At 38.7% G+C, this 57,671-nt stretch carries 57 protein-coding genes, 1 pseudogene and 1 riboswitch (1 of these 59 running past the window's edge); of the genes and pseudogenes, 40 read left to right on the forward strand and 18 right to left on the reverse strand.

Annotation, left to right across the window (positions count from 1 at the left end; translation table 11 throughout):
- Nucleotides 1-65: 65 nt before the first annotated feature.
- Nucleotides 66-203, reverse strand: coding sequence for a hypothetical protein (locus PH210_RS23930; protein ID WP_289988894.1), 138 nt, complete (start codon nucleotides 201-203; stop codon nucleotides 66-68).
- Between the two features lie 69 nt (nucleotides 204-272).
- Here PH210_RS23930 and PH210_RS23935 point away from each other — a divergent pair, with 69 nt between their 5' ends.
- The 5 genes from PH210_RS23935 to PH210_RS23955 all read left to right on the forward strand — a co-directional run bounded on the left by PH210_RS23935 (nucleotide 273) and on the right by PH210_RS23955 (nucleotide 6,091).
- Nucleotides 273-1,472 (forward strand): ornithine--oxo-acid transaminase, encoded by a 1,200-nt coding sequence (locus PH210_RS23935; RefSeq protein ID WP_289988895.1) that lies wholly within the window; start codon nucleotides 273-275, stop codon nucleotides 1,470-1,472.
- Nucleotides 1,473-1,496: 24 nt separating this feature from the next.
- Entirely contained in the window at nucleotides 1,497-2,768 is a 1,272-nt protein-coding gene (locus tag PH210_RS23940) for a Glu/Leu/Phe/Val family dehydrogenase (RefSeq protein WP_289988896.1), read from the forward strand.
- Between the two features lie 93 nt (nucleotides 2,769-2,861).
- On the forward strand, nucleotides 2,862-4,025 hold the full coding sequence (locus tag PH210_RS23945) for an iron-containing alcohol dehydrogenase (protein ID WP_289988897.1): 1,164 nt from the start codon (nucleotides 2,862-2,864) through the stop codon (nucleotides 4,023-4,025).
- 182 nt (nucleotides 4,026-4,207) lie between these two features.
- A complete protein-coding gene (locus PH210_RS23950) occupies nucleotides 4,208-5,557 on the forward strand; it encodes a glucose-6-phosphate isomerase (RefSeq protein ID WP_289988898.1) in 1,350 nt (449 codons plus the stop codon).
- 132 nt (nucleotides 5,558-5,689) lie between these two features.
- Complete coding sequence (locus PH210_RS23955) at nucleotides 5,690-6,091, forward strand: YugN-like family protein (protein WP_223591863.1); 402 nt, start codon at nucleotides 5,690-5,692, stop codon at nucleotides 6,089-6,091.
- Between the two features lie 2 nt (nucleotides 6,092-6,093).
- On the opposite strand, the gene PH210_RS23960 is transcribed toward PH210_RS23955, so the two are convergent.
- Nucleotides 6,094-7,080, reverse strand: coding sequence for a potassium channel family protein (locus PH210_RS23960; RefSeq protein ID WP_289988899.1), 987 nt, complete (start codon nucleotides 7,078-7,080; stop codon nucleotides 6,094-6,096).
- 185 nt (nucleotides 7,081-7,265) lie between these two features.
- On the opposite strand from PH210_RS23960, the gene PH210_RS23965 reads away from it, so the two are divergent.
- The 3 genes from PH210_RS23965 to PH210_RS23975 all read left to right on the forward strand — a co-directional run bounded on the left by PH210_RS23965 (nucleotide 7,266) and on the right by PH210_RS23975 (nucleotide 10,746).
- Entirely contained in the window at nucleotides 7,266-8,942 is a 1,677-nt protein-coding gene (locus PH210_RS23965) for a DUF6044 family protein (RefSeq protein WP_289988900.1), read from the forward strand.
- 20 nt (nucleotides 8,943-8,962) lie between these two features.
- Nucleotides 8,963-10,003, forward strand: a complete 1,041-nt coding sequence (locus PH210_RS23970; RefSeq protein ID WP_289988901.1) for a glycosyltransferase family 2 protein — start codon at nucleotides 8,963-8,965, stop codon at nucleotides 10,001-10,003.
- A 119-nt stretch (nucleotides 10,004-10,122) separates the two neighbouring features.
- Entirely contained in the window at nucleotides 10,123-10,746 is a 624-nt protein-coding gene (locus PH210_RS23975) for a LysE family translocator (protein ID WP_289988902.1), read from the forward strand.
- Nucleotides 10,747-10,794: 48 nt separating this feature from the next.
- Here the strand turns inward: PH210_RS23975 and PH210_RS23980 are convergent, their stop codons facing one another.
- A complete protein-coding gene (locus PH210_RS23980) occupies nucleotides 10,795-12,150 on the reverse strand; it encodes an amino acid permease (RefSeq protein ID WP_289988903.1) in 1,356 nt (451 codons plus the stop codon).
- A gap of 15 nt (nucleotides 12,151-12,165) precedes the next feature.
- Nucleotides 12,166-12,327, reverse strand: a complete 162-nt coding sequence (locus PH210_RS23985) for a hypothetical protein (RefSeq protein ID WP_289988904.1) — start codon at nucleotides 12,325-12,327, stop codon at nucleotides 12,166-12,168.
- A gap of 187 nt (nucleotides 12,328-12,514) precedes the next feature.
- Here PH210_RS23985 and PH210_RS23990 point away from each other — a divergent pair, with 187 nt between their 5' ends.
- Complete coding sequence (locus PH210_RS23990; protein ID WP_289988905.1) at nucleotides 12,515-13,270, forward strand: yteA family sporulation protein; 756 nt, start codon at nucleotides 12,515-12,517, stop codon at nucleotides 13,268-13,270.
- 55 nt (nucleotides 13,271-13,325) lie between these two features.
- On the opposite strand, the gene PH210_RS23995 is transcribed toward PH210_RS23990, so the two are convergent.
- On the reverse strand, nucleotides 13,326-13,511 hold the full coding sequence (locus PH210_RS23995; protein ID WP_289988906.1) for a YozQ family protein: 186 nt from the start codon (nucleotides 13,509-13,511) through the stop codon (nucleotides 13,326-13,328).
- A 96-nt stretch (nucleotides 13,512-13,607) separates the two neighbouring features.
- Between PH210_RS23995 and PH210_RS24000 the strand changes: the two genes are divergently transcribed.
- From PH210_RS24000 to PH210_RS24030, 7 genes are all read left to right on the forward strand, one after another.
- The gene (locus PH210_RS24000; RefSeq protein WP_289988907.1) at nucleotides 13,608-13,742 is read left to right on the forward strand and encodes a hypothetical protein; all 135 of its coding nucleotides are present in this window, start codon (nucleotides 13,608-13,610) and stop codon (nucleotides 13,740-13,742) included.
- Nucleotides 13,743-13,858: 116 nt separating this feature from the next.
- Nucleotides 13,859-14,755, forward strand: a complete 897-nt coding sequence (locus tag PH210_RS24005; protein ID WP_289988908.1) for a cation diffusion facilitator family transporter — start codon at nucleotides 13,859-13,861, stop codon at nucleotides 14,753-14,755.
- Between the two features lie 227 nt (nucleotides 14,756-14,982).
- Nucleotides 14,983-15,921 carry a magnesium transporter CorA family protein gene (locus tag PH210_RS24010; protein ID WP_289988909.1) on the forward strand — a complete coding sequence of 313 codons (939 nt, stop codon included), beginning with the start codon at nucleotides 14,983-14,985 and terminating at the stop codon, nucleotides 15,919-15,921.
- A 224-nt stretch (nucleotides 15,922-16,145) separates the two neighbouring features.
- Nucleotides 16,146-17,399 carry a S8 family peptidase gene (locus PH210_RS24015; RefSeq protein ID WP_289988910.1) on the forward strand — a complete coding sequence of 418 codons (1,254 nt, stop codon included), beginning with the start codon at nucleotides 16,146-16,148 and terminating at the stop codon, nucleotides 17,397-17,399.
- A 140-nt stretch (nucleotides 17,400-17,539) separates the two neighbouring features.
- Nucleotides 17,540-18,760 (forward strand): tetratricopeptide repeat protein, encoded by a 1,221-nt coding sequence (locus PH210_RS24020; protein ID WP_289988911.1) that lies wholly within the window; start codon nucleotides 17,540-17,542, stop codon nucleotides 18,758-18,760.
- 12 nt (nucleotides 18,761-18,772) lie between these two features.
- The gene (locus PH210_RS24025) at nucleotides 18,773-18,901 is read left to right on the forward strand and encodes a hypothetical protein (protein WP_289988912.1); all 129 of its coding nucleotides are present in this window, start codon (nucleotides 18,773-18,775) and stop codon (nucleotides 18,899-18,901) included.
- A gap of 184 nt (nucleotides 18,902-19,085) precedes the next feature.
- A complete protein-coding gene (locus PH210_RS24030) occupies nucleotides 19,086-19,481 on the forward strand; it encodes a cytosolic protein (RefSeq protein ID WP_289988913.1) in 396 nt (131 codons plus the stop codon).
- A gap of 58 nt (nucleotides 19,482-19,539) precedes the next feature.
- On the opposite strand, the gene PH210_RS24035 is transcribed toward PH210_RS24030, so the two are convergent.
- Nucleotides 19,540-21,060, reverse strand: coding sequence for an MDR family MFS transporter (locus PH210_RS24035; RefSeq protein WP_289988914.1), 1,521 nt, complete (start codon nucleotides 21,058-21,060; stop codon nucleotides 19,540-19,542).
- A gap of 145 nt (nucleotides 21,061-21,205) precedes the next feature.
- Nucleotides 21,206-21,769, reverse strand: a complete 564-nt coding sequence (locus PH210_RS24040; RefSeq protein ID WP_289988915.1) for an NAD(P)/FAD-dependent oxidoreductase — start codon at nucleotides 21,767-21,769, stop codon at nucleotides 21,206-21,208.
- Nucleotides 21,770-22,124: 355 nt separating this feature from the next.
- Here PH210_RS24040 and PH210_RS24045 point away from each other — a divergent pair.
- The 7 genes and pseudogenes from PH210_RS24045 (at nucleotide 22,125) to PH210_RS24075 (ending at nucleotide 28,746) form a co-directional block, all read left to right on the forward strand.
- Nucleotides 22,125-22,603 (forward strand): annotated as a pseudogene (locus PH210_RS24045) (5-oxoprolinase subunit C family protein).
- A 150-nt stretch (nucleotides 22,604-22,753) separates the two neighbouring features.
- The gene (locus PH210_RS24050) at nucleotides 22,754-24,340 is read left to right on the forward strand and encodes an ABC transporter substrate-binding protein (RefSeq protein ID WP_289988916.1); all 1,587 of its coding nucleotides are present in this window, start codon (nucleotides 22,754-22,756) and stop codon (nucleotides 24,338-24,340) included.
- 112 nt (nucleotides 24,341-24,452) lie between these two features.
- Nucleotides 24,453-25,409, forward strand: a complete 957-nt coding sequence (locus PH210_RS24055; protein WP_289988917.1) for an ABC transporter permease — start codon at nucleotides 24,453-24,455, stop codon at nucleotides 25,407-25,409.
- Nucleotides 25,410-25,412: 3 nt separating this feature from the next.
- Entirely contained in the window at nucleotides 25,413-26,267 is an 855-nt protein-coding gene (locus tag PH210_RS24060) for an ABC transporter permease (RefSeq protein WP_289988918.1), read from the forward strand.
- Nucleotides 26,268-26,284: 17 nt separating this feature from the next.
- Nucleotides 26,285-27,289, forward strand: a complete 1,005-nt coding sequence (locus PH210_RS24065) for an ABC transporter ATP-binding protein (protein ID WP_289988919.1) — start codon at nucleotides 26,285-26,287, stop codon at nucleotides 27,287-27,289.
- A complete protein-coding gene (locus PH210_RS24070) occupies nucleotides 27,282-28,262 on the forward strand; it encodes an ABC transporter ATP-binding protein (protein ID WP_289988920.1) in 981 nt (326 codons plus the stop codon). Before PH210_RS24065 ends, PH210_RS24070 begins: the two co-directional genes overlap by 8 nt.
- A gap of 19 nt (nucleotides 28,263-28,281) precedes the next feature.
- Complete coding sequence (locus PH210_RS24075; RefSeq protein ID WP_289988921.1) at nucleotides 28,282-28,746, forward strand: hypothetical protein; 465 nt, start codon at nucleotides 28,282-28,284, stop codon at nucleotides 28,744-28,746.
- Here PH210_RS24075 and brfA read toward each other — a convergent pair.
- Nucleotides 28,719-28,946: a ribosome rescue factor BrfA gene (gene brfA / locus PH210_RS24080; RefSeq protein ID WP_289988922.1), complete on the reverse strand. Its 228-nt coding sequence runs from the start codon at nucleotides 28,944-28,946 to the stop codon at nucleotides 28,719-28,721. The two genes, PH210_RS24075 and brfA, sit on opposite strands and share 28 nt — an antisense overlap.
- A gap of 151 nt (nucleotides 28,947-29,097) precedes the next feature.
- Here brfA and PH210_RS24085 point away from each other — a divergent pair, with 151 nt between their 5' ends.
- The 4 genes from PH210_RS24085 (at nucleotide 29,098) to PH210_RS24100 (ending at nucleotide 32,134) form a co-directional block, all read left to right on the forward strand.
- Nucleotides 29,098-30,552, forward strand: a complete 1,455-nt coding sequence (locus tag PH210_RS24085) for a sensor histidine kinase (RefSeq protein ID WP_289988923.1) — start codon at nucleotides 29,098-29,100, stop codon at nucleotides 30,550-30,552.
- Complete coding sequence (locus tag PH210_RS24090) at nucleotides 30,552-31,238, forward strand: response regulator transcription factor (RefSeq protein ID WP_289988924.1); 687 nt, start codon at nucleotides 30,552-30,554, stop codon at nucleotides 31,236-31,238. Before PH210_RS24085 ends, PH210_RS24090 begins: the two co-directional genes overlap by 1 nt.
- 157 nt (nucleotides 31,239-31,395) lie before the next feature.
- Entirely contained in the window at nucleotides 31,396-31,884 is a 489-nt protein-coding gene (locus tag PH210_RS24095; RefSeq protein WP_289988925.1) for a hypothetical protein, read from the forward strand.
- Nucleotides 31,885-31,918: 34 nt separating this feature from the next.
- A complete protein-coding gene (locus PH210_RS24100; RefSeq protein WP_289988926.1) occupies nucleotides 31,919-32,134 on the forward strand; it encodes an SHOCT domain-containing protein in 216 nt (71 codons plus the stop codon).
- A gap of 39 nt (nucleotides 32,135-32,173) precedes the next feature.
- Here PH210_RS24100 and PH210_RS24105 read toward each other — a convergent pair whose 3' ends face one another.
- From PH210_RS24105 to PH210_RS24135, 7 genes are all read right to left on the reverse strand, one after another.
- A complete protein-coding gene (locus tag PH210_RS24105; protein WP_289988927.1) occupies nucleotides 32,174-33,370 on the reverse strand; it encodes an MFS transporter in 1,197 nt (398 codons plus the stop codon).
- A gap of 12 nt (nucleotides 33,371-33,382) precedes the next feature.
- Entirely contained in the window at nucleotides 33,383-33,796 is a 414-nt protein-coding gene (locus PH210_RS24110) for a MarR family winged helix-turn-helix transcriptional regulator (RefSeq protein WP_289988928.1), read from the reverse strand.
- 208 nt (nucleotides 33,797-34,004) lie between these two features.
- Nucleotides 34,005-37,454, reverse strand: coding sequence for a methionine synthase (metH, locus tag PH210_RS24115; RefSeq protein ID WP_289988929.1), 3,450 nt, complete (start codon nucleotides 37,452-37,454; stop codon nucleotides 34,005-34,007).
- Complete coding sequence (locus tag PH210_RS24120; protein ID WP_289988930.1) at nucleotides 37,435-39,294, reverse strand: bifunctional homocysteine S-methyltransferase/methylenetetrahydrofolate reductase; 1,860 nt, start codon at nucleotides 39,292-39,294, stop codon at nucleotides 37,435-37,437. Before PH210_RS24120 ends, metH begins: the two co-directional genes overlap by 20 nt.
- 15 nt (nucleotides 39,295-39,309) lie before the next feature.
- On the reverse strand, nucleotides 39,310-40,485 hold the full coding sequence (metC, locus tag PH210_RS24125) for a cystathionine beta-lyase (RefSeq protein WP_289988931.1): 1,176 nt from the start codon (nucleotides 40,483-40,485) through the stop codon (nucleotides 39,310-39,312).
- Nucleotides 40,485-41,597: a methionine biosynthesis PLP-dependent protein gene (locus PH210_RS24130; protein WP_289988932.1), complete on the reverse strand. Its 1,113-nt coding sequence runs from the start codon at nucleotides 41,595-41,597 to the stop codon at nucleotides 40,485-40,487. Before PH210_RS24130 ends, metC begins: the two co-directional genes overlap by 1 nt.
- Before the next feature lie 80 nt (nucleotides 41,598-41,677).
- Nucleotides 41,678-41,794: riboswitch (SAM riboswitch) on the reverse strand.
- 88 nt (nucleotides 41,795-41,882) lie between these two features.
- Complete coding sequence (locus tag PH210_RS24135; protein ID WP_289988933.1) at nucleotides 41,883-42,236, reverse strand: helix-turn-helix domain-containing protein; 354 nt, start codon at nucleotides 42,234-42,236, stop codon at nucleotides 41,883-41,885.
- A gap of 571 nt (nucleotides 42,237-42,807) precedes the next feature.
- Between PH210_RS24135 and PH210_RS24140 the strand changes: the two genes are divergently transcribed.
- The 11 genes from PH210_RS24140 (at nucleotide 42,808) to PH210_RS24190 (ending at nucleotide 54,660) form a co-directional block, all read left to right on the forward strand.
- Nucleotides 42,808-44,634: a polysaccharide biosynthesis protein gene (locus PH210_RS24140; protein WP_289988934.1), complete on the forward strand. Its 1,827-nt coding sequence runs from the start codon at nucleotides 42,808-42,810 to the stop codon at nucleotides 44,632-44,634.
- Nucleotides 44,635-44,731: 97 nt separating this feature from the next.
- Nucleotides 44,732-45,841, forward strand: a complete 1,110-nt coding sequence (locus PH210_RS24145; protein WP_289988971.1) for a DegT/DnrJ/EryC1/StrS family aminotransferase — start codon at nucleotides 44,732-44,734, stop codon at nucleotides 45,839-45,841.
- A 32-nt stretch (nucleotides 45,842-45,873) separates the two neighbouring features.
- The gene (locus tag PH210_RS24150) at nucleotides 45,874-46,611 is read left to right on the forward strand and encodes a YveK family protein (protein ID WP_289988935.1); all 738 of its coding nucleotides are present in this window, start codon (nucleotides 45,874-45,876) and stop codon (nucleotides 46,609-46,611) included.
- On the forward strand, nucleotides 46,601-47,290 hold the full coding sequence (locus PH210_RS24155) for a CpsD/CapB family tyrosine-protein kinase (protein ID WP_289988936.1): 690 nt from the start codon (nucleotides 46,601-46,603) through the stop codon (nucleotides 47,288-47,290). Before PH210_RS24150 ends, PH210_RS24155 begins: the two co-directional genes overlap by 11 nt.
- Before the next feature lie 17 nt (nucleotides 47,291-47,307).
- Nucleotides 47,308-48,072, forward strand: a complete 765-nt coding sequence (locus PH210_RS24160) for a tyrosine-protein phosphatase (RefSeq protein ID WP_289988937.1) — start codon at nucleotides 47,308-47,310, stop codon at nucleotides 48,070-48,072.
- Between the two features lie 37 nt (nucleotides 48,073-48,109).
- Nucleotides 48,110-49,642 (forward strand): lipopolysaccharide biosynthesis protein, encoded by a 1,533-nt coding sequence (locus PH210_RS24165; protein ID WP_289988938.1) that lies wholly within the window; start codon nucleotides 48,110-48,112, stop codon nucleotides 49,640-49,642.
- A 131-nt stretch (nucleotides 49,643-49,773) separates the two neighbouring features.
- Nucleotides 49,774-50,889 carry an O-antigen ligase family protein gene (locus PH210_RS24170; protein WP_289988939.1) on the forward strand — a complete coding sequence of 372 codons (1,116 nt, stop codon included), beginning with the start codon at nucleotides 49,774-49,776 and terminating at the stop codon, nucleotides 50,887-50,889.
- 13 nt (nucleotides 50,890-50,902) lie between these two features.
- Nucleotides 50,903-52,024 carry a glycosyltransferase family 4 protein gene (locus PH210_RS24175; RefSeq protein ID WP_289988940.1) on the forward strand — a complete coding sequence of 374 codons (1,122 nt, stop codon included), beginning with the start codon at nucleotides 50,903-50,905 and terminating at the stop codon, nucleotides 52,022-52,024.
- A 117-nt stretch (nucleotides 52,025-52,141) separates the two neighbouring features.
- Nucleotides 52,142-52,765 (forward strand): sugar transferase, encoded by a 624-nt coding sequence (locus PH210_RS24180; protein ID WP_289988941.1) that lies wholly within the window; start codon nucleotides 52,142-52,144, stop codon nucleotides 52,763-52,765.
- Entirely contained in the window at nucleotides 52,743-53,720 is a 978-nt protein-coding gene (locus PH210_RS24185; protein WP_289988942.1) for a 1-aminocyclopropane-1-carboxylate deaminase/D-cysteine desulfhydrase, read from the forward strand. The genes PH210_RS24180 and PH210_RS24185 overlap by 23 nt, the downstream gene beginning before the upstream one ends.
- Complete coding sequence (locus tag PH210_RS24190) at nucleotides 53,701-54,660, forward strand: ATP-grasp domain-containing protein (protein ID WP_289988943.1); 960 nt, start codon at nucleotides 53,701-53,703, stop codon at nucleotides 54,658-54,660. Before PH210_RS24185 ends, PH210_RS24190 begins: the two co-directional genes overlap by 20 nt.
- A 53-nt stretch (nucleotides 54,661-54,713) precedes the next feature.
- Here the strand turns inward: PH210_RS24190 and PH210_RS24195 are convergent, their stop codons facing one another.
- Entirely contained in the window at nucleotides 54,714-55,772 is a 1,059-nt protein-coding gene (locus PH210_RS24195) for a lactonase family protein (protein ID WP_289988944.1), read from the reverse strand.
- Between the two features lie 165 nt (nucleotides 55,773-55,937).
- Between PH210_RS24195 and PH210_RS24200 the strand changes: the two genes are divergently transcribed.
- Entirely contained in the window at nucleotides 55,938-56,642 is a 705-nt protein-coding gene (locus PH210_RS24200; protein WP_289988945.1) for a DsbA family protein, read from the forward strand.
- Between the two features lies 1 nt (nucleotide 56,643).
- Entirely contained in the window at nucleotides 56,644-57,069 is a 426-nt protein-coding gene (locus PH210_RS24205; RefSeq protein ID WP_223591727.1) for a disulfide oxidoreductase, read from the forward strand.
- Between the two features lie 89 nt (nucleotides 57,070-57,158).
- Here the strand turns inward: PH210_RS24205 and PH210_RS24210 are convergent, their stop codons facing one another.
- Together PH210_RS24210 and PH210_RS24215 are read right to left on the reverse strand one after the other, a co-directional pair.
- The gene (locus PH210_RS24210; protein ID WP_483312143.1) at nucleotides 57,159-57,239 is read right to left on the reverse strand and encodes a YjcZ family sporulation protein; all 81 of its coding nucleotides are present in this window, start codon (nucleotides 57,237-57,239) and stop codon (nucleotides 57,159-57,161) included.
- 92 nt (nucleotides 57,240-57,331) lie between these two features.
- Nucleotides 57,332-57,671, reverse strand: partial view of an FAD-dependent oxidoreductase gene (locus tag PH210_RS24215; RefSeq protein WP_289988946.1) — the 3' end only. Its footprint extends 917 nt past the window's final position; the window shows 340 of its 1,257 coding nt (coding positions 918-1,257); the start codon falls outside the window, past its right edge; its stop codon occupies nucleotides 57,332-57,334.

Consider the following 57,671-nt stretch of genomic DNA (forward strand, 5'->3'; position numbering starts at 1 on the left):
TGATTTGGTTTGTTTTTTCCAATAAACATTCTAACCAAATTAACCTACGTATTTACGAGTAGGAGCTAGTTTCGTTCATGATAACTCGGCGCTACAGCGCCTGCGGGGTCTCCCCTGCCCCGTCCTCCCGCAGGAGTCTCGCGCCTTCCGCTCCAATCATCAAGGAGCTTTAACTTAGCCATTTTTTTATAAAAAAATTTCATTCTTTTTTCCTGCTCGGCTACAATAAAGTTATGTGTACATATCTTGTTAATGAAAAGGAGGAAATGTGAATGGCTGCAAACATAAATACCAATGAACTTATTGAAAAAACAGAGAAATATGGCGCTAAAAATTATCATCCCCTGCCAATCGTCATCTCGCGTGCCGAAGGAGTTTGGGTGGAGGATCCTGAAGGAAACAAATACATGGACATGCTTAGTGCTTATTCGGCAGTTAATCAAGGCCACCGGCATCCGAAAATTATTCAGGCATTAAAGGAACAAGCGGACAAGGTGACATTAACTTCCCGTGCCTTTCATAACGACCAGCTTGGTCCATGGTATGAAAAGGTAAGTGAATTAACCAATAAAGAAATGGTTCTGCCTATGAACACAGGAGCAGAGGCAGTTGAAACAGCTGTTAAGGCAGCACGCCGCTGGAGCTATGATGTAAAGGGAGTAGCGGAAGACCAAGCGGAAATAATCGGCTGTATTGGGAATTTTCATGGACGGACGATGACAGCAGTTTCACTATCGTCTGATGCGGAGTACAAACGAGGGTTTGGCCCAATGCTCCCGGGAATTAAGCTTGTGCCATATGGTGATTTAGAAGCAATAAAGCAAGCCATTACGCCAAATACAGCTGCCTTTTTAATCGAACCGATTCAAGGAGAAGCAGGCATCGTTATTCCGCCGCAAGGTTTTATGAAGGCTGCTTATGAGCTGTGTAAAGCAAACAATGTCTTGTTTATCGCGGATGAAATTCAGGCCGGTTTAGCAAGAACAGGTAAAATGTTTGCCTGTGAGTGGGAAGGTATTGAACCTGACATGTATATTCTCGGAAAAGCTCTCGGAGGCGGAGTGTTTCCGATCTCTTGTGTTGTTGCTAATAAGGAGATTTTAGGAGTCTTTAATCCAGGCTCCCACGGATCTACCTTTGGAGGAAATCCGATGGCATGTGCTGTCTCAATTGCCGCGCTTGATGTCCTTGTTGATGAAAAGTTAGCTGAAAAATCCTTGGAGCTTGGTGAATACTTTTTAGGCAAACTTAAGGAAATTAAGAATCCGAATATTAAAGAAGTTCGCGGACGCGGTTTGTTTATTGGGGTGGAATTAACGGAACCGGCCCGAAAATATTGTGAACAATTAAAAGAACAGGGACTGTTGTGCAAGGAAACACACGATACAGTCATTCGATTTGCCCCGCCGCTCGTAATTACGAAAGATGAATTGGATTGGGCTATTGAAAGAATCATGAAAGTATTAGGTTAAATTGGGATTTCTAGAGGTGCCAAAATGGGGAAATTTGATGAAGCAGGAAAAGAAAAAGAGACGTTAAACCTTCTTACATCAACACAAACTATTATTCATGATGCAATAATTGAACTAGGGTTTAATCAAGATATGTATCATTTGCTCAAAGAACCTCTAAAAACACTCCAAGTCAGGATCCCTGTTCGTATGGATGACGGCTCGACGAAAATATTTACTGGTTATAGAGCCCAGCATAATGACGCACTTGGTCCAACCATGGGCGGTGTCCGTTTTCATCATCAACTGAAAGAGGATGACATAAAAGCCTTATCAATGTGGATGAGTTTGAAATGCGGAATAGCAGATCTACCTTTCGGGGGAGGAAAGGGCGGCGTTATTTGCAATCCAAGGACGATGTCTTTTGGTGAACTGGAACGTTTAAGCCGTGGTTACGTAAGGGCTATAAGTCAAATTGTCGGACCAACTAAAGATATCCCCGCACCTGATATGTATACTAATTCGCAAATTATGTCTTGGATGATGGATGAATACAGCCGTCTCCGACAATTTGATTCTCCTGGTTTTATTACAGGGAAACCCCTTGTTCTTGGAGGGTCAGAAGGCCGCGAAAAAGCAGGGGCAAAGGGTGTCACTATTTGTATCGAAGAAGCGGTCAAGAGGAGTGGAATCAGGTTAAAGGGAGCGCGGGTGATTGTTCAAGGATTCGGTAATGCCGGGAGCTTCATCGCTAAATTAATGCACGAGGCTGGGGCCTATATCGTAGGGATTTCTGATGTATATGGCGCCCTTTATGATCCAGATGGGTTAAATATTGAGTATTTACTTAGCAGGCGTGATAGTTTTGGTACAGTTACCACCTTGTTCGAAGGTGCCATTTCCAATCAGGAACTGCTGGAGCAAGATTGTGATATTTTAGTTCCAGCAGCGACTTCCAATCAAATTACCGTAGAAAATGCGGGGAACATAAAAGCAAAGCTAATTGTAGAAGCAGCCAATGGCCCTACATCGCTTGAGGCAACCAAGGTTCTAACGGAGCGTGGGGTTTTAATTGTCCCTGATGTCCTGGCAGGTGCTGGCGGTGTAACGGTTTCCTATTTCGAGTGGGTTCAAAATAAACAGGGCTATTATTGGAGTCCAGAGGAAATAACCGAAAAATTACGGAATAGAATCGTCAAGTCATTTAATGAAATATACGACCTCGCGCAAAACAGGCAAATAAATATGCGCTTAGCTGCCTATATCGTTGGCATAAGAAAAATGGCCGAAGCCTCAATATATAGAGGGTGGATCTAAATTTTCCTTGCAATCTTTGTGGGTGCAAGGGAATTTTTTTGCAAAAAACTTTTATATCAATAATAATGGAATGTGAAAAGGATGGTGTTAATTTTGGATAATTTTACATTTTGGAATCCCACTGTTTTAATTTTTGGGAGAGATCAGGTTGAACAATTAAAAACACAGGTTTCTCGCTTTGGAAAAAAGGTGCTTCTCGTGTATGGCGGCGGCAGTATCAAGCGAAACGGCTTATATGAAAAGGTGACTGCCCTTTTAGATGAAATCGGGGCTGAAGTTTATGAGCTATCAGGTGTAGAACCCAATCCTCGCCTTACAACTGCCCAAAAAGGGATTGAAATCTGTAAAAAAGAAGGCATTGAATTCCTGTTGGCGGTGGGCGGCGGAAGCGTAATCGACTGCACCAAATTGATTGCTGCCGGTGCAAAATATGATGGAGATGCCTGGGATTTGGTAACAAGAAAAGCAGTTGCGAAGGATGCTCTTCCATTTGGGACTGTTTTGACGCTGGCTGCTACGGGTTCGGAAATGAATGCCGGTTCGGTTATTACCAATTGGGAAACAAATGAAAAATATGGCTGGGGAAGTCCTGTGACGTTCCCTAAATTTTCAATTTTAGATCCTGTTAACACTTTTACTGTTCCACGTGATCAAACCATATATGGAATAGTTGATATGATGTCACATGTTTTGGAGCATTATTTTCATCTTGAAGAAAATACAGATTTTCAGGACCGTATGTGTGAAGGCTTGCTGATGACTGTCATGGAAACAGCGCCGAAATTGCTCGCTGAGTTAGAAAATTATGAACACCGGGCTACGGTACTTTACTGCGGAACAATGGCCTTAAATGGTATTTTAAACATGGGATACCGCGGCGATTGGGCGACACATAATCTTGAACATGCGGTTTCAGCTGTTTATGATATCCCTCATGGCGGCGGGCTGGCGATTTTGTTCCCGCACTGGATGGAGCATAATCTCTCAGTCAAACCGGAACGCTTTAAAAAGTTGGCGGTAAGGGTGTTTGGTGTTAATCCGGAAGGAAAAAGTGACGAGGAAACAGGACTTGAAGGAATTAGAAAACTTCGTGAATTCTGGAGCAGCATTGGTGCCCCAGCTCGGTTAGCTGATTATGATATTGATGACAGCAAGCTTGAAATTATGGCAGACAAAGCCATGGTGTATGGGGAGTTTGGAAACTTTAAAAAGCTAAATCGTGAAGATACACTAGCAATTTACCGCGCATCATTATAAATTCAAGAACTCGGGCACTCGGTGTCCGAGTTTTTTAGGAATATGAATATCATTCGACAAAATCTACGAAAACGCAAAAAAATTATCGAAAATGGGTACGCTTACATGAGGGGAACTAGCTTGATAATCCGTCAGTCATTCGTTAAAGTGATTATTGAAAATAAAATTATGGAGGATCATTCATGACACACGTTCGTTTTGATTACTCAAAAGCATTAACCTTTTTTGGAGAACATGAACTTACATACTTGCGGGATGCCGTAAAAGTTGCCCACCATTCGCTGCATGAGCAAACAGGTGCGGGCAGTGACTTTTTAGGCTGGATTGAGCTTCCAACTAACTATGATAAAGAAGAATTTTCCCGTATCCAAAAATCAGCCGAAAAAATTAAAGCTGATTCAGACGTTCTTCTTGTCATTGGAATTGGTGGTTCTTACCTGGGTGCAAGAGCAGCGATAGAAATGCTCCAGCACAGTTTTTATAATTCGCTTCCAAAAGATAAGCGGACTACCCCGCAAATCATTTTTGTTGGAAACAATATTAGTTCTACATACATGAGGGATGTAATGGATCTCCTTGATGGTAAAGATTTCTCCATAAATGTTATTTCTAAGTCTGGAACAACAACAGAACCGGCGATTGCTTTCCGTCTTTTCCGAAAGCTTCTTGAAGAAAAATATGGACAAGAGGAATCACGTAAAAGAATTTATGCGACTACAGATAAAGCAAGAGGTGCTTTAAAAACATTATCAAATGAAGAAGGCTACGAAACCTTTGTCATTCCAGATGATGTCGGCGGCCGTTACTCCGTTTTAACTGCAGTTGGTTTACTTCCAATTGCTGTAAGCGGTGCAAACATTGAAAAAATGATGGAAGGAGCTGCCAAAGCACAGGAGGATTTTGGTCATTCCGAGCTTGAAGACAATGCCGCCTACCAATATGCTGCCGTTCGAAATGCTCTTTATAATAAGGGAAAAACGATTGAAATGCTGATTAACTATGAGCCGGGACTTCAGTATTTCTCAGAGTGGTGGAAACAGCTTTTTGGCGAAAGTGAAGGAAAAGACCAAAAAGGAATTTTTCCATCTTCGGCAAACTTCTCAACAGATCTTCACTCACTTGGTCAATATGTCCAAGAAGGCCGCCGCGATTTATTTGAAACGATTATTCAGGTTGAAAAACCCCGTCATGAGCTTTCCATTGAAGAAATGGAAAATGACCTGGATGGCCTTAATTACTTAGCAGGCAAAACGATTGATTTTGTCAACAACAAGGCGTTTGAAGGCACGATGCTTGCTCATACAGACGGCGGTGTACCGAATCTGATTGTAACCATTCCATCTTTAGATGAGTATACATTCGGCTATCTGGTCTATTTCTTTGAAAAAGCTTGTGCCATGAGTGGATACCTGCTTGGAGTCAATCCATTTGACCAGCCTGGGGTTGAAGCTTATAAAGTCAATATGTTTGCATTACTGGGTAAACCAGGATATGAAGAGAAAAAAGCAGAACTTGAAAAACGCTTGAAATAAATAAAGGTTCTATTCAATTTTTTTGCGATAATAGCCTAAATAAAAAAGTGCTGATTGGATTTACACAATCAGCACTTTTTTTAGTGAAATTGGAGAAACTAACAGTAATGTCTAAAAGGGGGTAAATTTAAAATGATTGAATTACCATCGAAAGTAGAAGGGAAACAATTTGATTTATACAAGCTTGAACAAAAATTAAAACCTATCGGATATTCGATTGGCGGCAATTGGGATTATGATCACGGAGCATTCGACTATAAAATCAATGATGATGATAGTTATGAGTTCCTGCGCTTGCCATTTAAAGCTGTGGACGGCCAGCTAGATGCCAGAAATTGTACAGTTCAATTAGAAAGACCATTTCTGTTATCACATGTTTATGAATCAGGACTTGATCAACTAGGATCTTCAGGAGGAGGTACATTTAACCAATTCCAAGATCCTGTTGATAAGGATGCCAGTTTTCCAGAACAATATATCGAAACCGGAAAATCGCTAGTTCAGGAACTAGAGTCGTTGCTGTTAAACGATTAGCATTATTTAAAAGTTAACAACTGGTCTTTTTCTTCAATTTTTAACGAGTGGGAGGGGTTAAGCATGGTATCCTCCCCTCTTTTGATTCCGATTAAAAGAAAGCCTTTGCTGAAAAGCTCCTGACACAGCTCCGTAAAGGTCTTTCCAATATCTGTATCCGTTACTGAAGAGGAAGATAATCGACTTTCCTGCAGCTGATGAATTACGTTAGATAAGAGCCCATCACCATTGGAATGAAGGCTGTTCACCATAAAAACGCTGGTAAGCTTATTTGATTGAATAACTTCGTCAGCACCTGCTCTAATCGCATTAATCACTTGTTCAGCGGTTAATATTTCAACGATGCATTTAACCTTTGAGCATAGCCCTTTAATCGTTAATAAGGTTAAAATACTATTCATATCTGCCTGCAGTTCATCATTTCCTCGGTCGGCAGTGATTAAAACCTTTTCTGCCTTTTCGATATCACTTTTAATGATCGTTTCATCTACATGACCTTTTCCTTGAATAAAATGAACAAATTTTGATTTTACCGGATTCGTTTCAAGTGTTTCATCGATTAAGACAATCATTTGTGGAAAATTAGTATTGGTCAGCTTGCTGATTAATTCTTTGGAGCGTTCATTCCAGCCAATGATAATGATGTGGTTTTCACCTTTAAAAGGAATTCTTCCTTCTGAAAAGGCATCTTGCTTTGTAACCGCTGCAGCTGCGAGTGTTCCAAAATAGGAAGAAACAAAACCAACCCCCAGTAAGATTAAAAATAACGCAGTTAATCTGCCCATTAATGAATGAGGTACATAATCTCCATACCCCACCGTGGAAGCTGTGATAATAGCCCACCAAATTCCATCAAAAATAGTTGGAAAGGTTTCTGGTTCTAATAGATGAATCGATACTCCAAAGGTAAGAAAAACAAGCAGGGCAATCAGTAAAATCCTTACTAGAAGCGGCATTCGTAAAAAGCTTATATAAACCCTATTTGGCACAACAAACACCTCTTTTCTACTAAGTAATATTATGGACGAAATTTGAGGTTCTCATAATCCTATCTAGTAATTTATAAAAAAACACTAATATGTATGGAAGGGTTTTTTATAGGAATAAATTCCATCAAATTTGTAAAATTTAAACGAAAGTGACCATTTATTTCAAGATTTATGAGGTGTATAAGGTGCTGATTGAAAGAAAAAAGGAGCGAAGATATATCCTCTTTGCCTTGATTGTTCTTGCCGTCTATCTTTCCCCGCTGTTTATTCTTCAAGAAAATGCCCATATTCGTGTCCATGATAATTTGGACTCTAATTTGGCATGGTATAAGGTTTTAGCAAGAAGCGGCGAGATATTTGGCGATGTACAGGATCCTATCCCGCAAATCATTAATGGACTGCTGTCCAGAAATGCCTTCGGAACAGAATATAGCGTGATTGTTTGGTTATATGCTCTTCTTCCAACCATGGCAGCCTATGGGTTGAGTCAAGCTTTAACAAGGCTTGTGGCCTTTTTCGGGATGTATGTACTGTTAAAGGCGCATTTACTTCCCGGGGAAAAATGGCTTCCAATTCAAATAGTAACGGCTTTAGCTTTTGCTTTAACACCTTTTTGGCCGTCAGGGATGCTGAGTACGTTAGGGATGCCGCTCGCACTTTGGGCGTTCCTTAATTTTAGGAATCGAGAGGATACGTGGAAGGATTATTTAGTACTAACCTTATTACCCTTATACGCGAGTATTGTTTTAGGCTTTTTCTTTTTCTTAAGCGCCATGGGCATCTTCTGGCTTACAGACGTTGTTAGAAGAAAAGGCTGGAACCTGCGCTTTTTATTTGCCATTGTTTATATGACCTTTATTTTTATGCTAGTAGAATATCGCTTAGTTTATTCGTTTCTATTCACTACTGAGCCCAATAGCCGAGACGAATATTTCCATGCTCACCTGCCATTTTGGAGTGCCGTTCGGCTCTTTTTTAAAAATTACTTGCTAGGTCATACGCATGTTCTGACCATCCATACTTTATTTATTTTACCTGCTATGTTTATTGCCTTTTATTTTGTTTTTATGAAAAAGCTTTGGAAACAGGAAAGAATTTTTGTGTTTTTATTTGTATTAAATATTTTGTTGTCCGCTTGGTATGCCTTTTGGTTTTATGAGGGCTGGCTTCCTTTGACAAAGAGATTCCATTTTATGGATACGTTTAATTTTGCCCGCTATCATTTTTTGAGGCCGCTTGTGATTTATGCCAGTTTTGCCCTCGCCTTAAAGATTATTTCACTGCAGGGATTTTCCTGGAGGAATACGGCGAAATGGTTTGCTATTATGCAAATTGTCTTTTTAGGATTATTTAATGATGAAATCATTTATCAACAAAAACCAACTGTAAAGGAATTCTATGCAGTAGATTTATTTGGGAAAATTAAAGAGCATATTGCTCTGCCTCAAGAAAAATATCGGGTAGCCAGCATCGGAATCCATCCAGCAATCTCCCAATACAACGGATTCTACACACTGGATACCTATAATAATTTTTATCCCTTAAGCTATAAGCATCAATTTAGGAAAATAATTGAAAAAGAGTTAGCAAAAAATAAAACGGTGCGAACGTATTACGATCAATGGGGCGGGCGCTGCTATCTGTTTACGGCTCAGCTCGGAAAAAGATATATGATCAAAAAGGATTCGAAACGGCATTTGAAAAAACTAGAGTTAAATACTGATGTTTTTAAAGAAATGGGCGGCCGTTACATATTCTCTGCTATCCCAATCGATAATGCCGAGCAAAATCAGTTACAGCTAGACAAAGTGTTCGAATCGAAGAAATCTGCCTGGAAAATTTATTTATATAAGATATTGTAGACATCGGGGGTATATAACAGATGATGGAACCAGTTCTTACGATTGTGGTGCCGTGCTATAACGAAGAAGAGGTATTGCCGGAGACAATAATGAAGCTTAGTCAGCTGCTTCAGGAGCTAATGGGCGATGAGCTTGTTTCAAAGCAAAGCAAAATATTATTTGTCGATGACGGAAGTAAGGATCGTACGTGGGAAATGATTTACAAAGAAGGGTTAAAAAACGACCATGTGAGGGGCTTAAAATTAGCACGCAATGTTGGACATCAAAACGCATTATTGGCTGGTTTATTTACTGCTAAGGAACTTTCTGATTGTGTCGTTTCCATTGATGCTGATTTACAAGATGATATTCAGGTTATACGTGATTTTATGTTGAAATTCCATGAAGGCTGTGAAATTGTTTACGGTGTTCGAAAAGGCCGTGATACAGATACCTTTTTTAAACGAAGCACGGCACAGGGATTTTATAAAATCATGAAAATACTCGGTGTCGATCTTATTTACAACCATGCGGATTTCCGGTTAATGAGCAAAAGGGCTTTGCATGAGCTGGAGCGATTTAAAGAGGTTAATCTGTTTTTAAGGGGAATTGTCCCGCTTCTCGGCTTTCGAACTGACGTGGTCTATTATGACCGCCTAGAAAGGCAGGCCGGGGAAACAAAGTATCCGTTAAAGAAAATGTTGGCCTTCGCGTTTGATGGAATTACGTCCTTTTCAATCTCTCCGATTCGTTTTGTTTTAATGATTGGCTTTGTCTCATTCTTTATGAGCCTTGTTTTTGGAGGCTACTTTTTAACGTTAAAATTTTGGGGGAATACTGAAACAGGCTGGACATCAATGATTACATCCATTTGGTTAATTGGCGGTTTGCAGTTAATTGCCATCGGTTTAATTGGAGAATATGTTGGGAAAATCTATAAAGAAACAAAGCAGCGCCCCAAGTATATCATTGATATTGATTCTTTTAATTTGCCTTTGCCAAGGCATCGTATGCTTAACCAAACCGGTGAGGATGAGCTTTATAACCTTGATTTTAGAAAAATAGCTGAATCCAATAAATAGTTTTTGTGTAAAGAGTTTACCTGATGAAGGGAGCTCTTTTTATTTTTTTGTCGTACAACCTCCTGGCCTTGAATAAAAATGGATAGACAGGCTTTTACTTAGGGTGGGGGGAGATTTTTATGAATATATTTTTAAGCTATATCCTATTAGGATTGTCTCTAGCTGCTCCCATTGGTCCAATAAATGCAGCCCAAATTGACAGGGGAATTAGAAATGGCTTTATGCACTCATGGCTGATTGGTGTAGGGGCAGTGGTTGCAGATGGGATTTATATGGTGGTTGTTTACATAGGTGTGGTCAAATATCTTGAAACATCCTTTATGCAAACTTTCCTATGGTTTTTTGGAGCCTTTGTATTAATCTACACAGGGGTTGAAACGATTTTAAAGGCAGGAAAGATACACTTACAGGATTCAAGAGGGACGGAGCCGCTCATAAAATCGTTCCTCTCTGGTTTTTTTATGTCGATTTCCAATCCATTAACGATTCTTTTTTGGCTGGGTATTTATGGATCTGTACTCGCAAAAACAGCTTCAGTTTATGATACCACTCGATTGGTATTTTACAGCAGTGCTATTTTTATTGGGCTTTTGTTATGGGATATTACAATGGCAGGGGTTTCTAGCAGCTTCCGAACATTTGTCACCTCACGTTTACTCATCATGATTTCACTTCTGTCGGGTTTTTCTTTAGTAGGCTTTGGCGTGTATTTTGGTATTCAAGCATGTAAAATCCTATTTTAAATCACAAAAAACTGGCATGAATTATTGCCAGTTTTTTGTGATTTGTTTTTATGCGGTAGGCCAAGGTTTAAGCACTTTCTTCTTATGCTTATTCCACTTAAGGTTCATCATTAAGGTAATGGCTCCAATGACCCCGAGAAAGGCTAAACTAATAAAAAAGCCTGGACGGCTTGTCTCATGGAAAATCGTCCCGCTGACGGCTATTAAAATTAAGATTGTGCCGAGGGTATATTTCATTTTGTCCTTTACTTTTAATTCAAGAATTTTTCTTGAGGAGGCCAGGATAAATATCCAGTTATATAGAAGCATTAAGCCGGCCGCCGTTGTAATATACTCATAGACTCGATTGGGCATTAATAAAGCAGATACTACTGAAGCAGTGATACCGACCATGGTAAGGAGCAGTGTCGGAATTGGTACCTTTAATTTTCCTTGCCTAGAAAAGCTTTTCGGTGCATCACCTTCTTCACCCAGGGTAACAAGAACGCTTGTTACTCCATAAAGAGAAGCAACCATTGTAGAGAATCCTGCTATGATTAAGGCACCATTGAAAATATGAGGAACAAATGAAAGATGATAGGCATCTAAAGCAACAACAAATGGACTTTCCTTTGTATTAAAGTTCTGCCAGGATACCATCATGACCGCCAGTCCAATAGATAGAATATAAATAAGCATCAGAGTAAACAGCATAACTCTTCCTGCCTTAGGTGCTTCCTTAGGGTCCTTCAAATTTGTCGCCATTAGTCCCAATATCTCAATCCCGCCAAAGGCGTAAAAAGCAAAAATAACGGAAGACCATAAGCCTTTTATCCCATGTGGGAGAATATCATTTCGGCTCCTTGGATATTGAATTGGGCGGTCTCCATCAATTACTCCGAAAATGGCTAAACAGGCAATAATGATAAACATTATTATCGCAGCTATTTTTAGCAGTGCCAAAATGTTTTCCAGCTTGTTCAATACATTTACTCCGATTAATAATACGACAAGTCCAAGAATGGCGTAGCCGGCAGCGAACAGCCATAATGGAACTTTTGGAAACCAAAAACGTGAAAAAATGGAAAGAGCAGTCATTTGGCTTCCCATAATTAACACTTCAGAGCACCAGTATACCCATCCGCTGCTGAAGCCGGCCCATCTCCCGTAAGCTTTTTTTGCATAAGATCGAAAACCGCCTTTGAGGGGCTCTTTCGACGTCATTTTTGAAAGAGCATCAAAGACGAAATAAGTACTAATGGCTGCAATGATAAATGCTATTAAAATGGATGGTCCTGTCATTTTAATGGCTAAGCTCGATCCTAAGAAAAATCCTGTACCTATCGTACAGCCTACTCCAAATAAAGAGAGATGCCACCACTTCATACCGTTTTTCTCCTCAGCCCCTGACTTTGATTTGCCCATATAACTTCTCCTTTTTTATAATCTTCGTCCAGTGGCACCTGGTGATTTATCGGTATCCTTTTGATTATTATATTCTTCATCATTAAGTCCTGGTTTTTGGTTATGGGCTCCCCCTAAATACTGTGCCTCATGCTCACGTTGGACTTTTTGAAATTTATTAAAATTTTCATTTACCATCAAATCTCCTCATTTCTTATCAGGTATCTTTTTTAAGATATACGTCATGTTCATTCTTATTCAAATTCTTAAAGTTATCATAGTTAGGTTTTTGATGGAATTAAATTTTTGTTACATAATCAACCGCCTAACAAATGAAAATATAGGATATAGACAATTGCGCTTTTCGATGAAAGGGGTTTAACATATGCTATCGACACAGCAATTAGCTGAGTTACGTCTGCAACTATTACAGGAAAAAAGTGAAGTAGAGGAACATTTACAACAGAATGACCACTTTGGTTTAGAAAGAGGCCACGCACATGAATCGGTGGGGGAGCTGTCCAGCTATGATAACCACCCCGCAGATGAAGGAACAGAGTTATATGAGCGTGAAAAGGATATAGCTTTAAATGAGCATTATGGATTGCAGCTACAAAATATTAATCACGCCTTAGAGGCTATGGAAAATGGAACATATGGGAAATGTGAAGTTTGCGGCAAGGACATTCCGCTAGAACGCCTGCAGGTCTTGCCTAATACCACTTATTGTATTGAACACAGTCCGGATCAAATTGTTTCTCACAACCGCCCAGTTGAAGAAGGGGTATTGATGCCGCCTTGGGGGAAATTTGATATGGATGAAAAGAATGAGAATGTGGCCTTCGATGCAGAAGATTCCTGGCAAACTGTTGCCCAGTGGGGAACGAGCGAGACTCCTTCTGATTTAGCCTTTTCGGAGGATAATTACCATGATATCTACGCTGAATCTGATGAAAATATCAGCTATGTCGAGGACTATGAGAATTTTGTTGGAAATGATATGTATGGAAAAAATATTACGGTATACCCAAATGCCCAGCATGAACAATATGAGGATGCACTTGATCAAGAAGGGATCATGACAAGCTTTGGGGATCTGCCGGCATTTGAACATGACCCGTATGTAGATGATGATAAATGAGTAAGTAAAAAAGAAAACAGCTTTCTAAAAGAGAGCTGTTTTCTCTGATTATTGCTTAACTTTGTTCTGATTCATTCTCATTTCCGGTCGTAACGTCGCCTTCCGCGTACACATCACTTACTTGCTCATGTGTAGTGGCAAGTCCAGATGAAATCTGATCTTTTTCTTGATAATAGCTTGGATGATAGAAGCTCCCGGCAACTTCTTTGTCCGGATTGGCTTTCTGTTTCTGCTTGTCCATCATGTTATCCTCCTTTTGAATATGATACAACGGTATTTTTTTCTTTTTTAAAGCGGATTACTCCTAAAAAATTTTTAAGCTAAGGAAGTGCTTACGATGAAGAATAAAGACAAATTACCAAACCGAGAAGATTTAGACCAAGCCTTTCATTATCTCCACGACCAGATAAACAGGATTTCCGTTATCGAAGAAGTTGAAATGATGAAAGAAGATGAAGGATATAAAGAGTAAACTGGATGGAAATTTGCCTTAATCCAAATTAGGTTGAAAGGGGCAAGAATTTTTCTCTAGACCCAACAAGGTTGTGTTTGCTATGATTTCTAGAGGCATTTCAAAGGTGGTTTAATATGGTAATAAGAGAAACGTTGGCAAAAAAAGTGGCTTGGATTAGTGTAATCAGTAATATTGTTCTTACACTAGGAAAGATCATCATTGGCTTGTATGGAAACAGTGATGCTGTATTTGCAGATGGGATTCATTCTGCCGCCGATGTTTTCGCGTCTATCATTGTTTTATTGGTCATTAAAATTGCCAATAAACCCGCGGATAAAGAACATCCCTATGGACACGGAAAGGCCGAAGTCATTGTCTCTGGTATTGTAGGAATTTTACTCTTTCTTGTCTCCATTTATGTTGTTTATGAAGGAATAAGCGGTTTTTTTCACAAGGTGGAATCACCTAGCTTGTTGGCCATGTGGGTCGCCCTATTTTCATATATAATGAAGATCATTTTATATCGCAGTTCATTAAAAGCAGCCAAGCAGCACAACAGTAAGGCCATTGAAGCCATAGCTTTTGACCATAAAGCCGATATTGTTGCTTCCATTGCTGCAGCAATTGGTGTTCTCATCTCTATTTTAGGAGAACGATTCGATCTTCATTTACTCCTTTATGGAGATAAAGCTGCTAGTATTTTTGTCGCCTATTTAATTTTTAAAATTTCAAAGGAAATGCTGACAGAGGCGTTTGATATTCTTCTGGAGCGGAACATTAGCACGGAGACGATTCAAGAATACACTAAAATAATTAATGATTTTCCTGACGTTAGGCGGATTGACCGAATTCGCGCAAGAGAGCATGGCCATTATATATTGGTGGATTTGCGTATCTCCATTGATTATTATAAGACAATCAAAGAGGGGCATGATCTGGCTAAATCCATTAAACAAAAGCTAATGAAAAGTTATGATAACATCGATGAAGTTTTAATTCATTTAAACCCTTATTTTCCGGAAGATAATTAATTTCCAAAAAAAAACATCTTTGTACTTTGGACCATTTGGGTTTATGATAGGATAGGATATAAAAAGATCGAAGGAGTTGATATTTTTGAGTTATTCCGTTGACCCGGACCCAAGTAGGCGAGGGGAAGTCAATGTTATTTTTGAATTGATTGAATTGATTATCAAGAATATCAACTCTAGAATTGGATGTTGGCTTCCTCGAACAAAGTGAGTGAGGAGGTTTTGCCATGCTGGAAATGTTTAAAAGCACCGATGCGCGGGTGCTGGAAAAAGTGGATTCTATTTCCAAAGGCTGCTGGATCAATATCTATGCCCCAACACCCGAGGAAATTGCAAAGGTATCAAATGATGCCCAAGTAGATATCGATATTATAAAAGACGCACTGGATGATGAAGAGCGTCCGAGGATTGAACGTGATGATGGCCGGGTATATATCATTGTTGACTTTCCCTATATTATCCATGATGAAACAGGTCTTGCTGTTTATGAAACAATACCAATTGGGATTATTTTAACAGAGGATAATATTATTACTGTTTCCCTAAAGGATTCCCCAATTATAGAGGAATTCCGAAAAAATCGCGTCAAAGAATTTTTTACGTTTAAAAAGACGCGCTTCGCTTTGCAGATTCTATTTGTAATCTCTTCGTATTATCTTCGGTACCTAAAGCAAATCAATAAGAAAACAAATGAAATAGAACGCGAAGTACATCAATCATTGAAAAATAAAGAACTATATGCCTTTTTAGCTTTAGAGAAAAGTTTGGTTTACTTTACGACATCTTTAAAATCAAATAAAGTCGTTCTTGATAAGATCCTGCGGTTTAACTATTTAAAAATGTACGAGGAAGACAAGGATTTATTAGAAGACGTGATGATTGAAAAAACACAGGCAATAGAAATGGCGGAAACGTATCGTTCGATCTTGAGCGGGATGATGAATGCTTTTGCATCGATCATTTCAAATAACCTGAACATTGTGATGAAGTTTTTAACTTCAATTACAATCATCTTGTCATTCCCAACGATGGTAGCCAGCTTTTACGGAATGAATGTAGATATTCCATTCCAGCATGCTACACATTCCTATGCGATCCCGTTAGTGATCTCTGCCTTTTTAACTAGTTTAACAGCGTTTATTTTTTGGAAAAAGAAATATTTCTAGATTACCAGCCATTCAATTGGCTGGTTTTTTTATTTTCAATGATAAAATTTCCCTATTTTTTATTAATTGAAAAAAATAATCTCTTTCTTCCTAATATTTTTAAAGGAAAATTAAAAATTTTCCCAATATTCACAGATGATAGATTGTTATTTTATAAGAAATTTAACAATAGGCTAGAACATCAGCAGAACGACTGTAATCCAAAGGGAGAAGGGAGTTTTTGAATGAAAAAAGGGAAAATTCTTGGGGCTGCCGTAATGAGTGCGCTCATGGGGATTTCGATGTTCGCAACGGCCGCATTCGGACAGCAAACGACCAGTCAGGAATCCTATCGTGTCTTGATTCAAGGTCCGTCCGCGGATAAAGCAAAAGCTAAGGCAAGCTATGGAGCTCGCTGGGAGTTTGAAGGGCAAGGATTTACAACAACGGTAAACGCTCAGCAATACCAGGCTCTTTTGAAAAATAAAAATTTAAAGATTGAAAGGCTTCCAGAGCTTCAGCTTGGAGTAAACCAGGATGCAGCATCGAAACTAGCAGCAACAGCTGTTCTTAGTGATCGAACACCATGGGGAATTCAGGCAATCTATAATGACCCTAATATAGCGTCGACTTCAGGTGGCAGTGGAATAAAGGTTGCGGTGCTAGATACTGGTGTTTATAAAACCCATTCAGATCTTGCCGCGAATGTCGAACAATGTAAAGATTTTTCTCAAATAAAATCGCCTCTAGTTGAGGGAAGCTGTGCTGATGGAAATGGCCATGGTACACACGTTTCTGGCACAATCCTTGCCAATGGCGGAAGCGGACAGGGGATTTACGGAGTAGCTCCGGATGCCAAACTATGGTCTTATAAGGTATTAAACAACCGCGGAACAGGTTATTCGGATGATATTGCAGCAGCTATTCGCAAAGCAGCTGATGAGTCTGTTCGAACAGGGTCACATGTCATTATTTCGATGTCTCTTGGTTCGAGCTCAAAGGATTCACTTATTTCGAGTGCTGTTGATTATGCCTATGGAAAGGGCGTCCTTGTTGTCGCAGCTGCTGGAAACGACGGTCCAGGAACGAATACCATCGGCTATCCAGGTGCATTAGTAAATGCTGTCGCTGTAGCAGCCTTAGAAAATGTTCAGCAAAATGGCACCTATCGTGTGGCAGATTTCTCTTCACGAGGCAATCCGGCTACAGCAGGTGACTATATCATTCAAGAGCGGGATGTTGAGGTTTCGGCACCTGGCAGGGCAATTGAATCAACCTGGAATGACGGCGCCTATAATACGATAAGTGGTACATCGATGGCTACTCCGCACGTATCGGGTCTTGCTGCAAAGATCTGGGCTGCAAATCCATCTTGGTCAAATGTCCAACTGCGAACAGAACTGCAAAATCGCGCAAAAGCAAATGATATTAAAGGAGGTACAGGAGCGGGTATAGGTGATGATTATGCATCAGGCTTCGGATTCCCTCGAGTAAGGTAATGGATATGGGCCATCGTGATCTTATGTTCGGATGGCCTTTTGAAGTATTGCTTATTTTTTAAAAAATCAGAAAAATAACTGTATACAGGGTGACATTTCATGTAAAATAGTGTAAAAAGGAAGGCAAGCTAGGTGGTTATATGGAATTTGGAGCCCTGATTAAATTCTATCGTACACAAAAAGGAATGACCCAAGCAGAGCTTGCTAAAGGAATCTGCTCTGTTCCCCATTTAAGTAAGATCGAAAACAACTCGAAGGAAGCAAATGAGGAAACGATTTCCCTTTTACTTGAACGGCTGGAAATCGGACTGGAGGAAATGGACGAGAAAGAGGGCTTAATCCAAACTTTATTGGGGCAGCTTGGGGAAAAAATCAATTATTATTTAAAAGATAAAATCGATGAAATCTATCAAAAACTTCAGGAAATGGAGCATATCATCCCATTTTCAAAGTTTATTCATACTTATGAATTATACAAGTACCGATATCTATTATTTAAAGGATTTTTGGCCGAGGCCGAAAGCCAAAAGGATTTATTATTTAAACAAAAGAAAAATTTTTCCCAACATGAAGCGTATTTATTTCGCTACTTTAATGCGGTATGTTTAATTATGAAGGGACAATATAAAGCTGCAGATGAATTACTCGAGGCATTACACAATGAACCAAGTAATGAAACGCAGAATGCTGAATTTTTTTATCATCGCGCTTTTGTAAAAGGTTCTCTTGAACAGTCTGGCCATGCCATTCATTTTGGCAAAATGGCGCTTCAGCTGTTTATGAATGAGCATAATTTTTTCCGGATCCTCCATACGCTTATGATGTTAGGGATTAATTATACGCAATCAAATATTTATGAGGAAGCGGAGGATTGTTTCAAGCACTTTATCCGTAATGCCGAATTATTAAAACAGGATAAGCTTCTTCCGCAAATTTATCACAATATGGGCTATCTGCAGAACAAAAAAGGCAATCAGAAGGAAGCGCTTAAATATTACGAAAAAAGCTTGGCTCTTCAACCCATCAACAATCCGCATTACCTTGTAACCCTGTATTCAATTGGTGAAATCCAATACTTACTTCATGAAACTGCTAAAGCGAAAGAATGTTTTCAAGTAGTTAGTTCTGTGGCGAAGGAACTCGGGGTTAAAAAATATCGATTGCTGGCAGACTTTTATCTATTTCACATTGTCTCACCTGAAAAAGCGTTTAAATATTTGGAGTCAAAAGTGATTCCTTATCTTGAAGGGACAAATGAACACTATAATGACCTAACCAGTTTTTATAAAATGCTTTCAGGTTTCTATTGTGAACAAGGAATCTATATGGAGGCAGTTAAATATTTAAATAAAATTACATGAGGAGGAGCCATAATGAAAAAAGCTTTAATTTTAATATTCTCAGTTGTTTTACTAGTTTTATCGTCACCTGTGAGCAGTGCTAAACCTGTAAATGTAGCAGATGCTACTCCAACAGATCACCCAATCTACCCTCCAGTATAATTTTATATACTTAAGCCCCCTGTCCATCAGGGGGTTTTTATTTTGCGGAAAAGAGCGATACCCCGAAATGTCTTGTTAAAGAAAACGCCAATTTATTTGTCCCATTATAGGAATGAAACCAACGCAAATAAGGGTATCCTAATCATATGTGCCCGAAAAATTATGGAAGAGGATTGAGGATACGATGAAATCATTTGTTGTTGGTTTTCACCAAGAAGACAATGTAGATGCAATGCAAATTCAAAAATTAAGTAAAGAGGATTTTGATAAAGCAACCGAAGGCGGAACGCGGCATTTATTTGAACTTGATACCAACATTGGCTATTTTGTTTTTTTTGATGGAGAGGATGCTGACGGGCTGGTCTCATACATGGTGCTCCAATATGAAGAGGACAATGAGGAGCCAATCGCTTGTTATTCATTCCAGTTAAAGGATTTTTATGAATTTATGGCGCTCTATTTAAGTGATCTTGGATTTAGTGAGGAAATGGAAGAAGAGGATCAGGAATACGGCCCCATTCATCATCTTGCCCATCTTATGTTTCACATCGTTGAAGAAGGGCAGAGTCTTGAGGTATAAATGTGGAAATAATGAGAATAAACAAGCACCGGACCTAAGTGGCCCGGTGCTTATTTTGTTAGCTTTTCGCAGTTCCCTTTTTATTCACAATAACCCGGGCATTGCCCATGAAAAAGATCGTAATGGCTGCTAGTGCAATCGGGATTAATGTCAGCATGAAGGTATGCGTGATCGAATCCGACATTGCGTGGACAATTTTATCCAAGATAAAGCTAGGGATCTTCGAGCGCTCGCTAGCTTGGAAAATTTGTCGTGGATCCCCCATTTGGAAACCTTGTCCTCCTGCACCCTGCATGCCTTTAAACGCCTCTTTGAGCTTGTCCGTAAATAAGTTGTTTTGCAGCGAACCGAAGATTGTAACACCAAGCGTCATCCCAAAAGAACGCAGGAATGAATTCGTAGAGTTCGCTGTTCCGCGGAACTGCGGCTCTAAATTATGCATCGATGCCGTCGGTAATAACGAGAAAGAAAACCCTACACCGAAACCGACAAGAATCATATAAACGGTTAATAACCAGCGTGCGGTATCAACAGTCAAGGTTCCGAGGAGATACATGCCAACAACATATGAAATTATTGAAATAATCATCAAATTTCGATAAGAAGTTTTGGTTAAGAATATACCGCCAATCGAGCTTCCGGCTACAGATCCCAGCATCATTGGAGTCAAAATAAGCCCAGCATTCTTCGCGCTTCCCCCATAAACTGCCTGCACAAAAATGGGAATAAACACTGTTAAAATAATAAAAGTGCCGCCATATAAAAAGGCTAAGATTTGTGAAGTTGCAAACAACCGCCGCTTGAAAAGCCATAATGGCAAAATTGGTTCAGCTGCCTTTAATTCAGCAATGAAAAAGGCAACAAAAAAGACAAAAAAGCTCGCAAATAAGCCAATTATTTGGATGGAATCCCAGTCGTATTCTTTTCCACCCAATTCAAGTGCAAACATTAAGCTTACCACTGAAACAATGAGTGTAATTGCACCAGCCCAGTCAATTTTTTGCTTCGAGTGCTGCAGTGACTCATGATAATAACGAACGATTAATATAATCGAAACAATTCCAATCGGAACATTTACATAGAAAACCCAATGCCAGCTGATATAATCAGTTATATAGGCACCAAGCAACGGTCCTAAAACGCTGGATGCTCCAAATACGGCACCAAGCAAGCCCGTCATTTTACCGCGATTTTCTGGTGGGAAAATATCAAAAACAATCGTAAAAGCAATCGGCATAAGCGCTCCTCCGCCGATTCCCTGAATCGCTCGGTAAACACTTAACTGAACGATACTCTGGGCAATACCGCAGAGAGCGGACCCAATAAGGAAAACAACTAATCCGAAAATAAAAAAGCGTTTCCGTCCGTACATATCGGATAACTTACCGAAAATCGGCATACCCGCCATAACAGCAACCATATAGGCTGAGGTTACCCAAATAAATTTGTCAAGTCCGCCAAGGTCGGAAACAATAGTCCCCATTGCCGTTGCGACGATCGTGTTATCCATCGCTGCCATCAGGATCCCTAATAGTAAGCCTGCAACAACAGGTTTTATATTACTGTCTTTTTTTATCATAAAAATCTCCTTAAAATGGTCTTATAGGGTAATGGCTATAATTGCCAAGGGGCCTCCTCCTGAAGACTATTTTAACCGATGAGTGAAATAAAATAAATTTTAAACAATAAAAAAAATCCCCCTACCTGTAAGGGGGATTAAATCATTATTTTTTTAAAACATCGTGGTCAACGTAGCGTTCACCATTCATTTCACTAATAACGTTGATGGCTACCTTTGCACCGTCACCAGCCGTGATGATCGTGTGCATGCTGACACCTGCGATGGTCCCGGCTGCCCAAATTCCTTCAATATTTGTTTTCCCTTGAGCATCAACATCAAGGATTGTCTTAATTCTTGGTTCAGTTCCTGGCTTTGTAGTTAAGCCGACTTTTTCAGCAAGGTCAGCCATCAAACCAGTTGCAACAATGACATGCTTTGCTTCATATTCAGTTTGGTCAGTTTCTACTTTAAATCCACCGTCGGTTTTACTTACGTTTGTTACAGTAGCTGTAACTAGTTCTGCACCAAATTTGCTCGCCTGTTTTTTGCCGGTTTCAACAAGGTCTGGTCCAGAGATTTCTAAAACACCATAATGGTTTTCCATCCAGGCTCTCTTTGTCACGCTCTTATCATTATCGATTACCAGAGTTTTCTTGCCAGCTTTAGCTGTAAATAAGGCAGCACTAGCACCAGAAGGGCCTGCACCAATAACTACAACATCAAACATCTTCAAAACCTCCACTTTTTAAAGTTATTTCTTGTTTTATCGTAACGTAACAAAAAATGAAAGTAAAATGAATTGCTTGTTTGAGATATTGGGAAAACCAAGTGATGATAAGATTCTCTTGTATTATTTTTAACATCCATATACTGTAATGTTAAAGAGGTGATAGTTATGGCAGAAATTGTTCCGCTTGGTGATTTGGCCATTAGAGTTTCATTTGGGGATGAAATAAGTGAAGAAGCTGGCGTGATCAATGAAAACAGCTCTATTTAAAGTGATTAAGGCTGGGCTGCAAACAAGGGTTCAGGATCTGGGGAGATATGGGTATCAGCAATTTGGAATCAGTCCTTCGGGAGCTATGGATCCTTATTCAGTGCAAGTGGCTAATCTTCTTGTAGGGAACTCTACAAAAGAAGCTGTATTGGAGGCAACTATAATTGGCCCTGTTTTACAGGCATTAAGTGACTTGACCATAACAGTCTGCGGCGGGAATTTTTCTCCAAAGGTGGATGAACGAGAAGCTCCAATGTGGAAGAGTTTTTTAATTAAAAAGGGGCAAATTCTTTCATTAGGTTCATGTAAACAAGGTGCTAGGGCTTATATTGCTTTTTCAGGGGGAATAGATGTCCAGTGGTTTTAGGAAGTAGATCTACCTTTTTAAATGGTAGATTTGGTGGATTTGAGGGACGTTCCTTGCAAAAAGGAGATTTGTTATTTGGTAGTCCAGTGATATTTACAAAATCAGATTTTATTAAAGCATTTGTCGCGTGCTGCAAAATAAAAAGTCCTAATTTTTACAGTGATGAGGCCGAATCCTCAGCCGGGCAGGAAATTTGAAATAAAACTAATTATTTATTATTTACTAATAGTAGCCTATCAGGTAAAATGTATTTTGTATAATACATATAGAAATAGTAGGAATTAAAATGCATCACTAAAACTACTACTCTTGTTGTTATAAAAATATTAAGCATAGGGGGAAGAAAAATGGTTCGTAAAAATGTAAATATACTTGTAGCCATTTTACTCAGTATCTTATTAGTACTTGCAGGCTGTTCTTCAAAAACGAAGGATAATGCAAGCACTAAAGAAAAAGGTGATACTACAAATAAACCAGATACTTTTATTTATGGAATTGATGGAGATCCAGGTAACGCAGTAAACGTCATTTCAACAGGTGACCGTTATGGATTAATGGAAATTAAAACTATTTACTCTCCATTGTATATGTATAACGGAAAGGATAATGTTAAGTACTTCTTGGCCGAAAGCATGACTCCTTCAGAAGATTTCTTAACATATACAGCAAAATTAAGAAAAGATGTAAAATGGCATGATGGACAGCCATTTACGGCTGATGATGTTGTTTTCACGTATGAGCAAATGTTAAAAGAAGAAAATGGGGGCTGGGCAAGAAGTCAGCTGATCTTTAATAACCAACCAGTTAAAGTTGAAAAAGTTGATGACTATACAGTAAAATTCACGCTGCCAACTGTCAGCATGGGAGCAATGGAAGCTTTAGGCAATATTTTCATCATGCCGAAACATGTTTATGAAGGGGAAGCAAATATTGCTAACAGCCCTAAAAATGCCACTCCAGTTGGTACTGGTCCATACAAATTAAAAGAATATAAAGCAGGGGAAAGCGTCACGTTTGAAAAGAATGATGATTATTTCCTAGGTGCACCTAAAATTGCAAAAGTTGTTTACCGTATCATCATGGATCCAAATACTGCTACATTGGCACTACAAAAAGGGGAAATTAATGCCCTTGCGATCCAGCCATCCGATACAAGTAAGTTTAAAGGTAACGATAATGTTGCGATTAAACCATACGATGAAGGGCGAATCGGTTACTTAGCGTTTAACTTAAGCTCAAAAGCAGTACAATCAAAGGATGTAAGAACGGCAATAGCTTTCGGTTTGAATCGAGACGAAATCAATACAGCAAGCTATGTTTCAACTGATTATTCCAAGCCAGCCTATTCATTCTTACCAAAAAAAGCAACCTATTTCACTGACAATGTTGAAAAACATAAATTCGATACGAAAAAAGCAAAAGACCTACTGGCAAAAGCCGGAGCATCTAATTTAAAATTAAAACTAGCATTTACCGCCAATAATCCAATCCAGCAAAAACAAGCAGCTGTTATTCAACAAAACTTGAAAGCGGCAGGCGTTTCAGTTGAGTTAGTTGGTATGGATGCGACAGCTTTAAGCAAGAAGCTTCAAAGCGTCCAAACGGACTTTGATATGTATCTAAGCGGATATATCATGGGAATTGACCCAGATACCTTTAATTCCTTGTTTGTTACAAATGGTGAAGCAAACTACATGCACTATAGTAATCCTAAAGTGGATGAGTTATTTAATCAAGGCCGTGTAGAAAAAGATGATGCAAAACGTAAAGCTATTTATGAAGAAATTCAAAAGCTCATCATTGATGATGCTGCGTTCTATCCATTAACAGAGAACAAACGAATCCTTTCGATTGATTCAAGAATCAAAGGTATTGAGGAAGCTGCTTTAGTTCCGGTTTACACATTTGAAGATATGTCAAAGCTATCCTATTAAAAAAATAAAGGTTTTAGTAGATAAAGATAAACAGTTCGCTGTTTATCTTTATTTATTAAGACCAAAAGGAATAAAATGATGGAGTAGGATAGCGTAAGGAGTGAGATTATTTTTGTTAAAGTATATTTTGAAACGAATTTTACAGGCAATCCCTTTGCTTTTCATTATTTCGATTATTTGCTTTACACTCATCCAATTGGCTCCCTATGATGCAGTCGATGCGATGACAACACCAAACATGACGAAGAAAACAATCGACCTCATAAAAGCAAGATATGGCTTGGATCAGCCAGCCTATATGCAATACTTTTACTGGATAAAAGGAATATTGTCTGGCGAGTGGGGTTACTCAATCGTCACACATGAAAGTATTACCAATGATCTATCAGTAAGGATACCGAATACCATCCTGCTTGTTCTTCCTGCTTACATTCTTGCCTTACTATTATCTATCCTTCTTGGATTAATTGCTGGAGCGAATAAAGGGAAAGTAGCGGATAAAATCATTGATGGCTTAAGTTCGTTCGGGATTGCGATTCCAAGCTTTTGGATGGCAATGATTCTTGTGTTTATCTTTGGCTATCTTTTGGATATATTTCCAATCCTTGGGATGCACACGGTTGGGAATGAAGAGTCGTTCTCCGACCTGCTAAGTCATATGGTGCTACCATGTATGGTGTTAACGCTCTCTTTCATGCCGGAGCTTGTTCGATATGTCCGCTCCTCAACCATTGGGCAGCTTTCAGAAGATTATGTTATGGTCCAACAGGCATATGGGGCCGCTTCTAGTTGGATCTTATTTAAGCATGTCCTTAGAAATGTGCTGCTTCCAATCATTACGATTGTTGGGATGAGTCTTCCGATGCTTGTCACCGGAGCAGTCGTTACAGAAACAGTTTTTGGCTGGCCGGGAATTGGTACGTATTTTGTAAAAGCTATCCAAGGGTTTGATTACCCAGTTGTCATGGCAATCATGCTGCTGTCATCAAGCCTTGTAATTATCGGTAATTTAGTGTCCGACCTTTTATATTGCATCGTGGATCCGAGAATCAAGGGAATGGGGGAATAGAACATGGCCGGAAAAAAAAATCGAAGAATAAAACAATTTAAAGATGAGCTTAAACGTAATAAAACGGCTGCTATTGCTCTTATCTTCCTTATTCTCATCCTGCTCATATCCATTTTTGCCTTTTTATCACCTTATCCTCCTGATCAGGTCGATGTAACGAGTGTTCTTCAAGGACCTAGCGCAGACCATTGGTTTGGTACAGACGAGCTAGGCAGAGACTATTTTACAAGAGCTTTATTTGGCGGGAGAATCTCCCTTACAGTTGGTATTTTAGCGATGCTTATTTCTACTAGTATTGGAGTATTAGTGGGAACGATAAGCGGCTATTTTGGAGGCAGGATCGACAATTTTTTAATGAGATCAGTTGATGTGATTTCTTCGATCCCATGGATGATTCTTGTAACGGTTGTAAGTATCTATCTTACACCAGGGTTAAAAGCGATTATTCTTGTCATTGGCCTTTTTACTTGGATGAGCACAGCGAGACTAGTCCGAGCGGAGACCCTTTCGGTAAAAGAAAGAGAATATGTTTTATACGCAAAATCATCGGGGCAATCATTACCAAAAGTCATTATCAAGCATATAATCCCAGCAGTATTTCCAACGTTTATCGTTGCATCCACCGTTAGTATTGCCAATGCAATCTTAATGGAATCGGCTTTAAGTTTCCTAGGGCTCGGAATTCAACAGCCCTTATCCTCATGGGGAAGTATGCTCCAAAATGCACAAGGGAATCTAGGGAATGCTCCATATATGGCGATATTACCTGGACTTCTCATTGTACTGACTGTTTATTCGTTTAATAGACTAGGTGATATTCTTCGTGCTGTTGTCGAGCCGAAGACCAGCGGGAAATAAAAAGGAGGGATATAGATATGGGCAACATGGTAAAAGAAAAGAATAGTTTACTAGATGTCAAAAACCTCCGTACCAGCTTTAATAATGGCAAAGCAAAAATGGAAGTGGTAAGAGGAATTGACTTTAACGTGCAAAAGGGTGAAATCCTTGGGATTGTTGGAGAATCAGGGAGCGGCAAAAGTGTCATGGTTAAATCAATTCTAGGCATCATCCCGAATAATGCAAAAGTGGATGCTGGTGAAATCATTTTAGATGGAAAACATATCGAGAATCTATCTAAAAAAGAAAAAAGGGCCATAAGAGGACGCGATATAGCGATGATTTTTCAAGACCCGATGACAGCTCTTAATCCCTTAAAAAAAGCCGGGGACCATCTGATTGAATTATTAACGAGGGTTAGAGGCATGAGCAAAAAGGAAGCCAAGCTTGAAGCGATTGAACTGTTAAAAATGGTGGGAATTCCTTCTCCAGAAACGAGAGTGGATCAATACCCTCATGAATTTAGTGGCGGGATGAGACAAAGGGTGTTAATCGCCATGGCTCTAGCGTGCAGTCCCAAGCTGTTAATCGCGGATGAACCGACTACAGCCCTTGATGTTACCATTCAAGCGCAAATCCTTGAACTTTTAAAAAAATTGCAGAAAGAAAATGATATGTCGGTCGTGTTCATCACCCATGACCTTGGAGTGGTAGCGACCATTTGCAGTCGAATTTTGGTCATGTATGCGGGAATGGTGATGGAAGAAGGGCTTGTCAATGAAATCTTTTATTCACCGAAGCATCCATATACAAAGGCGCTGCTGAATTCCATTCCTAGAGTGGATGGGGAGAAAATGAGATTAAAGCCGATTAAAGGATCTGCCCCATCGCTTCAAAATATAAAGAACGGATGCCCATTTGCAGAACGTTGCGAGTTTGCGATGGATAAATGTTTTAAAGAAGTACCAGAATACAAGCGCTTTTCAGCAACGCAAAAATGCATGTGCTTTTTAACAGGGGAAGGTGACAACCTTGATGACTGAGACAAAGGAAAAACTCATTGAAGTAAACAATCTAAAGAAATACTTCCCATTAAAAACTTCTCTTTTTAGTAAAAATAAACAAGTTGTGAAAGCAGTCGATGATGTCTCGTTTCATATTTTCAAAGGGGAAACATTCGGACTTGTTGGGGAATCTGGGTGTGGCAAATCCACTCTGGGCAGGACGCTTAATCGTTTGTACGACCCAACATCTGGAGAAATCCAATTTGATGGCAAAGATATTGCTAACCTAAATAATAAAGAACTGCAGCCCTATCGGAAAAGAATGCAAATGATTTTTCAGGATCCGTACTCATCGCTAAATCCATATATGAACGTAGAAGAAATCATTGATGAACCATTGGAGATTCACACCACACTCTTGAAAAGTGAAAGAAAAGAAGTAATTACCGATATTTTAGAAAAAGTAGGCCTAAAAAAAGAAGATATGGAAAAATTCCCTCATGAGTTCAGTGGCGGACAGCGTCAAAGAATTGGAATTGCGAGGGCATTAGCGATAAATCCGGAATTCATTATTTGTGATGAGGCCATATCTGCTTTGGATGTTTCTATTCAAGCTCAAGTTATTAATATGTTAGAAGATTTACAGAGTGAGATGAAGCTAACTTATTTATTTGTCGCACATGACCTATCCATGGTCCGCCATATCTCCGATCGTATTGGCGTTATGTATTTAGGAAAAATCGTTGAAATTTCGAAGAGCGATGAGTTATACCATAAACCGCTGCATCCCTATACGCAAGCATTATTGTCTGCTATTCCAATACCAGATCCAATCAAGGCACAAAATAGCAAACGTGAAATTATTACTGGAGAGCTTCCGAGTCCAATAGAAATGGAAACCGGCTGCCGATTTCGATCTCGCTGTCCATTTGCCAAACCAATCTGTGCAGAAGTCGACCCGCAAATGAAACAAGTGGATGGAGAGCATTTTGTAGCCTGCCATCTATACTAAACTAAGGTGGATGAAATTAATGGAAAAAGTAAAACTAGCTTTAAATTATGCACTCATGTTGGAAATGATGAAAGCAAAAGGATTCAATAATCCAACCATCGTTGCTCTCTTAAATGAGGGAAAGGAAGAATTGCTTGAGAGCATGGGGGAAGGAATTCCTACATGGAAATCGTTGATCGAGTATTACCATTTTAACAAAGTTAAATTTCACCAAGCACTAAAGGAAGGTTATGAATTTTCTTTTATGACAAAAGGAGCACTCAAGTCTTTGCTGAATATTAAGTTTGCAATGAATGAAGGCGAGGATTTCGTTGATACCGGCGAGTTTTTAGACACAGTAAAAATGACCAGGGACAACCTTGAGGCACTCCGTGAAATGATTGCTAAAAATTGGACAATTGTTTTACAAGAAGAAAACTACAGCGAAGACGTTCATCTCCTAAAAATTGAGCTCACTCATAAACCGAATTTTAATATTAAATAACTAGTAAAATAAAAAGAACCATCATTTCCGTCCTGGGATTGATGGTTCTTGTGTTTAAATTGATATAAATGGTCTTTCTTGGTCTTTGTTACTCTTGTTCTCATATCTGCATAAACATATGAGCCGCGTTTTGCCTCCGGGTTCATTTTTCCTTCACGCTCAAGTTTTTCCCGTAACTTCTTGGCTTTTGATTTTGCCAAATTAATCACTCCTAAAATTTAGTTCATTCCATTATATAACAATTATAATACTGCGAATAGTAAATTTATAAAAATTTAAGAAATTCATTAGGAGTTCTTTAGAATTTATGTTTATTCTAAGGTAATAGAACTTTATTAAAGGTGGATTTTCATGTCGATTCGTAAAAGTCTCTTTCTTTCGAATGCTGCCATGGTCATTATGCCGATCTTCATCTTTATTCTTTATTTTGCTCTGTTGAATGTCTTATTTAGCGGCGATTTTAAACTTCTTAACAATAACTATCACCGTGGCTGGCAAACAGGGGCAGGAGGACAAAATATTGAATTATTTAATCAGTTGAAGAAAACAGCCTCTTTAGAAGAGGAGAAATTTTCGAGCCCTTCATTTCAGGTTACCTTATCCAAGGAATTGGAGGATAAGAATGCCGGCATCATTATTCGAAAAAATAAAAGAATATTGTTTTCATCTGATAATGTAAGTAAGTTACCAAAAGAGAAGCTGCCAGCGTTCGGCAATGAAGGCTATCAGCCTATGGTCAGGCTTGGGCAGCAGCCCTATTCAATCAGGCAGCATGATTTTTATTTTAAGGACGGGACAGAAGGTACTATACTATTAATCGATAAAGGGGTGCCTTTTATCCAATTTGCGAGGAGATTCTTTCCGATAATCTTCATTGGATTTGTGCTTATTTTGGTCCTAACAAATTCTGTGCTCTCCTATTTGATGTCAAGACGAATTCTTAAGCCAATTAATCAAATGTCCGAAGCTGCATCCAAAATTAGTGCAGGTAATCTTGATTTCCATCTAGAACCAATCCGAAAAGATGAATTAGGAAAACTAGTAAAATCCTTTGATGAAATGAGAAAGAAATTAAAGAAATCAGCCGAGCTCCGGGAACAATATGAAAATAATCGCCGCGAACTCATCGCTAATATTTCTCATGATTTAAAGACACCCATTACATCTATTCGGGGCTACGTAGAAGGAATTAAAGATGGGGTTGCCAATACAGAAGAAAAGCTCGAGCGTTACTTAGATACAATCCATGTCAAGGCAGCTCATATGGATCGGTTGATCAATGAACTATTTCTTTTTTCAAAATTAGACGTTAATAGTGTCCCATTTAATTTTGAAAAAGTGGAATTGAACCTTTTTTTAGAAGATTATCTCGAGAAAATAAGACTGGATTTGAGCGATGAAGGTACCGAGATAGTCATGCTGACGAATTTCCGGATAGCGGTCTTTATTGACCGAGATAAAATCATCCGAGTAATAAATAATATTATTTTCAATAGTGTGAAATATATCGAAAAAGGTAAATGCCGAATACAGATTTCCTTCAAAAAACAGGGGAAAATGGTAAAGGTCTCTATATGTGACAACGGGCCCGGAGTCCCAGCTGATGAGATAGCCAATATATTTGACCGTTTTTATCGTGGCGACCCTTCCCGCAGCTCGGATACAGGTGGAAGCGGTCTTGGACTTGCTATAGCAGCCCAAATCATTCATTCCCATGGCGGTGAAATTTGGGCAGAAAATTCTTCTGGTGGCGGCTTATGTATCCATTTTACTCTTCCAAGATCTAATGGTAAAGGTGATGAATAATGAGTGAAATATTAATCATTGAAGACGAACGGAGTATTGCCGAACTGGAACGTGATTATTTAGAAATTGAAGGCTTTGAGGTAGAAATTGCCACAGATGGAAAAATGGGGCTTGCAGCTGCCCTTAATCAAAACTATCGATTAATCTTGCTGGACTTAATGCTGCCAAACATGAATGGGTTTGATATTTGTAAGCAAATTCGAAGAGACAAAGATATACCCATTCTTATGGTTACGGCCAAAGATGAGGACATAGATAAGGTTCGCGGGTTGGGACTTGGGGCCGATGATTATATCGTTAAACCATTCAGCCCAAGTGAACTTGTCGCCAGAGTTAAAGCACATTTGGCGAGATATGAGCGGCTGATTCGAAAAAGTGTCCCGCTCGATGAAATACAAATCCGCGGTCTGCAAATTAATAAATCCTCCCGCCAGGTTTTTATTCAAGGAAGGGAGGTAATCTTAACAGCGAAGGAATTTGACTTGTTAACCTTCTTAGCCCTTCATCCTAATCAGGTTTTTACGAAAGAGCACCTATTTGAACGAATCTGGGGACTTGAATCGGTGGGGGATACTGCAACTGTAACCGTTCATGTCAGAAAAATTCGTGAGAAAATCGAAACCGATTCATCCCAACTTCAATATATTGAAACAGTTTGGGGAGCAGGGTATCGGTTTAAAGGATAATAAATTGTTTGTTGAGGATGTCCCGCTATCGCTGGGCATCCTGTTTGTATGCAGCCGAATCCGTAATCCCAATAAAGTTTAGAAATATTTAAGAATTGCTTTAGAGGGTGTTTAGATTTTCTCTTTAAACTAAAGCTTGTAAAACATCAAGGAGGTGATGGGGCTGAAAATTTCGCAAAAAACCAAGAGGTGGCTGCTGATTTTTCATCTATTGTTTGCAGCAATCATGCTCGGGAATATGACGGCTTTTCTTATTTTTAGTATTACAGCAGCTTCTGCAAGTGATGAAGAATTAATACAAACTTGCTATCAAGCCATGCATATTCTTTCGAAAACATCAGTGAGAGCTTCTACCATTGGAACGACCGTAACAGGCATTCTACTTTCCGTTTGGACAAAATGGGGATTGTTCAGCTATTACTGGATTATTGCCAAGGAAGGCCTTACGGTGCTTTGTATCTTCCTTAACTTTTGGGGAATGTACACTTGGACTCTTCAAGCTATAAGCAAAACAAATGCCCTTTTCTTTGTCAAAACCGAGCTTTGGACTGGGATTATTATTCAAATCATATCACTCGTGCTGTTGTACATTATTTCAGTAATTAAACCATGGGGGAAAAGAGTTAGCACCACCAGACTTTCTTAAGGAAAAACCATTAAAAATTTAGGAGTTGATTCATATGCATCATTGGGGATATTTTCACCCTTTCGCATTTATTTTTCCATTACTTTTCATTGCTTTCTTTGCAGCTAATTTTATTATGTGGCGGCGTAGAGGCAGATTTTGCTTTCAAGGTAATGCCGATGCACAGGTAATCCTGGCAAAAAGATTGGCATCAGGGGAAATTGACATCGAAGAATATGAAAAAATAACTGAAATCCTGAAGAAAAAATAATAGTGAAGACCCCCTTGAAAATCAAGGGGGTCTTCGAGTTTAATTAATTCGCTCTTCATATTGCTTAACTTGCTCTTTTTTACGGCTATGAAGGAAGTAATAAAGAACAATCCCGATAAGAATATAAAATGAACTTATAAAGTAAAACGAGCCAAAGCCTATTTTTGCTACTAACAAGCCTACAACGAATGACCCTAATCCAATACCGGTATCAAATATCGATAGGAAAGTAGCAGTTGCGAGCCCTCGTTTTTTAGGAGGGGCATCTTGAAGGGCAATGGTTTGGAAGGTTGGAAAAAGTGTTCCCCACCCTAAGCCAATCAGTCCTGCTGAAAATAGGAATGTGCTGGCTGTACCACTATTACTTAAAAGAAACATCCCAATGGCAAATAGTACAATAGAAGGGAAAACAATCACGTTTGGACCACGAAGGTCAAACAATTTGCCAGTAAAAGGTCTTGAGATTAAAAGAACAACTGCATAAACTACAAAGAATAAGCTTGAAACGGCTGATAAATGAACTTCATTTGCATACACATTGACGAAGGAAAGAATCGATGAATAAACAAGGGCAAAGAATGCTCCAATCAATGAAATGGGAACTGCTGAAGCTTCAAAAAAGTTGCGAAACGAAAAACTTGAATAAGCCACTTCTGTTTTTGTGTGTTCTCTTTTTGCAATTCTTATAAAAAGTCCAGCAATGAGTGAAGCCATTGCTCCAACCACACTTAGCGTAAACAATACCATTGGTCCCCATGAATTCATTGCGGTGATCCCGATGAATGGACCAAGGACCATTGCTAAATTGGCAGACATTATAAAGTATCCCATGCCTTCACCTCTGCGCGAAGGTGGGACAAGGTCAGCGACGATGGTACCGGCAGCAGTGGTCGCCATGCCAAAACCTATCCCATGTAAAAAACGAATGATCAGCATACCAGAAATTGTTTTTGGAAAAAAGTAAAATAGCGAGCCGCCAAAGAATAGGATAAGGGCTGTTAAAAGAATTTTTTGATGCCCAGAACGTTCGAGCCATTTGCCAGCGATCGGACGTGAAATAATGGCAGAAATTAAGAATACCGTTGTCATCAGACCAGCTTCAGAAGCACTGCTATGAAACTCCTGCATTGCGAAATTTGGCAGAGTTACGAGTAAGAAATAAAAGGTTAGAAAAAGAAAAAAGTTACTTAAGGAAATACTAATAAAATCCTTCGTCCATAATTTTGTTCGATCCATATGATGCACTCCTTATTTAAGCTGCTGTAACCAGCTTTTTTGCAATCTTAAAAGTTCTTCCTGTGATGTTTCTGGAAGGTTCTTTAAAACTGATTCATTTGTTTCAAATACTGTTTTTTCCCACTTTGGATATTCTAATAATGCCTTATCGGTTAATTGGATAATTTTTTCCCGCTTATCCTTACCAGGTACTTGTCTAACATATCCCTGCTTAACTAAACGCTGAATGGTTCGAGTCATCGGAGGCGCTTCAACAAAAAGGTAATCACATAATTCTTTTTGAGTTAAAAAGCCTTTTGTTTTTAAAACGAAAATTGCCGACCATTGTGAACCGTATAACCCTAATGGCTTTAATGCCTCATTAAGTGTATTAGTTAGATGCCGTGAAAGCTGATGCAGTGTATGGAATAATTCGTGGGTATTCAATGTGGATTCACTCCAAAGTTCAATTAGTTACCTAGGTAACTATATTCCTTTAAGTGAAAAATGTCAAGGTTAGTGTGTTTGCGAAATTAGTATTAACTTAAACGAAAATCATTATATTTTCCGTGAAATAACTGAGGACCTTCGCGAATTCACATAAAAAATCCGCGGAAATATTAATAAAATCCGCGGAAAAAATCATCTAACTATATTATCTCAAAACATTAAAATACCTAGCTTCTGGATGTGCAAACACCATGGCTGAAACAGAAGCCTCAGGTTCCATCATGCAGCCTTCAGTCAATTCAATACCGATTTCTTCAGGTTTAATTAACTTAAATAATTTTTTCTGATCTTCTAAATCAGGACAGGCCGGATAACCGAACGAGAATCGCTGACCTTGATATTTTGCGGTGAACCGGTCTTGCATTGTAAAGTTTAGTGGATCAGGGAAGCCCCAACGGTCTCGCATTTGTCTGTGAATTAATTCGGCAAAACCCTCTGCGGTTTCTAACGCCAATGACTGAAGGGCATGACTTTCAAGGAAACGTCCTGCAGCCTTGAATTCATCGGCTTTTTCCCGAATACCTCTGCCAGCTGTAACCGTGAAGAAACCAACATAATCCTTAACTCCACTATCAACAGATTTAATAAAATCCGCCAAACATAAATGAGGCTCTGACTCTTGTCTAGGGAAATCAAATGTTTCGATGATTTCCTCTGGATTTTCTGGATTATAAATATTTACCTTATTCCCGTCTGATTGTGCTGGGAAAAACTGATAAAGAGCCTGAGGTGTAATCCAATTGTTTGCACTTGCATCAGCAAGCAATTGATCAACCACTTCTTTTACTTTTAAAGCTTTTTCATCTTTTTCAGCGACTAATTTGGCAATTTTGCCTTTAACTCCAAGGTGATGTCCAATAAGCATTTGCATATTAATATAAGGCTCAATATGTGATAAAGAATAAGACCTTAAAATATGTCTTTTAGTATCCATTGGAGTATAAACGGGAACCGTTGTAGATACAGATGGTTTTGGTTTTACGGCAACAGATACCCCAGACCGGATTGGAATTTCTCTTGGAATCTCGGCTGCTGCCAGTTTTTCATGTTTTTCAGCTAGCAGTTTTTGATGTTCTTCAGGTGATTGCAGCTGATTAGCAAGTGACAATCCGGTCATGGCATCTTTAGCATAAAGGACTAGTCCATCGTACTCTTTAGCAATTTTTGTATCTGTAAACTTACGGGAAAGTGCAGCACCGCCAACTAGAATAGGCATGGAAAGTCCTGCTTCCTTCATGTCTTGTGCTGTTAACACCATTTGCTGCGCCGATTTTACTAGCAAACCAGAAAGTCCAACCATATCTGGCTTTTCATTTTTGATAGCTTGAACCAATTCAGTCGGAGTCACTTTAATTCCTAAGTCAACGACATTGTAGCCATTATTGCTCAGAATGATATCAACAAGGTTTTTTCCGATATCGTGTACATCGCCTTTAACCGTTGCTAAAATGACTTTTCCTTTTGAGGCGGAAACATCGCCTTTTTCCATATGTGGCTCTAGATGGGCTACAGATGCTTTCATAACTTCTGCACTTTGTAAAACCTCAGCAACAATTAATTGGTTATCATTGAATAGACGGCCAACTTCTTTCATCCCATCCATTAACGGCCCATTAATTATATCAAGAGGGGCAGGGTAGTTTTTAAGGGCTAAATCCAAATCTGGAAGTAAGCCTTCTTTTGTACCCTCCACGACATAATAAGCGAGGCGCTCCTCTAAAGTCATATTAGGAACGGTATTTTTAGCTTCTTTTTTCTTTCCACGATAAAACTCTGTAAAAGTTGCTAATGTTTCATCCGTAGTATTGAATAGAAGGTCATCCGCTAAAGCTACTTCCTCTTTTGAAATCGAAGCAAACCTCTCGAGCTTCTCTGTGTTTACAATCGCATAATCAAGTCCAGCCTGAGTGCAATGGTAGAGGAAGACAGAGTTTAAGATTTCCCTTCCCACAGGAGGTAGACCGAAGGAAACGTTACTTATCCCAAGAATTGTTTGAACCTCTGGAAGATGCTCCTTGATTAACTTGATTCCGTAAACAGTGGCCTTAGCAGAACCGATATATTGCTCATCTCCCGTACCAACTGGAAAAACAAGTGGATCAAAAATTAAATCCTGGGATTTAAGTCCGTATTTGTTCACCAAAAGGTCATGGGAACGTTTGGCAATCTCAAGCTTTCGTTCTGCTGTAACTCCCATGCCTTTCTCATCAATGGTGCCTACGACGACTGCTGCGCCATATTTGTGTATTAAGGGTACAACCGCTTCAAAACGCTCTTCTCCGTCCTCAAGATTAATCGAATTAATAATTGCTTTACCCTGAGAATATTTAAGCGCCTTTTCAATAACCTTTTCATCAGTAGAATCTATAACTAGAGGAACCTTAACCTTCTTTACAACCTCTTTAATGAAATTTTCCATATCAACGATTTCGTCACGGTCTGGGTCAGCAAGGCAAATATCAATAACATGCGCTCCACCCTTAACCTGAGCACGGGCAATTTCAGAAGCCTCTTCAAATTTTCCTTCGGTAATTAATCGCTTAAATTTACGAGAGCCAATAACGTTTGTTCTTTCACCAACCATGATAGGTCTTAATGTAGGGTCATCATAAACAAAAGGTTCAATACCAGAAACCATGTGGACAGTAGACTGTTTTGTTTCTCTCGGTTTAAAGTTTTTCATGGCGTCAGATATTGCTTTAATATGTTCTGGAGTAGTTCCACAACATCCACCAACAATATTCAGCCAGCCATGAGCAGCAAAATCAGAAAGTTTCTTTGCAAGAATTTCCGGTGTTTCATGGTAATGCCCTTCTTCATCAGGTAAGCCCGCATTTGGGTAACAACTTACCGCAGTTGTTGAAAGCTCGGAGAGAGAACGAATATGATCCTGCATAAACTCTGGTCCTGTAGCACAGTTAAGCCCAACAGCAACAGGATTCATATGCTCCACCGAAATATAAAATGCCTCAATCGCTTGCCCCGCAAGAGTTGTGCCCATTGGTTCAATGGTTCCTGAAATCACAATAGGAAGTGTTGTACCAGTTTTTGAAAAAGCACTTTGGATACCTGCGAAACCAGCTTTTACATTCAACATATCTTGGCTTGTTTCAAGCAATAGAAGGTCCACACCGCCGTCAATTAACCCAAGCGCTTGTTCTTCGTAGCTCGCCGCTAATTCATCAAACGTTGTCCCACCAGTAACACTCAGCGTTTTGGTCGTCGGGCCCATGGAACCAGCCACAAAACGAGGCCAATTTTCGGAATAAACTTTTTGTACCTCACCAATAGCAATCATCGCGGCAATTTTATTGATCTCATAGGCCTTATAGCCGAGTCCATACTCATCAAGGACAATGCTTGTGGCACCAAAGGTATTTGTTTCGATGATATCGGCTCCAGCTTCAAGATATTCCCGATGGATGTTGGCAATAACAGAAGGGGCGGTCAGATTCAGGTTTTCATTACATCCTTCAAATTCCTCGCCGCCAAAATCATCAGCGGTAAGGTTGGCACGTTGGAGCATTGTTCCCATAGCTCCGTCCATAACGAGGATTCTCTTCTTTAGTTGATCATTAAATGATGTTTTCGGCAATGTTGCTCCTCCTCACTTCACTTGCCCGCTGATTGGCATATTGAGCAAGCTCAGCGGTTAATTCATACCGTAAAAACGGTGTGATTAAATAAATCCCGTTGAATAAATCTAAGGCAGCATCAATTAAGGACTTTGTGATGTCAATTCCCAGGCGGGTTGCTGCAAGCGGATTATCGTTCAACTTGGCCATCTGTTCACGAATGGAATCAGCAATTTTGATCCCCGGCACTTCATTATGAAGGAACTCTGCATTCTTGCTGCCTGTCAGCGGCATAAGGCCAATGTAGATAGGTGCATCCAAATGCTTCGTATTTTCATAGACTTCAAGTAACTTTTCTTCTGAAAAAACGGGCTGAGAAATAAAGTAATCGGCTCCGAATTCAATCTTTTTCTCCAATCTCTTAACAGCTTTTTCAAGCGAGCGGACATTAGGATTAAAGGCTCCAGCAATGCTAAAAGCCGTTTTTTGCCCCAGGTCCTTCCCGGAATAAGACAAGCCTTCGTTCATTTGCTTAATCATTTTGATTAGCTCAAATGAAGACACATCGTAAACGGATGATGCCCCCGGAAAATCTCCTACTCTTGCGGGGTCGCCTGTAATGGCTAAAACATCATGCATACCAAGCGTATGAAGGCCCATTAAATGGGATTGCAAGCCGATAATATTTCGATCGCGGCAGGCGATGTGGATGAGCGGCCGCATTCCTAATTGTTCCTTCACTAGATATCCCAATGATTCATTGGAAATACGAACTGTAGCAAGGGAATTATCCGCTAGAGTGATAGAGTCAATGCCTGCTTCTTTCAACGCTTTAGCCCCTTCGAAAAACTTTGAGGTATCCAGCTTTCGAGGCGGGTCTAATTCTACGATAACAGATGTTCTCTCTTTCACAATTTCCTGAAGGGGGGTATGCTCCCTTACAGGTGGTTCGATAATGATTTTCTTTGGTTTTAATTGTACTACTTTTTCAGTTACCGGAACACTATTCTTTAATTCCTCAGCAAAGGCCCTAATGTGTTCAGGCGTTGTACCGCAGCAGCCGCCAAGCAACCGCACTCCTTGTGTACGGAACGCTTTAGCAGAACTTCGGAAATAATTCCCATCGCCCTCATTATAATGGAACTTTCCGTCCGTATAGGCAGGAAGACTGGCATTTGGATAAGCGGAAAGAAAGGCATGTTCAGGCAATTCAACCTGTTCCAAAGCTAATAACATGTGATGCGGACCTAGCCGGCAATTAAGACCGACAATATCCGCTCCAAGAGCTTCGAGTCTTTTTAAAGCGTCATTGATAGGAGTCCGATCCTGTAAAATTCCAGGCTCTTGATGGGATACCTGCGCAATAATCGGCAGCTTTGTTTCCTTCCTGGCTATGGTTAGAACCGTTTCAAGTTCTTCAAGATCGTAAAAGGTTTCAAGCAATAATCCATCCACACCCTCAAGAAGGAGGCAATATAATTGCTCGCGAAAGCTGCGCTTTAATTCTTCTAATGTAATGGAATCTGGCTTAACACCTCGATTTCCACCAATTGTTCCAAGGACGTAAGTACTATTTTGGGCTGCTGCTTTTTTGGCAATAGAGACTGCTGCACTGTTAATTTCCTTAACAGAATCCTCTAAACCATACCTTTGCAGCTTTAAATAGTTTGCAGCATACGTATTGGTTTGAATCACGTCCGCACCAGCATTAATATAGGCTTTGTGAATTTTTTGAATATGATCTGGCTGAGAAAGATTCAATTCCTCTAAACAACTATCCTTACCGAACGAATACAATAAAGTACCCATGGCCCCGTCAGCTATTAAGATTTGATTTTTTAATTTTTCTAAAAAGCTCATATACATTTCTCCTTGTTAATAAACCAAATCATTTTGGTACTGCTTCGCTAGGGCCTGAGAAAAATCCTTTATTATGTCGTCAGCGTTTTCTAATCCTACTGATAGCCGAAGCAAACTATTTTTGATTCCTCGTTTTTCTCTTTCTTCCTGTGGCATGGCCGCATGGGACATTTTAGCCGGATATGATAAAATCGATTCCACTGCACCAAGGCTTACTGCAAAGACAGGGATTTTTACGTTTGATACAAAGGAACGAACTGCATCTTCATCAGCCAGCTCAAACGATAAAACAGCGCCTGCACCTTCAGCCTGTGCTTTCTGCAATGCAAATTCAGGATGGTCTTCTAATCCAGGATAATAAACCTTTTTAACAAGCGGATTCGCCTGTAAAAATTGAGCAATCTTTAAGGTGGATTTTTGTGAGTGTTCCAGCCGGACATGAAGCGTCTTTAGTCCTCTAAGCACTAACCAGGCATCTTGAACACCAAGAATTGCGCCAAAGGAATTTTGTAAAAAATAAAGTCTTTTTGCCAAATTTTCATCCTTTACAACAGCAAGGCCAGCGACTACATCACTATGGCCTGAAAGAAACTTGGTGGCGCTATGAAGGACAACATCGGCACCAAGTTCTAGAGGCTTTTGTAATGCTGGTGTAAGAAAGGTATTATCGACAAAGGTTAACGCATTATTTTTCTTTGCTAGTTCACTAATTGCCTGAATATCCGTTACCTTCAATAAAGGATTTGAAGGAGTTTCCACGTAAAAAGCTTTAGTGTTCGGCTTAATTGCCTGATTAACTTGATCTAAATCAGTCATATCAACAAAAGTATGTTCAATTCCAAAACGGGTTAGGACCTCAGTAACCATTCGGAATGTACCACCGTATACATCTTCCGTAATCACAACGTGGTCTCCAGATGATAACAAAAGGAAAGCCGTGGAGATGGCAGCCATTCCAGAGGAGAAGGCAAATCCTTTGACTCCACCTTCTAGTTCGGCAATCACATCCTCAAGCGCTTCACGTGTTGGATTTAAACTGCGGGCATAATCATATTTTCCGAAACTATCGATATCAAATTGATGAAAGGTTGAAGCATGCTGAATAGGCACGCTTACCGCCCCTGTTACAGGATCCACTTTATGCCGGTTATGAAGAAGCTTCGTCTCAAAACAATATTCTTCTGTTTCCATTACACAATCACTCCTTCGCTCACTTTGGCTAATGCCTGTTTCAGGTCAAAAATGATATCCTCTGCATCTTCAATTCCAACAGAGAAACGCAATAAACGATTACATACACCGGACTGAATTCGGATTTCTTCTGGAATATCGGCATGAGTCTGCGTTGCTGGATAGGTAATAAAGCTTTCGGTGCCGCCTAAGCTTTCAGCAAAACTAATCAGCTTTAAATTTTGTAAAAATGGATTAACCCACGATTCGTCTTTTACTCGGAAGGAAACCATTCCTCCACGTCCTGGATAAAGCACATCTGTTACACCTTCGTGCGTGGAAAGATATTCAACTACAGCCTTTGCATTCTTCTGATGCTGCTTCATCCGAAGCGATAAAGTCTTCATTCCGCGCATTAATAACCAGGAATCAAATGGACTTAAGACAGCACCCGCGCCATTATGATGAAAGGCCAAGGCTTCACAAAGTTCTTTGCCTTTTGCAACAACAAGCCCGGCAAGAACATCATTGTGTCCGCCTAAATATTTCGTTGCACTGTGGATCACGATATCCGCACCCAGTGTAATCGGCTGCTGCAATAGAGGAGTATAGAAGGTATTGTCAACAATCAGTAGAATCCCGTGCTTTTTGGCAATCTTGGATACCTCAGCAATATCAGATTCCTGCATAAGCGGATTGGTTGGAGTTTCAAGAAAAATAGCCTTTGTTTGCGGAGAAATTTTCTTTTCGATCTCTTCCGGACAACACGTATTTACATATTGACTTTTCAAGCCCCACTTTTTATATCCTTGTTCTAATAGACGGTAGGTTCCACCATATAAATCCTCGCTTACAAGCCATTCATCACCAGATTCAAATAAAGCAAGAATCGTTAAAATGGCTGCCATGCCTGAACTGCAGGCAAAACCTTGATCACCGCCTTCTAAATCCGCGATGGTTTTTTCAAGAAGCTGGCGTGTTGGATTTCCGGTTCTAATATAATCAAACCCAGTTGATTGCCCAATCCCCTCGTGGCGGAAGGCTGTTGAAAAATAAACAGGCGGGTTAACGGTTCCAGTTGCAGTCTCACTTCGATTTCCAATTTGGGCTAATTTCGTATCAATTTTGTACATAATGCACACTCCTTGTTTATATAAATAAAAAAAGTCTTCTTATAAGAAGAAGACTTTTGCAAACGGCCACATTGTCATTCTTCTTATCTCGCAAATTAAACAATAATTTGCAGGACTTAGCACCTTTTCAATGAAAAAATACATTGAAGGTTGCTGAGGTGTCTTCGGGCCATTCCCTCAACCTCTCTTGATAAGAAAACAAATATTTAGATTATTAATAAAATTTACTACAATAACGATGAAGTGTCAATTGGTTTTTTAACCATTTAAATGATTAAAGGGCTTTCATTTATTTTTTTCCCAGTTTTTAAATTTAATAAAGTTCATATATTCCTTAAAATCATCCTTATTCATACCATCTTTAATGGCCTTTTCGATAATTAATTGCCACTCCTCGTCTAATAGTTCCTTCCCATTTGGACTCGGAGCATTAGCAGACTGTTCCACTCCATTTAGTAAAAACTCCAAGGAAACATCTAAAGGCCTTGCTAACTTCATTAAAAAATGGATAGAGGGGTTTTTATTAAGATTACGCTCAATATAGCTTAAATAAGACTTAGAGACATTTGCTAACTCTGCCAGCTCTGTAATCGAAAATCTTTTTTCTTCTCTTAATTTCTTTATACGCTCTCCAATCATAAGTTTCTCCTCATTACCATATTTATTTTATATGTAGTAAAAATGTTATAAAACTAGCAAGTTAACATGTTCGCTCAAACGAAAAATATTATTCAATTAATTATTCTTTTTTAAAAATAGTATACAACATAACTTGTTCTATTTGAAGAACAGATTAACAAAAAAATGTAAAAAGTAATGATAATGCTGTTTTCAGTGGGGGATTAAGAGGATTTTAACTTTTTTTGATTTGCTTTTTAAAAAAAAGAGACTATAATGTTCTTAATACAGAATGATTTTATGGTTGGAGGCAAAAAAATAACAGGTGAAAGTAAAAATTTTTTTATTCATTTTGTTCTATATTACAAACAAGTGATTCTATTAATAATAGGTGATGTCTTCTTACCATTATCAATGAAGGCACTCGGTCATGCTGTGGGTTGCAAAATACCTTAAACGCCAGTCGTTGAGAGTGTGATGTGAGGCGGGGTTAGATGCCCCATATGAATTAAGGCTTTTGATTATTCGGGCTTCAAGAAGGCGGATAATCAAAAGCTTTAATTTTAAAAAATGTATGTAAAGGGGAGAGAGTATGACATATAGACAAAGATTGTCGCTGTTTTTTATAGTGGATTCAAGTATTGTTTTAACTGCGATTTATTTTAGTAGATTCCTAGTCAATGCCACTTTTAATGTCATTACAGCTCCAATGATTCTCACTTCTTTAACCATCTTGATTTGCCATCATATATTTTCAACTTACTTAAAACTCTATAAAAAAGCCTGGGAATATGCTAGTACAGGAGAATTACTGATTATCTTTAAAATCGTCACTTATACGATAATTATGGCAGCTCTTATCCAGAAAATATTTATTCATGAAATAAACTTTAGGCTTTTAGTAGTCACCTGGGCCCTTCATATATTAATACTTGGCGGGTCGCGGTTCTTTTGGAGAATTTACAGAGATACTTTTATTTACCAAAACCGGAATAAAAAACGAACATTAATTGTAGGTGCGGGATCTGCAGGAACGATGATTGCCAGGCAGCTTTTAAAAAATCATGGGCAGGACCTACGTCCCGTTGGCTTTATTGATGATGACCCTTTTAAGCAAAAGCTTGATATTTTTGGTATACCTGTTGTGGGCGGTGTCAATTCCATTGTATGGGCCGTTCAAAGCCTCCAAGTTGAAAATATTATTATCGCCATTCCATCATTATGCAGAAAAGACTTGAATCCCATTTTTCAGGAATGTGCCAAAACTTCTGCCAAAACTCAAATCCTCCCCAAATTGGAGGATTTAGTGACTGGAAAGGTTTCGGTAAGTCAGTTCCGAGATGTCCAAGTAGAAGACCTATTAGGAAGGGATCCTATTGATCTTGATATGGAAACGATTTCAAAATATCTCACAGATAAAGCCGTGCTGGTGACAGGCGCAGGCGGATCAATTGGGTCGGAAATTTGTCGGCAGCTTTCCCAGTTCAATCCGAAAAAGTTAATCCTTTTAGGACATGGTGAAAATAGTATTTATTCAATCGAAATGGAATTAAAAGAACGCTTTAAAGGATCATCAATTGAATTTATACCGGAAATTGCAGATATTCAGGATTTAGGAAAAATCGAATCCATCATGCGCAAACATCTTCCAGATGTCGTCTATCATGCCGCAGCACATAAGCATGTACCTCTAATGGAAAACAATCCTGATGAGGCCGTTAAAAACAATGTAATCGGGACGATGAATGTAGCTAATGCTGCCGGTTGGCTTGGTGTTAAAACTTTTGTTATGGTGTCGACAGACAAAGCCGTAAACCCTACTAGTGTAATGGGTTCAACGAAAAGACTGGCAGAAATGATCGTTCAGTCTATGGATACAGTGAGCCAGACTAAATTTGTAGCAGTTCGGTTTGGCAATGTTTTGGGGAGCAGAGGCAGCGTTATCCCATTATTTGAGAGGCAAATAAAGCAAGGGGGGCCTGTTACCGTCACACACCCTGATATGGTCCGTTATTTTATGACTATTCCTGAAGCATCAAGGCTTGTGATTCAAGCTGGTGGGCTCGCCAAGGGCGGGGAAATATTTGTATTAGATATGGGTGACCCAGTGAAGATAGTTGACCTTGCTAAAAATTTAATCCAGCTTTCCGGAAATTCACTTGAAGAAATTGGTATTCAATTCACAGGGATAAGACCGGGGGAGAAGCTTTTTGAAGAGCTGTTAAAAGAAAATGAAATTCACGAAAAGCAAATCTACCCAAAAATCTATATTGGTAAATCAGCTGAGTTATATATTGAAGAAATTAATCAATTGATAGCTAATTTTGAAAGTATGGAAAAAGAGGAACTAAGAGAGATCCTTTTACAGCTTGCAAACTACAAGATGACTTCAAAGCCATACATGCCCATTTCGATATAGGAAAGCGCTGTTAAATTAAAGGAATTGATTGGAGGTGCTGCAGTTGCTAGATACGACCACGACCATAAAAAACAGGATTTTTCTCTCGTCTCCCCACATGAGCGGCTCAGAAATGAAGTATATCAATGAAGCGTTCGCAACCAATTGGATTGCACCATTAGGACCAAATGTAGATGCATTTGAGAAGGAACTCGCAAGCTTTGTGGGTATAAATGCTGCGGCAGCAGTAAGCTCAGGGACAGCTGCGATTCATTTAGCATTACAATTATTGGATGTTAAAAAGGGAGATATCGTTTTTTGCTCCAGTCTAACATTTGTCGCGAGTGCCAATCCAATCCTGTACCAAGGTGCTGAACCCGTTTTTATTGATTCCGAACCGGAGACATGGAATATGTCCCCCTTAGCGTTGGAAGAAGCTTTTAAGGATGCTGCTTCAGCTAATAGACTGCCCAAAGCAGTGGTCATTGTGAATCTTTATGGTCAGTCTGCAAAAATGGATGAGCTAATAACCATTTGTAAAAATTACAACGTTCCCATCATAGAAGATGCAGCCGAATCACTTGCTTCCATGTATAAAGGGAAGGCTAGTGGAACGTTCGGCGATTTTGGCATCTATTCATTTAATGGCAATAAGATTATCACAACCTCCGGCGGAGGCATGCTTATTTCCAATAATATAGAAGCCCTTCAAAAAGCAAGGTTCATAGCAACCCAAGCAAGAGATCCTGCCCCGCATTATCAGCATAGTGAAATCGGCTACAATTATCGAATGAGTAACATCTTGGCGGGTATCGGCAGAAGTCAGCTTGAAGTTTTGGAAGAGCGGGTCAAAGCAAGAAGAGCCATTTTTGATATGTATTTTCAAGAATTATATAGCATTCCTGGTCTATCTTTTATGCCAGAATTAAAAAACACATTCTCGAACCGGTGGTTAACGGCTTTAACAATAGATGAGGAAATAACAGGTTTCTCAGTAAACAAATTACTTGCTGCGCTAGATTCCGAGAATATCGAAGCAAGACCTGTTTGGAAGCCGCTCCACCTGCAGCCCCTGTTCGATAAAAATAAATACTATTCGCATAACCACAATATGAGTGTTTCAGAAGAACTCTTTCAAACAGGAATTTGTTTACCCTCTGGTTCCAATATGACGTTAGAAGATCAGATGAGAGTAATAGAATGTATTAAAAAAGCTTTGATTGGATGAGACCAAATGTCTACCTATAACAGGAGGAAAAAATGGATGTAACAGTAGGGTTATTAGATATATTAAAAACCATGAAGAAACGCTGGAAACTAATTATTTGCATAACAGTCATTGCTGCATTAATTAGCGGAGGGGTTTCTTATTTTATCCTGAAGCCAGTATACCAAGCATCAACTCAAATACTAGTAAATCAAAAAAATACAGAGAATAAACTCGACTATACACTTTTACAAAGCAATGTAGATCTAATTAATACGTATAGTGTCATCTTAAAAAGTCCTGTCATTCTGGAGAAGGTCATTGATCAACTTGATCTTGACGTTACCTTGGAGGAACTGAATAAAAATCTTACCGTAACAAGTAAAGAAAATTCACAGGTATTCTCCTTGACGGTTGAAGACCATGATGCACAAAAGGCAGTTGAAATTGCCAATACCGTGTCAGAAACGTTTCAATCAGAAATCAAAGGGATTATGAATGTTGACAATGTGAGTATTATTGCAAGGGCCGAATTAAAACAGAACCCAGTGCCCGTTAAACCAAAGCCATTACTAAATATTGGCATTTCCATAGTCATTGGATTAATACTTGGAATTGGAATCGCTCTCCTTAAAGATTTCATGGATGGAACATTGAAGGATGATCAGGATACTGCTGCTTGCCTGGGTGTGCCTGTTCTCGGCTCTATTCAAAAAATATCGAAGGCGCATGTAAAGGAAGGTAAAAATTCGGCTGTACAAACAATGGGGGGGGAAACGATTGTCTCGTAAATTGAAAAAAAGAGAGAAAAAAAATGTTCATTTAATATCCCATTTGAATCCAAAATCACCGATAACGGAACAGTACCGGTTAATTAGAAATAATTTACATTTTTCTTCAGTGGATAAAAATATTCATTCCATCGTAGTAACTTCACCAGAACCCTCTGACGGAAAATCGACAACCTCCGCTAATCTCGCCATCGTATTGTCACAAAAGGGAAAAAAGGTGCTACTTGTGGATGTTGATTTGCGAAAACCCACCGTTCATTATGCTTTTAACGTAAGTAACATCGACGGCTTAACCAGCGTTTTGACAAGAGATATTAGCTTAGATCAAGCAATTATTAAAACGTCTGTCCCAAACCTGGACGTATTAACATGCGGACCCATCCCCCCTAATCCTTCAGAATTATTAGATTCAAAAGCAATGGAACTTGTAATGGAAGAAGTAAAGGGGTCCTATGATTATGTTGTATTCGATACCCCGCCATTGCTGGTTGTAACAGATGCACAAATTTTAGCCAATAAATGCGATGGTGTAGTGATGGTAGTTGCCAGTGGAAAGACTAAACGGGATCGGGCAATGAGAGCAAAGGAATTGATAGAAAAAGCAAATGCCCACTTGCTTGGTGTCGTTGTGAATGGAGTGGAATCTAAGCACGGGACCTATTACGGCGAGTATAGTTAATAAAGGTGGCTGGTCAAATGATCGATATTCATAGTCATATTATCCCTTGTGTTGATGACGGCCCCCAAGATCATATCCAAGGGTTAGACATGGCGAGAGCGGCCGTAAAAAACGGAATTTCCCATCTATTTGCAACCCCGCACCATCATAATGGACAATTTGAAAATCCAAAGAAGCAAATTTTAGCCCATATAAGACGGTTCAATCAATCCTTACACGAAGAGAATATTCCACTTACCGTTCACCTGGGTCAAGAATTAAGAATTCATCGGGAATTGTTTCATTCACTAAAAATGGATGAAGTTTTGACCCTTGATGATCAAGGAAGGTACTTGTTATTAGAGCTTCCATCAGGGGAAGTTCCATTTTACACTAGTGAAATTGTTTATGAACTTTTATTGAGGGAAATCATCCCGATTATTGTGCATCCTGAGAGAAATCAAGGCTTTATCGAGAATACGAATCAACTTTTTGAACTAGTTCAAGAAGGAGCGTTAACCCAGCTGACAGCAGGTAGTATCATCGGTCAGTTTGGAAAAAAGGTTAAAGCCTTTTCCGAAAAAATCATCGAACATAATTTGGCGCATTTTATTGGCTCTGATGCCCATAACACAAGAACAAGGAGATTCTGCCTCCAAGAAGCCTATGAAGCCGTCACCAAAAAATATGACATACAGCGTACATTCTATTTTAGAGAAAATGCGGAACTGCTTATGAGGGGTCAAACAATAATAAAAGAACAACCTGCACCAATAAGAAAAAAGCTATTGGGTATTTTCTAACTGGAATAAAAAATTATTAAAGGTGGCATACCTTTTCATGCGGACAAAAAAAGCCTTTTATATTATGATTTCAAGCCTTTCCTATCAATTGGTTTATGCACTGATTGGCTTAATTCTGCCGAGATTATTCATAACCGTTTATGGATCAGCCGTCAACGGACTTATGCTGTCCATTCGCCAATTTTTGAATTTCTTAAATATTGTAGAATCAGGAATTGGGCTGACATCAATAACAGCTTTATTAAAGCCAATGGCAGCAAATGATAAAGATGCAGCAAACGGAATTTTATCTGCCGCAAAATTACTTTATCTGCGGGCGGGGTATATACTTGTCAGTTTCATTGCATTGCTTGCAATTTTCTATCCTTTTTTGATTACTGATCAGGTTAGCTATCAAATCGCTTTTTTCCTGGTTCTAATTTTGGGAGGCAACAGTTTTGTAGACTTTTTTATTATTGGAAAGTATAAAGTGCTGCTTACCGCAGATCAAAGAGTCTATGTATTAACAAATATACAAATTATCGGTTTAATTGCTAATTTAATTTCATACGTTATCCTCATTAAGGCTGGATGGGATGTACTTCTTGTTAATGGCATTGCCACTTGTTTTTTTGCATCCAAATCTATTTTGTTATTGGCCTATGTCAAAAAACAATATCCAAATGTCAGTTTTAAGGAAAAACCGGATACAGAAGCATTAGCCCAGCGTTGGGATGTCTTTATTCACCAAATAACAGGAGTTATTGTGTTTAATACTCCCGTCATCATCATTACAATCTTTTTAGGGCTAAAGGAAGTAAGTGTATTCACAACGTATAATATGGTATTTTCTGCGATTACCTTATTAGTAACTTCTTTTTCGAGTGCCCTATTTGCAGGAATAGGGGACTTACTAGTTAGAGGCGAAAAAAATAGGGTTATTGAAGTTTATAACATTTTTGAATCTGTTTATTATGCCTTAATCGCCTGGGCCTTTACCACTGCGTATTTACTCATACTTCCATTTATCAAGGTTTATACACATGGAGTTTCAGATGCGAACTATATCCGCCCGGAATTAGCTATTTTGTTTATTGCTGTAGGGGTGATAAGCAACATTCGAGTTCCGGCCTATACATTAGTGAATTCCGCTGGTCACTTCAAAGAAACAAAGTATCGGGCGCTGGCAGAAGCTGTCATTAATTTACTTGCTTCCCTCATCCTAGTTCAGATGTTTGGAACCGAGGGAGTACTATTTGGATCCATTTGCTCCTATACCTTCCGCACCATAGATGTTCTTTTATATGCTTCAAGAAATATATTAAATGCCTCATTAAAACCGACAATCCTAAAAGTATTGACTAATATATTTCTTTCATTAGTTGCAGCTTTGCCAATTCATTGGTTGCTCAACATCGATCCAAAGAATTTATTTGAATGGTTTGTTTATGCCATTCTCCTATCGATTTGGAATTTAATAATAATCGCTGTTGGCAATATCCTAATCGATCCAAAAATGTCCAAAAGTGTCCTTCAACGGGGCAGGCTTGTCTTTGGAAGAAAGGAGGCTGAGGAGAAATTGATGCTTTAGCCGTTTTAAATCGCAGCACAACAAATCGAAATGTCTATTATTTTCTAATTCTACTGTTCTCTGTGTTCTTAAATCAAACGAGTATTATTGGAGGAATCAATTTTTCCCTGAGCGACTTGGTGATTTTACTGTTGCTAGTTCATGTGGCTTGTAATGGGATTAGCGTTCCAGGATATTCGTTTGTTTATTTTTTGTTTTTGTCTGTCTTACTATTGGTGACAGCCATCTTTTATACCCCTTACAGATTTGGTGTTACGGCTGATTTTTATTCCATTATTAAGGAATATGCTAAACTGGCCGTCGTTTTTTTATATTTTATTATTGGGTATAACCTAAAACATGAAGATCTTATAAAGATTTCGATAAAGTGGTATTCAATTGCAGCATTATTTGTCGGAACACTCGGAATATTTATTAATCTTTTAGGTTTGAAATTTCTTTATCAAATCTATGATTTTGGTGAAGACCGTTATAACGGTTTTATGAATGATCCGAACTATTTTGCTATTGTTCAAATCAGTGCCCTGCCATTTTTTTTAAGGTCTGAAAAAATGTTATTAAGGACGAAACTTTTTACTTATCTCATCATTTTAATCAGTATATTACTTTCAGGATCAAAAACGGGAATGATTACGTTATTAATTTACACTACTGTATTTATTTTAGGGGAAATAGTTATAAACAAATTAAAACTTGGAACAATCCTCTTAATGCTTTTTGGTATTCTGCTTTTGGGAGCACTTTTTGAGCTGCTTGGGAAAAATTTAACCTTATTAACAGAAAAATCCGTACAATTCCATCGGATTAGTCTAATTTTTACTGACTTTAATGCTGCTTTTAATGAGGGAGGCTCATCCCGGCTTCCGATTTGGAAGGCAGGCATTGAATTAATCGGATTATCACCTTTAGTTGGTGTGGGAGTGGGCATGTATACCGCCGTTTCAGAAAAAGTTTCTGGCATTGATGCAGTTGCTCATAATACGTATATTCAAACCTTTTCGGAGTGGGGAGGTATTTTTGCAGCTATCTTTTTCATATATATTGCCTGCATAATTCTGAAGATAACGTTAAATAAACAGTTTCAAAGTAAGATCAATTATATGTTAAGGGATATATTAATTATTTTATTGATAGGGTCCATGGCGGTCTCATTTAATAATGCTAGAATGTTTTGGTTCTTTTTAGGTTCATTGGTCTATTTGCTTAGCTCAAAAAATCTTGGGAAAGTGTCTGGTAGATTCTCTTAATGGGGGGATATTAGTGAAAAAAGTACTTTTTGCAGCCTCTGTTTATTCACATTTCGCTTCCTTTCATAAACCCTTTATGAAAATGTTTCAACAGAAGGGTTATGAGGTACACGCGGTCGGAAGTAATTCTAGAAAACGGAAGGATGAACTACTTGATATTGGGGTCATTTGCCATGATGTCGATTTTGATCGAATGCCATTTTCCAAAAAAAATATGAGAGCAGTAAAGGAATTAAATGATTTATTCAGGCAACATTATTTCAACTTAATACATGTCCATACACCGACAGCGGCTTTTTTAACAAGGTATGCAGCTTCAAAGCATAATCAAGGAAAAATTCTCTATACGGCGCATGGATTTCATTTTTTTAATGGAGCCTCTCGAAAAAATTGGCTTCTTTTTTATCCTGCTGAAAAACTTGCGAAACGATGGACAGACGGGTTGCTTGTTATGAATGAAGAGGATATTTCGTTAGGAAAAAGGCTTGGATTTATGGAAAACCATAATATGTTTCATGTTCACGGGGTTGGTGTGAACTTAAAAGAATTTAATGAAAAGCCTGGGGAGTTAATTGATATAAAGAACGAGTTAGGCTTGACTTCTGAAAACGTAATTATTAGCTGTATAGCAGAATTAAGTCCTCGGAAGAATCAATTATTTCTCCTTAAAAACTGGAACTCTATAGTAGACCAATGTCCAAATGCACATTTATTAATCATTGGGTATGGAGAAGATATGGAGAAAATCAAAGCTTTTATAGAGGAAAATTGGATTATGAATGTTCATTTATTAGGATATAGAAAAGATATTCCAAGTATCATTGCAGCATCTGATATTGTGACATTAGTTTCCAAACATGAAGGGCTTCCCCGGTGCTTAATGGAGGCAATGGCTGCAGCAAAACCAATAATCACGACAAATGTCCGCGGTTCAAGGGATTTAGTGGACAACGGGCATTGTGGCTTGGTTGTAGGCCTTGGTGATAACGAGGGTCTTATTCAAAGTTTTGTTAGATTAATTGAAGATAAACAATTAAGGATTAATTTCGGGAGACTAGGCCAACAGAAAATACAGGCGTATAGCTTAGGAAATGTCTTAAATGAAATGGAAGAGATTTACTCACGTTATGTGTAAACATCAAAAATGGAATTTTAAGAGGGGCTAACAATATGGATAATCTATTGAAAGATATTTTTTTCAAACTAGGTGTTTATGAATTTGCTAAAAAAAGGAAAAGGTTGGTGAAGGGAAATGAAGAGAATATTTGATTTTATTCTTTCAATCCTTATAATAATCATTTTCTCCCCTGTTATCATCCTATTATCCATACTAGTTAGACTAAAACTTGGGTCACCTATTCTTTTTAAACAAGAACGTCCAGGATTGAATGGAAAACCCTTTTTGATTTATAAATTCCGAACAATGACAAATAAAAAGGACAACAATGGAAGTTTATTACCCGAACATCTAAGGTTGACAGGCTTTGGCAGTTTTATACGTAAATTTAGTCTGGATGAGTTACCCCAGTTAATAAATGTCATAAAAGGGGAAATTAGTTTAGTTGGACCGAGACCATTAAGAATGGACTACTTACCGTTATATACCCCTCTTCAGGCGAGGCGCCATGAGGTTAAACCAGGGATTACTGGTTGGGCACAAATTAAAGGTAGAAATTCTATAAGCTGGGAAGAAAGGTTTGAATTAGATGTTTGGTATGTTGATAATAAATCCTTCCTGTTAGATTTAAAAATATTAAGCATGACTCTTTTGAAGGTAATTAGACCACAAGGAATTAATCATGATGGTCATGTTTCAATGCCTGACTTTACAGGGACTAAGATGAGGAGTTCTTATGGAGAAAAAGAATCTAATTAAGTTGCCAACTCCCTTAGATTTTTATGGGGAAATTAATGCAAATGAAGTTTTTATTAAAAGAGATGATATGACGGATCTGGCATTTGGCGGAAATAAAGTTAGAAAACTAGAATATTTTATCGCCGATGCTATTAAATCAAATTGTGATTGTTTAGTGACATATGGCTCGCCCCAGTCAAATCATTGCAGGATAACTGCAGCAGCTGCAATTAAATTTAATCTTAGGCCAATTCTTATTCTTTCTGAAGAAAGTGGAATCAATTTTAACGGTAATTATTTTTTATATTCAGTAATGGATGCCGAAATTCATTGGACTTCTACCTTAAAAGTTCCCGAAACAATAAAAAATGTCCTAGGCAAATTAAAAAAACAGGGCTGCCATCCATATTTTATACAAGGTGGCGGACACGGAAATTTAGGGACGCATGCTTATAAGGAGGCTTTCTTGGAATTAAGCAATCAGATGCGTACAGAGCCAGATTTTATTTTTCATGCCACTGGGACTGGGACAACACAAGCAGGGTTAATTGTTGGATCAAAACAAAATCAAACAAAGTCAAAAATAGTAGGCATTAGTATTGCTAGGAAAAAAAATAGATGTCAAGAAGTAATAAAAGAATCCATTATCGATTATTTATCCTTCTACGATTCCGTCAAGATAATAGGTGATAATGATATCCTAGTCGAAGATAAATATATAGGAAAAGGATATTCCCATATTTATCCTGAGGTTTTGGAAACAATTAAAATGGCAGCTAAGAAGTCTAGTATATTTTTTGATCCGGTATATACGGGGAAAGCATTTTTCGGAATGGTGGATTATATAAAAAATAATAATATAAGAGGCAAAACAATAGTATTTATCCACACTGGAGGGACTCCATTATTATTTAATTATAGTAATAATTTTAAAGAGGTTAAGGGGGAGATAGTTAATGAATATTTTAATATGTAGTGTCGGACGGCGTGTGAAATTAGTTGAGTACTTTAAAAAGGAAGTCCATGAATTAAATGGAAAAGTAATTGCTGTGGACTGTGATATTACTGCCCCAGCCTTGCACCATGCCGATGTGTTTGAAATTGTTCCCCGTATAGACCATCCTGATTATATCCTCCGTATTAAAGAGTTGTGCTATAAGTATAAAATTAATGGTGTATTATCCCTTATAGATCCTGAATTGCCACTATTGGCCAGTTATAAAGAAGAACTGAAAGAGAATGGAATAAATATCATTGTATCTGATAAAAATGTTGTTGATATTTGTACAGACAAATATTTAACTTATAACTTTCTTGAAGATAATGATTTGCCGTCTGTTCCGACATATATTGAAATAGATAAAGTAATACAAGAGCTTAATAATGGGAATATCCAATTTCCATTAATGATGAAGCCGAGAAATGGAAGTGCCAGTAAAAATCTCCATAAGGTTTCTTCAATGAAAGAACTATATGTAATAAAAGAAATTTACGAAGATTTGATTGTACAGCCATTTGTAGAAGGTGAAGAGTTTGGGGTGGATTGTTATATTGATTTATTAACAAAGGAAACTACAAATATATTTATGAAAAGAAAGATAGTGATGAGAGCGGGGGAAACAGATAAATCCATAGCAACAAAAGACCCTACATTAAAGCGGATCATTGAAAAACTTATAAGGGTTCTTAAGCCAATTGGACCAATCGATATTGATTGTTTTAAGACTGAAACAGGTTACTTGATATCCGAAATCAATCCAAGGTTTGGAGGTGGATATCTCCATGCACATGAAATGGGGCAAAGTTTCGTTAAAAATATCATTAACAATTTAAATGGAGTTCCTAATCAATCCAATCAAGATGACTATAAAGAAGGAACAACATTGGTAAAATATGATCATTTTATCGTGTTATAAATTCAAGAAATCCACTTAAAAAGGATAAGCTGTCAGCTTATCCTTTTAGTGATTTATACATGTAGAAACTTCACACAAACAGGGTAAGGAACAACAATATCAGAATTAATAAGCGTTAATCTTCCAGTAGCATCATCTCTGGAAAACAACACAAGATTGCTCGATTCCTGATTCGAAGCCACGATGAATTTCTCAGTAGGATCTAAAGCGAAATCCCGCGGCCAATCCCCTTCAGTTGACGTATGCTCGATAAAGCTCAACTCTCCGGATAAAATATCTGCTCTAAATACTGCGATGCTGTTATGCCCTCGGTTACCCGCATAAACAAAACGGCCATCAGAGGAAATATGAATCGCACTGCCTTGGTTATTTTCCTTAAAATCATCCGGAAGCGTCGATATATATTGTTTTTCAGTGAAATGACCATTTTCAGGATGATAGGTTAAAACAATAACCTCTGAACTGAATTCCGTCATGACATACGCAATTGTTCGATTCGGATGAAAAACTAGATGTCTTGGACCGCTGCCTGCCTTTAAAGGTAAACGGCTAACCTCTGATAATTTCCCCTCAGCACTGATTTCATAAGTTATCAGTGCATCAATTCCCAATTCCACAACAGCCAAGTATTTTTCATCAGGGGTGAGTCCCGCAAAATGGGTATGAGGTTTTTCCTGCCTTGGATCGGGGCCGCGGCCTTCATGCTTTGCTCCTGAAATAACTGGTTTAACAGCGCCATTCTCCTGGTTAATCTGCTGGGACTCAACTAAGCCTTTATGATAATTTGCACTGAACACATATCGATTTTCGCTGTCTACACTAACATGGCATGGAGGAGAGCCCTCAGATCCTTCACTGTTGATTGCCGTTAGTTTCCCTGCTTCACTTATAGAAAAAGCGGCAACCCCGCCAGTATTTCCTTCCTTTGCAACAGAATAAAGATATCGGTTGTCATTGCTGATTGCTAAATATGTAGGATTTTCTAACTCGGCTGCGACAGAAACATCCTCTATTTTTCCTCTATCCGAATCCAAGGTAAAGGAGTAGATCCCTTTGCTGTCTCCCTTTGTATAAGTTCCAATATAACCTATGTATTTATCGTTTCTTGACATTATACCAACTCCAATTAGTTATATATAATTCCCTTCTTATATTATCCTATTATTGTTATTTAGCTCACCTTATTGCTCAGAATTGATATCTTTTGTTTGCATTATTAATATGGATAGGTAATATTTATACTATTAAGGACAACAATTTACATAAGGAGTCTAATTATGGCAAATAACAAAAAGAGCACGAAAAATAGTAAGAATTCATCATCAAAGTTTATTTTCTGGGTAGTCGGTCTAATTGCCGTTGGAATATTGGCGCTTATTTTTTTCGGAAATCATAATAAGAATCAGAATAATACCGCTTCCGAAAAAATTGATTACGCTAATCAGCCATTTCTGGGCGATAAATCTGCACCAGTCTCCATTATTGAATTCGGTGACTATAAATGTCCAAATTGCAAAAACTTTGCCGATCAAGTAATTCCTCAGATTCAAAAAGATTTGGTGGATACTGGGAAGGCCAAATTGTATTTTATGAATGATTCGTTTATCAATGTTGATTCTGAACGCTCTGCTAAATTTGCGGAATCTGTATACCAGGAATTGGGAAACGACACGTTTTGGAAGTTCCATGAACTTCTTTACAAAAAACAGCCAGAAGATTCTAAATATGAAAAAATCGATCTATATACAGAAAAATTCTTAACAGATACCTTGAAAGAAGTGGCCAGCGATAAAGATGTTGATAAGGTTGTAAAAAACTTCCAAGCAAAAAAATCGGATGCTGCCTGGAAAAAGGATATGGATTATGTTGGAAAATTAGGTGTAACTGGAACGCCAACCATATTTGTAAATGGCAAGAAGTTTGAAGGCGGAAGTATGGACGATTTAAAAAAGATGGTTGATAAAGCAGCGAAGGGGAAATAGCATGAATAAATCCTTAGTAGTCTCGTGGGTTGCAGCTTTAATTGCAACACTCGGCAGCTTGTACTTTAGTGAAGTCATGCACTTTGTACCATGTACGCTTTGCTGGTATCAGCGGATATTCATGTATCCACTAGCCATCATATTGGGGATTGCTGTCTACCGAAACGATAAGGGAATTTATAAATATGTATTGCCGCTGTCAATCATCGGAATCCTAATATCAGGCTATCATACTTTATTGCAAAAGATTCCCTATTTACAACAATTTGAAATGTGTACAAGCGGGGTTCCCTGTTCAAAGGACTATATCAATTGGCTGGGATTTATTACGATTCCCCTATTAGCACTGATTGCTTTTATTACCATAACGATCAGCTTAGTAATTCTTGCCCGCAGTCAAAAAGAAGAAGAGACTATCCAAGGATAGTCTCTTCTTCTTTGCACAAAAAAGGAGCAGTAAAACCATGAGATTTTACCGCCCCTCTTTTTATTAAGGTGTAATGGCCATTGCCATGATTAGTACATCCAAGATGCACCAACAATGATTAAAAGGATAAACAATACAACGATTAGCGCAAAGCTATTATTGTGTCCCATTCCAAAGTCACCTCCTATTTAATAATTACAATTTATGCAAATAGGAGAAAATGGAAATGGACAAACGTTGATTCGCAGAAAAAAGATTGAAATTAGCTATATTGCGGTCTTAGTTTGGTTCGTTTGTTGACGTGCTGTTCGGCACTTAATGCTGCAATCGCACCATCAGCTGCAGAAATAACGGCTTGTTTAATCGGTGTTCTTCTAGCGTCACCGCCTGCAAACACTCCATCAACATTTGTACGAAGATGGTCGTCAACGATCACATAACCTTCTTCGTCTCTCATGACGGCTCCATTAAGGAAGTCAGTCCCCGGTTTCATTCCGCCAAGATATAAGAAAATACCATCGACATTCCAAGTTTCCACTTCTTTTTTATCATTTAGAATCCCTAGTTTCTCAACACTATCCGTACCATTGATTTCTCTGACT

This window comes from Paenibacillus sp. BSR1-1 (assembly GCF_030403775.1).
In the GTDB taxonomy this organism is placed as follows: Bacteria; Bacillota; Bacilli; order Bacillales; family Cytobacillaceae; genus Neobacillus.

What these genes read in the sequence shown, in the direction of transcription:
- PH210_RS23930 (WP_289988894.1), bottom strand. Translation starts at nt 203, where the DNA reads ATGAAATTTTTTTATAAAAAAATGGCTAAGTTAAAGCTCCTTGATGAT.
- PH210_RS23935 (WP_289988895.1), top strand. Translation starts at nt 273, where the DNA reads ATGGCTGCAAACATAAATACCAATGAACTTATTGAAAAAACAGAGAAA.
- PH210_RS23940 (WP_289988896.1), top strand. Translation starts at nt 1,497, where the DNA reads ATGGGGAAATTTGATGAAGCAGGAAAAGAAAAAGAGACGTTAAACCTT.
- PH210_RS23950 (WP_289988898.1), top strand. Translation starts at nt 4,208, where the DNA reads ATGACACACGTTCGTTTTGATTACTCAAAAGCATTAACCTTTTTTGGA.
- PH210_RS23955 (WP_223591863.1), top strand. Translation starts at nt 5,690, where the DNA reads ATGATTGAATTACCATCGAAAGTAGAAGGGAAACAATTTGATTTATAC.
- PH210_RS23970 (WP_289988901.1), top strand. Translation starts at nt 8,963, where the DNA reads ATGATGGAACCAGTTCTTACGATTGTGGTGCCGTGCTATAACGAAGAA.
- PH210_RS23975 (WP_289988902.1), top strand. Translation starts at nt 10,123, where the DNA reads ATGAATATATTTTTAAGCTATATCCTATTAGGATTGTCTCTAGCTGCT.
- PH210_RS23980 (WP_289988903.1), bottom strand. Translation starts at nt 12,150, where the DNA reads ATGGGCAAATCAAAGTCAGGGGCTGAGGAGAAAAACGGTATGAAGTGG.
- PH210_RS23985 (WP_289988904.1), bottom strand. Translation starts at nt 12,327, where the DNA reads ATGGTAAATGAAAATTTTAATAAATTTCAAAAAGTCCAACGTGAGCAT.
- PH210_RS23990 (WP_289988905.1), top strand. Translation starts at nt 12,515, where the DNA reads ATGCTATCGACACAGCAATTAGCTGAGTTACGTCTGCAACTATTACAG.
- PH210_RS23995 (WP_289988906.1), bottom strand. Translation starts at nt 13,511, where the DNA reads ATGGACAAGCAGAAACAGAAAGCCAATCCGGACAAAGAAGTTGCCGGG.
- PH210_RS24000 (WP_289988907.1), top strand. Translation starts at nt 13,608, where the DNA reads ATGAAGAATAAAGACAAATTACCAAACCGAGAAGATTTAGACCAAGCC.
- PH210_RS24005 (WP_289988908.1), top strand. Translation starts at nt 13,859, where the DNA reads ATGGTAATAAGAGAAACGTTGGCAAAAAAAGTGGCTTGGATTAGTGTA.
- PH210_RS24010 (WP_289988909.1), top strand. Translation starts at nt 14,983, where the DNA reads ATGCTGGAAATGTTTAAAAGCACCGATGCGCGGGTGCTGGAAAAAGTG.
- PH210_RS24015 (WP_289988910.1), top strand. Translation starts at nt 16,146, where the DNA reads ATGAAAAAAGGGAAAATTCTTGGGGCTGCCGTAATGAGTGCGCTCATG.
- PH210_RS24020 (WP_289988911.1), top strand. Translation starts at nt 17,540, where the DNA reads ATGGAATTTGGAGCCCTGATTAAATTCTATCGTACACAAAAAGGAATG.
- PH210_RS24025 (WP_289988912.1), top strand. Translation starts at nt 18,773, where the DNA reads ATGAAAAAAGCTTTAATTTTAATATTCTCAGTTGTTTTACTAGTTTTA.
- PH210_RS24030 (WP_289988913.1), top strand. Translation starts at nt 19,086, where the DNA reads ATGAAATCATTTGTTGTTGGTTTTCACCAAGAAGACAATGTAGATGCA.
- PH210_RS24035 (WP_289988914.1), bottom strand. Translation starts at nt 21,060, where the DNA reads ATGATAAAAAAAGACAGTAATATAAAACCTGTTGTTGCAGGCTTACTA.
- PH210_RS24040 (WP_289988915.1), bottom strand. Translation starts at nt 21,769, where the DNA reads ATGTTTGATGTTGTAGTTATTGGTGCAGGCCCTTCTGGTGCTAGTGCT.
- PH210_RS24050 (WP_289988916.1), top strand. Translation starts at nt 22,754, where the DNA reads ATGGTTCGTAAAAATGTAAATATACTTGTAGCCATTTTACTCAGTATC.
- PH210_RS24060 (WP_289988918.1), top strand. Translation starts at nt 25,413, where the DNA reads ATGGCCGGAAAAAAAAATCGAAGAATAAAACAATTTAAAGATGAGCTT.
- PH210_RS24065 (WP_289988919.1), top strand. Translation starts at nt 26,285, where the DNA reads ATGGGCAACATGGTAAAAGAAAAGAATAGTTTACTAGATGTCAAAAAC.
- PH210_RS24070 (WP_289988920.1), top strand. Translation starts at nt 27,282, where the DNA reads ATGACTGAGACAAAGGAAAAACTCATTGAAGTAAACAATCTAAAGAAA.
- PH210_RS24075 (WP_289988921.1), top strand. Translation starts at nt 28,282, where the DNA reads ATGGAAAAAGTAAAACTAGCTTTAAATTATGCACTCATGTTGGAAATG.
- PH210_RS24085 (WP_289988923.1), top strand. Translation starts at nt 29,098, where the DNA reads ATGTCGATTCGTAAAAGTCTCTTTCTTTCGAATGCTGCCATGGTCATT.
- PH210_RS24090 (WP_289988924.1), top strand. Translation starts at nt 30,552, where the DNA reads ATGAGTGAAATATTAATCATTGAAGACGAACGGAGTATTGCCGAACTG.
- PH210_RS24095 (WP_289988925.1), top strand. Translation starts at nt 31,396, where the DNA reads ATGGGGCTGAAAATTTCGCAAAAAACCAAGAGGTGGCTGCTGATTTTT.
- PH210_RS24100 (WP_289988926.1), top strand. Translation starts at nt 31,919, where the DNA reads ATGCATCATTGGGGATATTTTCACCCTTTCGCATTTATTTTTCCATTA.
- PH210_RS24105 (WP_289988927.1), bottom strand. Translation starts at nt 33,370, where the DNA reads ATGGATCGAACAAAATTATGGACGAAGGATTTTATTAGTATTTCCTTA.
- PH210_RS24120 (WP_289988930.1), bottom strand. Translation starts at nt 39,294, where the DNA reads ATGAGCTTTTTAGAAAAATTAAAAAATCAAATCTTAATAGCTGACGGG.
- metC (WP_289988931.1), bottom strand. Translation starts at nt 40,485, where the DNA reads ATGGAAACAGAAGAATATTGTTTTGAGACGAAGCTTCTTCATAACCGG.
- PH210_RS24130 (WP_289988932.1), bottom strand. Translation starts at nt 41,597, where the DNA reads ATGTACAAAATTGATACGAAATTAGCCCAAATTGGAAATCGAAGTGAG.
- PH210_RS24135 (WP_289988933.1), bottom strand. Translation starts at nt 42,236, where the DNA reads ATGATTGGAGAGCGTATAAAGAAATTAAGAGAAGAAAAAAGATTTTCG.
- PH210_RS24140 (WP_289988934.1), top strand. Translation starts at nt 42,808, where the DNA reads ATGACATATAGACAAAGATTGTCGCTGTTTTTTATAGTGGATTCAAGT.
- PH210_RS24145 (WP_289988971.1), top strand. Translation starts at nt 44,732, where the DNA reads ATGAGCGGCTCAGAAATGAAGTATATCAATGAAGCGTTCGCAACCAAT.
- PH210_RS24150 (WP_289988935.1), top strand. Translation starts at nt 45,874, where the DNA reads ATGGATGTAACAGTAGGGTTATTAGATATATTAAAAACCATGAAGAAA.
- PH210_RS24160 (WP_289988937.1), top strand. Translation starts at nt 47,308, where the DNA reads ATGATCGATATTCATAGTCATATTATCCCTTGTGTTGATGACGGCCCC.
- PH210_RS24165 (WP_289988938.1), top strand. Translation starts at nt 48,110, where the DNA reads ATGCGGACAAAAAAAGCCTTTTATATTATGATTTCAAGCCTTTCCTAT.
- PH210_RS24180 (WP_289988941.1), top strand. Translation starts at nt 52,142, where the DNA reads ATGAAGAGAATATTTGATTTTATTCTTTCAATCCTTATAATAATCATT.
- PH210_RS24185 (WP_289988942.1), top strand. Translation starts at nt 52,743, where the DNA reads ATGGAGAAAAAGAATCTAATTAAGTTGCCAACTCCCTTAGATTTTTAT.
- PH210_RS24190 (WP_289988943.1), top strand. Translation starts at nt 53,701, where the DNA reads ATGAATATTTTAATATGTAGTGTCGGACGGCGTGTGAAATTAGTTGAG.
- PH210_RS24195 (WP_289988944.1), bottom strand. Translation starts at nt 55,772, where the DNA reads ATGTCAAGAAACGATAAATACATAGGTTATATTGGAACTTATACAAAG.
- PH210_RS24200 (WP_289988945.1), top strand. Translation starts at nt 55,938, where the DNA reads ATGGCAAATAACAAAAAGAGCACGAAAAATAGTAAGAATTCATCATCA.
- PH210_RS24205 (WP_223591727.1), top strand. Translation starts at nt 56,644, where the DNA reads ATGAATAAATCCTTAGTAGTCTCGTGGGTTGCAGCTTTAATTGCAACA.
- PH210_RS24210 (WP_483312143.1), bottom strand. Translation starts at nt 57,239, where the DNA reads ATGGGACACAATAATAGCTTTGCGCTAATCGTTGTATTGTTTATCCTT.